At 57.1% G+C, this 56,580-nt stretch carries 54 protein-coding genes, 2 tRNA genes, 1 rRNA gene and 1 riboswitch (1 of these 58 only partly in view); of the genes, 41 read left to right on the top strand and 16 right to left on the bottom strand.

Going from position 1 to position 56,580, the window contains the following annotated elements; translation table 11 throughout:
• The 23 genes from rrf to L6990_RS10985 all read left to right on the top strand — a co-directional run.
• Window positions 1-113 (top strand): 5S ribosomal RNA (rrf, locus tag L6990_RS10875); the annotation flags it as partial.
• Between the two features lie 228 nt (window positions 114-341).
• Window positions 342-1,223, top strand: coding sequence for a DsbA family protein (locus L6990_RS10880; protein WP_237204146.1), 882 nt, complete (start codon window positions 342-344; stop codon window positions 1,221-1,223).
• Between the two features lie 143 nt (window positions 1,224-1,366).
• Complete coding sequence (locus L6990_RS10885) at window positions 1,367-2,356, top strand: nucleoside hydrolase (RefSeq protein ID WP_237204147.1); 990 nt, start codon at window positions 1,367-1,369, stop codon at window positions 2,354-2,356.
• A 44-nt stretch (window positions 2,357-2,400) separates the two neighbouring features.
• Complete coding sequence (locus L6990_RS10890) at window positions 2,401-3,246, top strand: hypothetical protein (RefSeq protein ID WP_237204148.1); 846 nt, start codon at window positions 2,401-2,403, stop codon at window positions 3,244-3,246.
• Window positions 3,239-3,997: an energy-coupling factor transporter transmembrane component T family protein gene (locus tag L6990_RS10895; RefSeq protein WP_237204149.1), complete on the top strand. Its 759-nt coding sequence runs from the start codon at window positions 3,239-3,241 to the stop codon at window positions 3,995-3,997. Before L6990_RS10890 ends, L6990_RS10895 begins: the two co-directional genes overlap by 8 nt.
• Window positions 3,994-5,277, top strand: a complete 1,284-nt coding sequence (locus L6990_RS10900; protein WP_237204153.1) for an ATP-binding cassette domain-containing protein — start codon at window positions 3,994-3,996, stop codon at window positions 5,275-5,277. Before L6990_RS10895 ends, L6990_RS10900 begins: the two co-directional genes overlap by 4 nt.
• Window positions 5,268-5,341: transfer RNA gene (locus L6990_RS10905), tRNA-Thr, on the top strand. The genes L6990_RS10900 and L6990_RS10905 overlap by 10 nt, the downstream gene beginning before the upstream one ends.
• Before the next feature lie 451 nt (window positions 5,342-5,792).
• Window positions 5,793-7,985 (top strand): acyltransferase family protein, encoded by a 2,193-nt coding sequence (locus L6990_RS10910; protein ID WP_237204155.1) that lies wholly within the window; start codon window positions 5,793-5,795, stop codon window positions 7,983-7,985.
• Window positions 7,986-8,210: 225 nt separating this feature from the next.
• Window positions 8,211-9,251 carry an ABC transporter substrate-binding protein gene (locus L6990_RS10915; protein ID WP_237204156.1) on the top strand — a complete coding sequence of 347 codons (1,041 nt, stop codon included), beginning with the start codon at window positions 8,211-8,213 and terminating at the stop codon, window positions 9,249-9,251.
• 64 nt (window positions 9,252-9,315) lie between these two features.
• On the top strand, window positions 9,316-10,356 hold the full coding sequence (locus L6990_RS10920; RefSeq protein ID WP_237204158.1) for a FecCD family ABC transporter permease: 1,041 nt from the start codon (window positions 9,316-9,318) through the stop codon (window positions 10,354-10,356).
• A complete protein-coding gene (locus tag L6990_RS10925) occupies window positions 10,356-11,402 on the top strand; it encodes a FecCD family ABC transporter permease (RefSeq protein WP_237204160.1) in 1,047 nt (348 codons plus the stop codon). The genes L6990_RS10920 and L6990_RS10925 overlap by 1 nt, the downstream gene beginning before the upstream one ends.
• The gene (locus L6990_RS10930) at window positions 11,399-12,235 is read left to right on the top strand and encodes an ABC transporter ATP-binding protein (RefSeq protein ID WP_237204162.1); all 837 of its coding nucleotides are present in this window, start codon (window positions 11,399-11,401) and stop codon (window positions 12,233-12,235) included. The genes L6990_RS10925 and L6990_RS10930 overlap by 4 nt, the downstream gene beginning before the upstream one ends.
• On the top strand, window positions 12,219-13,283 hold the full coding sequence (locus tag L6990_RS10935) for a siderophore-interacting protein (RefSeq protein WP_237204164.1): 1,065 nt from the start codon (window positions 12,219-12,221) through the stop codon (window positions 13,281-13,283). Before L6990_RS10930 ends, L6990_RS10935 begins: the two co-directional genes overlap by 17 nt.
• 64 nt (window positions 13,284-13,347) lie before the next feature.
• Complete coding sequence (locus L6990_RS10940; protein WP_237204165.1) at window positions 13,348-14,160, top strand: SGNH/GDSL hydrolase family protein; 813 nt, start codon at window positions 13,348-13,350, stop codon at window positions 14,158-14,160.
• A 539-nt stretch (window positions 14,161-14,699) separates the two neighbouring features.
• Complete coding sequence (rpmB, locus tag L6990_RS10945; RefSeq protein WP_237204168.1) at window positions 14,700-14,936, top strand: 50S ribosomal protein L28; 237 nt, start codon at window positions 14,700-14,702, stop codon at window positions 14,934-14,936.
• A gap of 2 nt (window positions 14,937-14,938) precedes the next feature.
• On the top strand, window positions 14,939-15,109 hold the full coding sequence (gene rpmG / locus L6990_RS10950; RefSeq protein ID WP_185173514.1) for a 50S ribosomal protein L33: 171 nt from the start codon (window positions 14,939-14,941) through the stop codon (window positions 15,107-15,109).
• Window positions 15,110-15,111: 2 nt separating this feature from the next.
• Entirely contained in the window at window positions 15,112-15,417 is a 306-nt protein-coding gene (gene rpsN, locus L6990_RS10955; protein ID WP_237204183.1) for a 30S ribosomal protein S14, read from the top strand.
• A gap of 85 nt (window positions 15,418-15,502) precedes the next feature.
• A complete protein-coding gene (locus tag L6990_RS10960; RefSeq protein WP_237204185.1) occupies window positions 15,503-15,790 on the top strand; it encodes an HU family DNA-binding protein in 288 nt (95 codons plus the stop codon).
• 163 nt (window positions 15,791-15,953) lie between these two features.
• Complete coding sequence (locus tag L6990_RS10965; RefSeq protein WP_237204187.1) at window positions 15,954-16,529, top strand: hypothetical protein; 576 nt, start codon at window positions 15,954-15,956, stop codon at window positions 16,527-16,529.
• Between the two features lie 28 nt (window positions 16,530-16,557).
• Complete coding sequence (locus L6990_RS10970) at window positions 16,558-17,139, top strand: copper resistance CopC family protein (protein ID WP_237204189.1); 582 nt, start codon at window positions 16,558-16,560, stop codon at window positions 17,137-17,139.
• Between the two features lie 201 nt (window positions 17,140-17,340).
• Window positions 17,341-18,024: a copper chaperone PCu(A)C gene (locus L6990_RS10975; RefSeq protein WP_237204190.1), complete on the top strand. Its 684-nt coding sequence runs from the start codon at window positions 17,341-17,343 to the stop codon at window positions 18,022-18,024.
• Between the two features lie 143 nt (window positions 18,025-18,167).
• Window positions 18,168-19,475, top strand: a complete 1,308-nt coding sequence (locus tag L6990_RS10980) for a Dyp-type peroxidase (protein WP_237204194.1) — start codon at window positions 18,168-18,170, stop codon at window positions 19,473-19,475.
• A 45-nt stretch (window positions 19,476-19,520) separates the two neighbouring features.
• A complete protein-coding gene (locus L6990_RS10985) occupies window positions 19,521-21,701 on the top strand; it encodes a cytochrome c oxidase assembly protein (protein WP_237204195.1) in 2,181 nt (726 codons plus the stop codon).
• Here the strand turns inward: L6990_RS10985 and L6990_RS10990 are convergent.
• A complete protein-coding gene (locus L6990_RS10990) occupies window positions 21,698-23,077 on the bottom strand; it encodes an amino acid permease (RefSeq protein ID WP_237204197.1) in 1,380 nt (459 codons plus the stop codon). The genes L6990_RS10985 and L6990_RS10990 overlap by 4 nt on opposite strands.
• Window positions 23,078-23,320: 243 nt before the next feature.
• On the opposite strand from L6990_RS10990, the gene L6990_RS10995 reads away from it, so the two are divergent.
• A complete protein-coding gene (locus L6990_RS10995; RefSeq protein ID WP_237204199.1) occupies window positions 23,321-25,246 on the top strand; it encodes an NHL domain-containing thioredoxin family protein in 1,926 nt (641 codons plus the stop codon).
• Here L6990_RS10995 and L6990_RS11000 read toward each other — a convergent pair.
• Window positions 25,243-26,223 carry a hypothetical protein gene (locus L6990_RS11000; RefSeq protein ID WP_237204201.1) on the bottom strand — a complete coding sequence of 327 codons (981 nt, stop codon included), beginning with the start codon at window positions 26,221-26,223 and terminating at the stop codon, window positions 25,243-25,245. The two genes, L6990_RS10995 and L6990_RS11000, sit on opposite strands and share 4 nt — an antisense overlap.
• Before the next feature lie 64 nt (window positions 26,224-26,287).
• Between L6990_RS11000 and L6990_RS11005 the strand changes: the two genes are divergently transcribed.
• Complete coding sequence (locus tag L6990_RS11005) at window positions 26,288-26,983, top strand: hypothetical protein (protein WP_237204203.1); 696 nt, start codon at window positions 26,288-26,290, stop codon at window positions 26,981-26,983.
• Here L6990_RS11005 and L6990_RS11010 read toward each other — a convergent pair.
• The 3 genes from L6990_RS11010 to L6990_RS11020 all read right to left on the bottom strand — a co-directional run bounded on the left by L6990_RS11010 (window position 26,980) and on the right by L6990_RS11020 (window position 28,900).
• Complete coding sequence (locus tag L6990_RS11010; RefSeq protein ID WP_440480504.1) at window positions 26,980-27,606, bottom strand: class I SAM-dependent methyltransferase; 627 nt, start codon at window positions 27,604-27,606, stop codon at window positions 26,980-26,982. The two genes, L6990_RS11005 and L6990_RS11010, sit on opposite strands and share 4 nt — an antisense overlap.
• Window positions 27,603-28,697, bottom strand: a complete 1,095-nt coding sequence (locus L6990_RS11015; protein WP_237204204.1) for a MauE/DoxX family redox-associated membrane protein — start codon at window positions 28,695-28,697, stop codon at window positions 27,603-27,605. Before L6990_RS11015 ends, L6990_RS11010 begins: the two co-directional genes overlap by 4 nt.
• Window positions 28,698-28,826: 129 nt before the next feature.
• Window positions 28,827-28,900 (bottom strand) — tRNA-Gly (locus L6990_RS11020).
• Between the two features lie 95 nt (window positions 28,901-28,995).
• On the opposite strand from L6990_RS11020, the gene dcd reads away from it, so the two are divergent.
• Together dcd and L6990_RS11030 are read left to right on the top strand one after the other, a co-directional pair.
• A complete protein-coding gene (gene dcd, locus L6990_RS11025) occupies window positions 28,996-29,592 on the top strand; it encodes a dCTP deaminase (RefSeq protein ID WP_237204206.1) in 597 nt (198 codons plus the stop codon).
• Entirely contained in the window at window positions 29,592-30,761 is a 1,170-nt protein-coding gene (locus L6990_RS11030; RefSeq protein WP_237204207.1) for a hypothetical protein, read from the top strand. The genes dcd and L6990_RS11030 overlap by 1 nt, the downstream gene beginning before the upstream one ends.
• On the opposite strand, the gene L6990_RS11035 is transcribed toward L6990_RS11030, so the two are convergent.
• Entirely contained in the window at window positions 30,758-32,083 is a 1,326-nt protein-coding gene (locus tag L6990_RS11035; RefSeq protein ID WP_237204209.1) for an MFS transporter, read from the bottom strand. The two genes, L6990_RS11030 and L6990_RS11035, sit on opposite strands and share 4 nt — an antisense overlap.
• A gap of 123 nt (window positions 32,084-32,206) precedes the next feature.
• Window positions 32,207-32,476, bottom strand: a complete 270-nt coding sequence (locus L6990_RS11040) for a DUF4235 domain-containing protein (protein ID WP_237204211.1) — start codon at window positions 32,474-32,476, stop codon at window positions 32,207-32,209.
• A gap of 374 nt (window positions 32,477-32,850) precedes the next feature.
• Window positions 32,851-32,957: riboswitch (TPP riboswitch) on the top strand.
• Between the two features lie 56 nt (window positions 32,958-33,013).
• Between L6990_RS11040 and L6990_RS11045 the strand changes: the two genes are divergently transcribed.
• The 4 genes from L6990_RS11045 (at window position 33,014) to L6990_RS11060 (ending at window position 37,209) form a co-directional block, all read left to right on the top strand.
• Window positions 33,014-33,622, top strand: a complete 609-nt coding sequence (locus L6990_RS11045) for an ECF transporter S component (protein WP_237204213.1) — start codon at window positions 33,014-33,016, stop codon at window positions 33,620-33,622.
• The gene (locus L6990_RS11050) at window positions 33,622-35,214 is read left to right on the top strand and encodes an ABC transporter ATP-binding protein (protein ID WP_237204222.1); all 1,593 of its coding nucleotides are present in this window, start codon (window positions 33,622-33,624) and stop codon (window positions 35,212-35,214) included. Before L6990_RS11045 ends, L6990_RS11050 begins: the two co-directional genes overlap by 1 nt.
• Window positions 35,204-36,013 carry an energy-coupling factor transporter transmembrane component T family protein gene (locus tag L6990_RS11055; protein ID WP_237204224.1) on the top strand — a complete coding sequence of 270 codons (810 nt, stop codon included), beginning with the start codon at window positions 35,204-35,206 and terminating at the stop codon, window positions 36,011-36,013. Before L6990_RS11050 ends, L6990_RS11055 begins: the two co-directional genes overlap by 11 nt.
• Before the next feature lie 311 nt (window positions 36,014-36,324).
• Window positions 36,325-37,209: an aminotransferase class IV gene (locus tag L6990_RS11060; protein ID WP_237204230.1), complete on the top strand. Its 885-nt coding sequence runs from the start codon at window positions 36,325-36,327 to the stop codon at window positions 37,207-37,209.
• On the opposite strand, the gene L6990_RS11065 is transcribed toward L6990_RS11060, so the two are convergent.
• The 3 genes from L6990_RS11065 to arsB all read right to left on the bottom strand — a co-directional run bounded on the left by L6990_RS11065 (window position 37,206) and on the right by arsB (window position 40,100).
• A complete protein-coding gene (locus L6990_RS11065; RefSeq protein WP_237204232.1) occupies window positions 37,206-38,435 on the bottom strand; it encodes a multidrug effflux MFS transporter in 1,230 nt (409 codons plus the stop codon). The two genes, L6990_RS11060 and L6990_RS11065, sit on opposite strands and share 4 nt — an antisense overlap.
• 150 nt (window positions 38,436-38,585) lie before the next feature.
• Window positions 38,586-38,984 carry an arsenate-mycothiol transferase ArsC gene (locus L6990_RS11070; RefSeq protein WP_237204234.1) on the bottom strand — a complete coding sequence of 133 codons (399 nt, stop codon included), beginning with the start codon at window positions 38,982-38,984 and terminating at the stop codon, window positions 38,586-38,588.
• A gap of 36 nt (window positions 38,985-39,020) precedes the next feature.
• A complete protein-coding gene (gene arsB / locus L6990_RS11075; RefSeq protein WP_237204236.1) occupies window positions 39,021-40,100 on the bottom strand; it encodes an ACR3 family arsenite efflux transporter in 1,080 nt (359 codons plus the stop codon).
• Between the two features lie 106 nt (window positions 40,101-40,206).
• On the opposite strand from arsB, the gene L6990_RS11080 reads away from it, so the two are divergent.
• Complete coding sequence (locus tag L6990_RS11080; RefSeq protein ID WP_237204245.1) at window positions 40,207-40,560, top strand: ArsR/SmtB family transcription factor; 354 nt, start codon at window positions 40,207-40,209, stop codon at window positions 40,558-40,560.
• Window positions 40,561-40,574: 14 nt separating this feature from the next.
• On the opposite strand, the gene L6990_RS11085 is transcribed toward L6990_RS11080, so the two are convergent.
• Window positions 40,575-41,138, bottom strand: a complete 564-nt coding sequence (locus L6990_RS11085; RefSeq protein ID WP_237204247.1) for a hypothetical protein — start codon at window positions 41,136-41,138, stop codon at window positions 40,575-40,577.
• A gap of 141 nt (window positions 41,139-41,279) precedes the next feature.
• On the opposite strand from L6990_RS11085, the gene L6990_RS11090 reads away from it, so the two are divergent.
• The gene (locus L6990_RS11090; protein ID WP_237204256.1) at window positions 41,280-43,928 is read left to right on the top strand and encodes a DEAD/DEAH box helicase; all 2,649 of its coding nucleotides are present in this window, start codon (window positions 41,280-41,282) and stop codon (window positions 43,926-43,928) included.
• A gap of 55 nt (window positions 43,929-43,983) precedes the next feature.
• Here L6990_RS11090 and L6990_RS11095 read toward each other — a convergent pair whose 3' ends face one another.
• Entirely contained in the window at window positions 43,984-44,475 is a 492-nt protein-coding gene (locus L6990_RS11095; RefSeq protein ID WP_237204265.1) for a low molecular weight protein-tyrosine-phosphatase, read from the bottom strand.
• Window positions 44,476-44,840: 365 nt separating this feature from the next.
• Between L6990_RS11095 and L6990_RS11100 the strand changes: the two genes are divergently transcribed.
• On the top strand, window positions 44,841-45,221 hold the full coding sequence (locus L6990_RS11100) for a hypothetical protein (protein WP_237204266.1): 381 nt from the start codon (window positions 44,841-44,843) through the stop codon (window positions 45,219-45,221).
• Complete coding sequence (locus tag L6990_RS11105) at window positions 45,221-46,102, top strand: hypothetical protein (protein ID WP_237204267.1); 882 nt, start codon at window positions 45,221-45,223, stop codon at window positions 46,100-46,102. The genes L6990_RS11100 and L6990_RS11105 overlap by 1 nt, the downstream gene beginning before the upstream one ends.
• Before the next feature lie 90 nt (window positions 46,103-46,192).
• On the opposite strand, the gene L6990_RS11110 is transcribed toward L6990_RS11105, so the two are convergent.
• A complete protein-coding gene (locus L6990_RS11110; RefSeq protein WP_237204268.1) occupies window positions 46,193-46,375 on the bottom strand; it encodes a hypothetical protein in 183 nt (60 codons plus the stop codon).
• A 141-nt stretch (window positions 46,376-46,516) separates the two neighbouring features.
• Between L6990_RS11110 and L6990_RS11115 the strand changes: the two genes are divergently transcribed.
• The 6 genes from L6990_RS11115 to L6990_RS11140 all read left to right on the top strand — a co-directional run bounded on the left by L6990_RS11115 (window position 46,517) and on the right by L6990_RS11140 (window position 53,632).
• Window positions 46,517-48,154, top strand: a complete 1,638-nt coding sequence (locus L6990_RS11115) for an FAD-dependent oxidoreductase (protein WP_237204270.1) — start codon at window positions 46,517-46,519, stop codon at window positions 48,152-48,154.
• Window positions 48,155-48,328: 174 nt separating this feature from the next.
• On the top strand, window positions 48,329-50,176 hold the full coding sequence (gene dnaK, locus L6990_RS11120) for a molecular chaperone DnaK (protein ID WP_237204272.1): 1,848 nt from the start codon (window positions 48,329-48,331) through the stop codon (window positions 50,174-50,176).
• A gap of 2 nt (window positions 50,177-50,178) precedes the next feature.
• The gene (locus L6990_RS11125; protein WP_237204274.1) at window positions 50,179-50,775 is read left to right on the top strand and encodes a nucleotide exchange factor GrpE; all 597 of its coding nucleotides are present in this window, start codon (window positions 50,179-50,181) and stop codon (window positions 50,773-50,775) included.
• Between the two features lie 110 nt (window positions 50,776-50,885).
• Window positions 50,886-51,905 (top strand): DnaJ C-terminal domain-containing protein, encoded by a 1,020-nt coding sequence (locus L6990_RS11130; RefSeq protein WP_237204275.1) that lies wholly within the window; start codon window positions 50,886-50,888, stop codon window positions 51,903-51,905.
• A 2-nt stretch (window positions 51,906-51,907) separates the two neighbouring features.
• Window positions 51,908-52,342 (top strand): heat shock protein transcriptional repressor HspR, encoded by a 435-nt coding sequence (locus L6990_RS11135; RefSeq protein ID WP_237204276.1) that lies wholly within the window; start codon window positions 51,908-51,910, stop codon window positions 52,340-52,342.
• A 261-nt stretch (window positions 52,343-52,603) separates the two neighbouring features.
• Window positions 52,604-53,632 (top strand): LLM class flavin-dependent oxidoreductase, encoded by a 1,029-nt coding sequence (locus L6990_RS11140; RefSeq protein WP_237204304.1) that lies wholly within the window; start codon window positions 52,604-52,606, stop codon window positions 53,630-53,632.
• Window positions 53,633-53,764: 132 nt separating this feature from the next.
• Here L6990_RS11140 and trmB read toward each other — a convergent pair whose 3' ends face one another.
• From trmB to L6990_RS11155, 3 genes are all read right to left on the bottom strand, one after another.
• Window positions 53,765-54,583 carry a tRNA (guanosine(46)-N7)-methyltransferase TrmB gene (gene trmB, locus L6990_RS11145; protein WP_237204277.1) on the bottom strand — a complete coding sequence of 273 codons (819 nt, stop codon included), beginning with the start codon at window positions 54,581-54,583 and terminating at the stop codon, window positions 53,765-53,767.
• A 139-nt stretch (window positions 54,584-54,722) separates the two neighbouring features.
• Window positions 54,723-56,396 carry an alanine/glycine:cation symporter family protein gene (locus L6990_RS11150; RefSeq protein ID WP_237204278.1) on the bottom strand — a complete coding sequence of 558 codons (1,674 nt, stop codon included), beginning with the start codon at window positions 56,394-56,396 and terminating at the stop codon, window positions 54,723-54,725.
• A gap of 164 nt (window positions 56,397-56,560) precedes the next feature.
• Window positions 56,561-56,580, bottom strand: the 3' portion of a protein-coding gene (locus tag L6990_RS11155) for a hypothetical protein (protein WP_237204279.1). 388 nt of this gene lie beyond the right edge of the window; the window shows 20 of its 408 coding nt (coding positions 389-408); its start codon lies beyond the right edge, outside the window; its stop codon occupies window positions 56,561-56,563.

A 56,580-nucleotide genomic window follows, 5' to 3' on the forward strand; every position in this document is an offset into this window, starting at 1 on the left:
GTGGTTATAGCAAGAGGGAAACACCCGGTTCCATTCCGAACCCGGAAGTTAAGGCTCTTTGCGCTGATGGTACTGCACTGGTGACGGTGTGGGAGAGTAGGTCACCGCCGCAATTATTTTAGATAAGGAGGGGTTTCTGCCTAACGGCAGGAACCCCTCCTTTTTTGTGTACTTTTAACATGCTTCATCTGTCCCCTAGCGCACCTAAAGTAAGCTAGCTCATTCCCAAACCAATACTTTCCTGGGAAAGCAGGGATAGGGGCTTCCTGACCCCGATTCTCAGAATAAATCACGGTAGGCTTGTCCTAAACTATTATTCTTCAAGAAAGAGAGCACCTTCAGTGTCAAAGGGAAGTGTATCCTCAGCTGACGCCCGTGAGCGCGCCCGCCAGCTGGCAGCTCAGCAGGCAAAGAAATCATCAAAATCATCCACTCGTTGGATCCAGCTAACCGTCCTTGCCGTTGTGCTACTTATCGTGGGTATCATCGCGGTAGTAGTCGTTAACGGCAACAAAAACCAGATTGCTGAATCAGGCCCCGTTCCAGCGTCTGCTAACCAGTACGGTGGTATCGTCCTGACAGCTGATGGCATTAAACAAAACACCAGCACTGAAGAGACCCGCGACGTTAACAACCTGGGTGAGTCAGAGAACAAATACACCAACGCAGAAGGCGCTGAAGTTGCTATGCCCCTAGGTGTGGCTACTGCTGAGGAAGCTGAGAATAACGGGGAACCGGTCCGCGTCACCGTCTTCCAGGATTACGACTGCGTGCATTGTGCACAGTTTGAGACCCAGTACGGTGATGAGGTCGAAGAACTGGTGAAGAGCGGCAAAATCACTCTGGAGGTCCGCAACTTGACCTTCCTAGATGCTTCAAGCCCTAGCTTCTACTCAGCCCGCACGAACAACGTTGCCTTCGCTGTAGCTGAGCAGGTATCCAGTGAACAGTTCCTGGAATTCCAGAAGGAAATCTTCAGCCACCAGGGCACCGGCGGACTTTCTAACGAAGAGCTCGTAGACATTGCTTCCAAGTACGGCGCCGATGTGCAGGGCGCAGTCAGCGACAACACCTGGCGTCCCTTCGTTAACGTTGTGACCATGGAATCATCCACTAACGGAATCTCCGGAACCCCCACTATCTTTGCAGATGGTGAGCAGTTCACCGCATCTGATTTCTCATCCTGGATCAACCAGAAGATTGACGCTAAAGAATCTAACTAAAGCTCCTCATCACTCCCGTATTTGTTCAGGAACACTGGAATAATGCAATAAACTGGGAAACGTACTTGTAGGGACAGCTACAGGGTCGGCTATATGCCGGTCTGTAGCTGTTCCTTTTTCTTTACCTTTTCAAGGAGAAGCTCTTGCCCCTGCGCCTTCTGATAGATTGCGACCCAGGTATTGACGATGCTCTAGCTCTTGCCTACGCCTTTGCTCACCCCCAGGTCAGCGTAGAAGGCATCGTGGCCACCGGTGGAAATGTAAGCACTGAACAGGTAGGCAGGAATATTCGCGGACTCCTCCATCTGCTGGGCGTACCGCATACCCGCTGGGAGCTAGGGGCTATGAACCCTCTTGCCCAAGCTCTGACAACAACTGAGGAAACTCATGGGCCTCTGGGAACCGGGTACGCCTCGCTGCCTGGTCAGCAGGAGCCCACCGGAAAAGAGCACGGTAGGGGAGCAGAGCTGTGGGTTGAGGCCGCTACCCGTTACCCAGGTGAGCTGCACGGGCTCGTCCTGGGACCAAGCACCAATCTTGCCCTGGCTATTGAACTAGACCCCACCTTGACCAGCAAACTGGCCAGTCTACACATCATGGGTGGGGCTCTGAACCACCGCGGTAACACTATGCCCACCACAGAGTGGAACGTGCATTCAGACCCTGAAGCTCTCTCCCGGGTACTTGCCGCCTTCGACAACACAGGTGCTGCCTGCTTGCCGGTACTCTGCCCGCTAGACCATACCGAGAATAGCCTCATGACTCCGGGTCGCCGGGCCGCACTAACCGCTGGGGGAGGTGCTCTGCTAGATGCCCTGGATCTGGCTCTGCAGTTCTATATGGAATTTCATGAATCAGACGGATTGGGCTTCATCGCTCACGTGCATGACCCCTTTGTCACTGCACTTGCAGTCAATAGCGCGCTAGATAGCGATCTGGTGCTGGCCCAGAGTCTGCCCGTGGCGTTAGACGTTGAACTGACCGGTAGTCTGACCCGCGGCCAGACAATTGCCGACTGGCTAGGACGCTGGGGCAGAGAACCCAATGCAAGGGCACTGGTCTCTGCGGACGCTGAGACCTTCTTTGAACACTTCATCGCTACCGTTCGAGCGCGGTATGCGGTGGCAACTTAGCGGAAACTGCTCTATAAAAAGAACGATTATTTTATAAGGAAATCATGCACACGACATCTGGACAGAGGCTCTCACCAGCAAATGTGACCCTCGGTAAAACAAAGAAACAAGAACCGGTAGAACCCATGACCAAGGGGCAGAAAATACTCAGTGCTTTGGGTGCCTCTGCCATCGCAGCAACCTACCTCTTTGCCGTGTTAACCGCTGGTGGGGGTGCCAACTACACCGGCTACCTCGAGAACACAGCTCAAGCGCAGGCAGCGCTATCAATGCCTATCATGGTGGGCTACGCGGTAGGAGTAGTTTTACTACTCGCCGCAAATCTTTCGCGGTTGCCCCTTTCCATCATCGCTCTTCTTCCGTTCGCAGCCGCTTTCAACATCATCCTCGGTCAGATTATTGGATTTTCTGGGGTGCCTCTTTATTTAGACTCTGTAGCTACCGTACTTATCGGTCTGCTAGCGGGGCCGGCTGCGGGCGTCCTGACGGGGATAATTACCAACCTTGCTTGGGGGCTCACCATCAACCCCACAGCTATTCCTTTTACAGCTGGCGCTGCAACTATTGGCCTCCTTGCTGGCCTGGCAGGGCGCTACGGGCTACATAAGAGGCTGTGGGCGCTGCTGATAGCAGGACTCTTTACCGGGGTCATCGCTGGCTTGCTTGGTGCCCCCATCGCAGCCTTCGTCTTTGGAGGTGGGCAGGGTGTGGGAACCGGATCCATCGTCGCAACTCTGCAGGCAGCAGGTCAGTCTCTACTGGGGGCTACCACTTTGCAGTCCCTCTTATCAGACCCCTTAGATAAGACCATTGCCTTTCTCTTGGCCTGGGTTTTATTCAGAGGGCTGCCGGCACGGGTGCTCCAACAGTTCCATCCTACCCATGCGTAAAGCCATTGCCCGGGTGCACCCCAAAACCTGGTTGATTTTTGGGCTCAGTGGGTTGCTGCTTTCCTTTACGCCTCTACCGCTGGGTGCCAGAGGGGCGCTACTGGTAGGTTTCTTGATGATTTTTGCGTTTGCAGGTTCATTTGCTCAATTCTTACGTTTTAGTCTGGTGGGCCTATTGCCTGTTGCCCTGATAGCTTGGAGCATCCAAGCGGTTAGCTACAGGGGGCAGACCATCTACACCAGCTGGGAGCCTGTGCCTGGCGTCCTCTTTAGCGTTACTGCTGAGGGACTAGCATTTGGAGGGCACATGGCACTGCAGATTCTCAGCTTTGGAGCTAGCTGCTCGCTGGTCTCGTTGCTCATCAGCCCCCTGGGTCTTCGTAGCGCGCTGACGTCCTGGAACCTGCCACCCCGGCTGGTGTACCTGCTGTGTGCCTCTCTCAACGCGCCCAGGCAACTAGGCTTTTATGCAGAGCTGGCGACAGAAGCTGGGCGGGCGAGGGGCCTGGCCGATTCAAAGCTCACGCACCGAATCTGGCTTCGAATACGGACAGCCTCTGCACTCTCCAACCTGGTGCTCCTGGACCAGGAGGTGCGCGGAAGAAGCCTCGCTCACCGAGGGGTTGAACAGAAAGGGCACCGTACCTATCTAATGAATACCCCAGATAGCGCTGGGCAGGTAGTTGTACGCTGGGCTGTGCTTGGGGCAAGCGCCCTGCTTTCCCTGGTGAGTTACGTGGTAGCTCTATGACAACCTTTTCGCGTAACGACTTGCTACTTCTCGATAACCCGAGGGCCCGGGTGATGGTCACCGGGCAAGACGGTAGCGGCAAGAGTCAAGTAGCCCGAGATTTTGCTGATGCGCGCGGGGGAATCTATATGCCCTGCGCCCCCTACGCCCATATGAGCGGGCTAGCCGCCACCGTCGCAGATGAAATCGCCTTGGGGCTAGAATGCAGTGTGCGGAACGCTAGGGAGCTAACCAGTGCTGTTCAAGCAATAGCCGCTGACTTAGGGATTGAAGGGCTACTGGGTGCTGACCCACTCAAGCTATCGGGTGGGCAAACCCAGCTGGTCGCGCTAGCTGCTCTCTTGGTCATGCGTGTACCCGCGCTTGCTATCGAAGAGCCACTTCGCGGGTTAGACCAGCAAATGCAGGCACGTGTACTGGAGACTCTCAGTGCCTATGAAGGACCGGTGCTATGGGTTTCAGCTCGCCCTACAGCCGGTGAAAGAGACATCGCCAGCCACGTGCTCGACCTCGGTCAGGGAAAGAGCAGTTATCAGCCCGTGGGTCTGCGGCTTCCCTCGCGCCTACCCATGACCCTAAAGGGGCAGGACCTGGGGATTTCCCCTCTTCTCCCCGCGCGGCGTCGTCGACGAACCAAGCAAAAGACCCTGCCGCTACAGCAGAACCTGTCCTGTAGCCTCAGTGGCGGAGAAGCCCTCCTGGTAAGCGGAGCTAATGGCAGCGGTAAAAGTACCCTGTTACGCACCCTCGCTGGACTGCAGCCCCCAGCATCCGGAGTGGTGCTAGCTGGTGGAAAAGAACCTGCCACGCTACCTGCTCCCCAGCGAGTACGGTACGTGCAACTGGTAGCTCAGAGCCCAGCTCACCATTTTCTGGCCTCCACCGTGGCTGAAGAACTGAAACTAGGCGCCGGAGCTGACTCATCTCAGCTGGTCCGTGAAGGCTTGCTGGCTGCTATCGGTCTGCGGGGGCAAGAGAACATACACCCACTTGACCTGCTACCCGCACAGCAGCGGCTTCTGACCGTTGCGTCCGCACTTGCCGGGGCGACGCCCTGCCTCCTACTTGATGAGCCCACCGAACAGCTGGATGACCACGGACTGCGCTGCCTCATCAACCTGCTGCAGGCCCACCTGGGGGCTGGAGGTAGCCTCGTTATCGCAACACACGACCCGGCACTCAACACAGCTTTGCACGGTACCCACCTGCACCTTACCTCAACCGTCAAGATGCGAAGCCCCATCCAATCCGCTATGCTAGATAGGCACCCGCCTCCTTAGCTCAGCTGGCCAGAGCACCTGTCTTGTAAACAGGGGGTCACCGGTTCGAATCCGGTAGGGGGCTCTGAATAAATAAAAGTCTGCGATCGGACGGCACCTGAAGCGGTGACCATTCAGTCGCAGATTTCTTTCCTCGCGCGCTCGGAATCTGCTCCCTCATCTGGTTCGAATCCGGTAGGGGGCTCTGAATAAATAAAAGTCTGCGATCGGACGGCACCTGAAGCGGTGACCATTCAGTCGCAGATTTGTTTCCCCATGCCTTAAAATCCATACCTGCACAGCCCTGACCGTTTGGCTATTGAAACACTTTTGTGCAGAAGAACGCACTTGCGAGCCCGTTATTCCAAAATGCCTGCGTGGTAAACTAAATGCTGACCACGGGGGAGGACGCAAGCGCTCGCCAGGCGCTACCGTGCTTACCCAAACAACCTGATTTGCTCCAGCGAATCAGGTTTTTTCCATCACGGGATAAAAGTCGTGTTGCGGCTCACCACCCCATGCGGAAGGCAACACACATGTCAAAGCAACCAGTGCTCCACCCTTCAAGCGAACGATTCATTGAGCAACCTCGCTTCCGCCCCGAAATTCAGGGCCTTCGTTCGCTCGCTGTCCTACTGGTCGTTACCTACCACGTCTGGTTCGGGCGAGTATCAGGTGGCGTTGACGTGTTCCTCTTCATCTCAGCCTTCCTGCTTTCACTCTCGTCACTGAGAAAAATACACGACGGCAAACCCCTCCAAGTCATCAAGTACTGGCTACACGTTTTTCAGCGTCTCCTACCAGCGGCCCTCACCGTCATCCTAGGCACCGTAGTAGCTGCCTACTTTATCGTTGCCCCCTCTCGCTGGAGCTCACTACTCGCAGACGCTAAAGCCGCTGTTTTCTACTTCCTTAACTGGCGCCTCGCTCACAACGCCGTGGACTACTACGCCCAGGACGCCACCACCAAAACACCCTTCCAGCACTTCTGGTCCCTCTCCATGCAGGGGCAGATCTTCATCCTTTGGCCGCTACTCTTTACCCTCGTAGGTTTACTGGTCTGGTACCTGCGCCTCAAAACTACAGGGGTGGCCCTGCTCGTCTTCGGTAGCGTATTTGTCGTATCACTGACCTTCTCCATCAGGGAAACCGCAACCAACCAGGCCTTCGCCTACTTTGATACCCGCACCCGCCTCTGGGAGTTCGCTGCCGGCGCTCTTTTGGCGATTCTGCTGCTGAAATGGCAAGCACCCCGCAAAGCACGCATCGCCATGGGCTGGCTAGGTATCGCCGGGCTGGTTTCCGCTGGCTGGTTGCTCCCCATCGAAACCGGTTTCCCCGGGTACCTAGCGCTTTGGCCTTTACTCTCGGGCGCCATGGTTATCGCAGCCGGGCAGACAGATTCAAAGCTCGGGGCAGACCGTTTTCTCTCTGCAGCGCCCCTTCAAAAAATGGGTGCTATCTCCTACTGCCTCTACCTGGTGCACTGGCCGGCGCTCATCCTTTACACCACTGCTGTGGGTAAAGAACAAGCTGGCTGGCTAGACGGTAGCCTTATCATCCTTGGGTCGATTGCGCTGGCATGGGTGTTGCACACCTGCGTCGAAAAGCCCATGAGAGCATTAGACAAGAAACCTTTCATGAGTGCCCGCAAGAAGAAGGAAACTGACGCACCTCCTCTGCCCTGGGGTAAGAAGCCATCTATGGCATCAAAACTAGCCGGTTACCGCAGGCCCGTTGCCACCCTCGCCGTACTTTTGGCTCTGGCGTCCTTACCTCTGAGCGCTGCTCAAGCCTGGGTGAATAAGCAAGAAGAAGAAACAATGGCTCGCGCTGAAACCGCTGGTTCTGCGGCATACCCGGGGGCACTAGCGTCAGACCTTAACGCTCGCTACCGTGACCTCCCCGTCCCCTTAGCAGACCCAGTCTCTCAATTTGATGGACTCTCTGAGAACTGCACGGGCCAGTTCGCCGTTATTAACCCAGAGCTGGAACAATTCTGTTCCGCTCAAGCGTGGGGTGCAGAAGACGGCCCTTTGACCATGATCGTCGGTGACTCTCACGCCGAGCAAAGCATCTCAATGATGCGCCCCATCGCACAGGATAACCACATGACCTTGATGGCCTACCTGCTGGGTGGCTGCAAGTTCCCTACCACCTCAAGCTGGGCGGACTGTAATAACTTCAGTACCGCTATGATCGAAGAAATCCTTGCTCAGAACCCTGCTAACGTTGTGCTGATTTCATCGGTCAGCATGGATAACGACCCCAACGACGGCACCCCACCCCGCTACGATGAGGCAGTTCAGCGTTTCACGGACGCAGGGATTAACGTTATTGGCATCCGCGACAATCCTCGCTACGAGTACAACATGTATATCTGTGGCCAGGAAAATATGCGTTCTCTCTATGACTGTGGCGCCAACCGTGCCGATAAAGTGGCGGGTCCATCACCAGATAACGAGCTGATGGGAAATGCCAACTATTTCTCTATTGATCTCACCGAACAGCTCTGCCCTCAGGGCTGGTGCCCAGCCATCATGGGCAATGTCTTTGTCTACATCGATGACAACCACATCTCCAAAGCTTATGGGCAGACCCTTTCTCCCTTTGTACAGCAGCAACTTCAAACCCAAGAATGGAACCCCTGGGGTGGTACTTCGCCTGAGGGTTATGGCAACGAAGAGGATGTCCTTGCTGAGGCTCTCGCCGAAAATGGTGAGCTATAAACCCGAGAAACCGGCGCGAATAGACAAGAAAAGCACCCTGATCAGGAGCTTAGTCTAAGCAACTACTATTTCTTGAGGTCTGGATATCTAGCTGGTAAGTGTATGCACCAAGTACACCGTTTTGCGGATTAGCGCATAAAAACATATTGTTATTATGTTTAGGTATACCTAATTCCACTCCTAGCACTCCCTATCGCTAGACCGCTCTACCAGGAGAATACAGAAATGGTTGTCATCTCACGCAGCGCCTTCCTCAAGGCAGCAGCCGCTACCGCAGCAGCAAGTCTACTCGCAGGTTGCACCACCGGCTCGGGAGACACTTCCAGTAGCAACTCCTCCGGCGCAGCGGGGGAGAGTTACACCGTCAAGCATGCCTTCGGCGAGACCACCTTCGAGAGCATACCTCAGCGTGTGGCCGTGGTGAATTACTGGAAGAACCCAGATGTCCTTCTTGACCTGGGCGTCGTACCGGTTGGTACCCCCACCGTAACCTACGGTGGCAACGCAGCAGGCTCCACCGATTGGTTTGATGCAAAACTTGCTGAACTCGGCGGTGAAACCCCCACCTTCTACGATGAAACCGACGGCCCCGATTACGAGGCCCTGGCTCAGCTCAACCCCGATGCCATCTTCTCCGTCTATACCGACATGAGCCAGGAAGTCTACGATAAGCTCTCGGGCATTGCCCCCGTGGTGGCTATGCCCGAAGGCGTAGCTTCCTACGCGGCGTCTTGGGAACAGGTGGTAGAACAGGCAGGTGCCATGCTGCAAAAGCAGGATGAGGCCCAAAAACTGATTGAAGCAACCCACCAGACCATTGAGGACGCCGCAGCGCAGTACTCGCAGCTCTCCGGTAAGACCTTTGCCGCCGGCATGTTCAGCCTTGAAGAGCAAACCTTCAGTGCTTACACTGCCACTGATTCCCGCTCGCAGTTCTTGACTTCTTTGGGGATGGAGATCAGCCCTTACATCACCCAGAACACTGCTGATGACTCAGGCTTCTTTATCGCTGTTTCCGGTGAAGTCGTTGATCAGGTAGAGGCTGATGTTGTGTGGGCCTGGGGCACCTCGGCATCCGATGAAGCAGATATCACGGCAGATTCCCTCTTCTCTCAGATGCCCGCAGTAGCCGACGGTGGGCTAGTGGTTGAAACTGATAACGCTGTATCTATCGCTGTATCAGCGGCCTCACCTCTATCACTGAACTGGGTGCTTACCGAAACCCAGACCCTGCAGAAGCTTTCAGCAGCGGCTGACAAGAGCTAGAGACAGCACCGCAGCCAGGAGTCTTGCTCCCCTGGCCTAGCTCTGCCGTCTTTTCAGATTGCACATGACGCCATTTCGTTTAGCCCAGCGCCATTCGGTGCCAGCCTCCACCCAGAAACGAGCAGTAGTTCTGCTGGTCCTCTTGGTGGTTTTTGGCGCAGCAGCGGTTCTTTCCTTTACGGTGGGAGCCCGCGCCATCAGCTTCAATACGGTCCTGGCCTACCTCACCGGTAGCGAAAATCTGGGGCAGACGGACGCTGCGGTCCTCTCCCAGCGCCTGGTACGCACCCTGTGGGCAGCGATGGTGGGGGCAGCTCTAGCCCTTGCCGGTGCCGGCATGCAGGGTGTGACCCGAAACCCTCTGGGCGATCCGGGTATTTTGGGTGTCAATGCCGGGGCGTCCTTCGCAGTCGTTGCCGGGATTACCTTCTTCTCAGTGCAGAGCACCAGCGCCTACGCAGCCTGGGCTTTTGTGGGCGCTGCCATCGCCTCGGTGCTGGTCTACAGCCTTGCCTCCCTGGGCAGGGGAGGGGCTACCCCCGTCAAGTTAGCCCTCATGGGTGCAGCTATCTCAGCTGGCCTCGGCTCGCTCACCACCGCCCTGATTCTGCAGAACCAGAACGCGCTAGATAGTTTGCGCCGCTGGCAGGTAGGGACCGTTGCCGGTGCCCGCCTAGAAGATCTCACTCCGGGAGCCTTCCTCCTGCTCATCGGTGCTCTCCTACTGCTCAGCGGCGCCAAAACCATCAACAACTTTGCCCTCGGTGATGACGTAGCAGCCTCCCTGGGGGAAAACGTTGCGCTCAAACGCCTACTGATGGCGCTCGCCATTACCTTGCTCGTGGGAACCAGCGTGGCCCTGGCCGGCCCCATCGCTTTTATCGGGCTGATGGCCCCCCACACGGTGCGTGCCCTGGTGGGCTCCGACTACCGGGCTCTACTGCCCCTGTCCGCCCTCTTCGGTGCGGTGATACTCATCCTGGCCGATACCGTTGGACGCGTCATCCTACCCCCTCAGGAAGTCCAGGTGGGGGTAACTACGGTAATAGTTGGTGTGCCTGTCTTCATCTACCTGGTTCGCCGCGCAAAGGCGGTCAACCTCTAATGAGCGTCAGCCTGACCGGAAGAGAACACCTTACCCAGATCCGCCGTGCCGCCCGTAAACGCCCGCACCTGGTATTGGCCCTGCTGTCACTGACCCTGCTAGGGGCGCTCGCCGTGCGCGTTTTGCTGGGATCCTACACCGTGACCATCCCAGACTTTTTCACTCTTCTGAGCGGCGACAACCTCGACCATGCCCGCGGAGCCCGCTACATTGTCATGGAGGATAAGCTACCCCGGGCGGTCCTAGGTGCCCTAGCAGGTCTTGCCTTTGGCACCGCCGGTGCTATTTTCCAGCTATTGCTGCGCAACCCGTTGGCGTCCCCAGACATTATCGGCATCTCTACCGGTGCCTCGCTGGGCGCTGTTACCGCTATCGTTTTCTTTGGCCTCACCGGTTTCTCGGTCTCACTTTTTGCTATCGGTTTCGCGCTGGTGGTTGCCCTGCTCATTATGTTGCTCTCCGCTGGTGACACCGGCGCAGGTAACCGCTTCATCCTAATGGGCATCGGTGTTTCTGCACTCGCCAGCTCAGTAATCAGCTACCTTATGAGCCGTATCTCCAGCAGTGACGCCCAAACGGCAACACTGTGGATGAGCGGTTCGCTCTCCAACGCCAACTGGAACCGCATCAGCATTCTGTCACTAACCCTGCTCATCCTTCTGCCCACCGTGGCTCTTTTACACCGCTACCTGCACGCCCTTGCTGTGGGGGATGAACTGGCCCACGGGCTGGGCGTTCGAACCCATGCCGTGCGCTGGGGCTTCATCACCCTCGGCGTTCTTCTGGCCGCCGTTGCTACCGCAGCAACCGGGCCTATCGCCTTTGTTGCCTTTGTTTCTGGCCCTATAGCCCGCAGACTCCAGGGCGGGCCGCACTCCCTAACAGCCAGCGCACTGGTAGGTGCCATCATCGTGGTGCTGGCGGACTTTGTTGGGGCCAACCTGATTCCCAGCGGAAATCTGCCGGTCGGTATTCTCACCGGCGTAGCCGGCGCCCCCCTGCTCATCTGGCTCCTTGCCCGGTCACAGAAAGAAGGCAAAGCATGAAAAAGGTAACCCCTCGCCAGCTGGCCGTTAAGAACCTTGCCTTGGGCTATGGCAACCAGACCATCGTGCCTGACCTGAGCCTGGAGGTACCAACCGGCAAGATAACCGCCATTATTGGGCCCAACGGTTGCGGCAAATCAACCCTATTGCGCGGTATCTCCCGCCTGCTCAAGCCCACCAAGGGCAGCATCACCCTGGACGGTAAACCGCTGGCAACCTACGGGGGTAAGGAATTTGCCCGCATGGTGGGGCTGCTACCCCAGAACCCGATTGCCCCTGACGGCGTCACCGTAGGCGATTTGGTATCCCGCGGACGCTACCCCTACCAGGGTCTCTTTCGCGGTAACTCTGCTGAGGATGACGCCGCGGTCGCCTGGGCACTTGAAGCAACTAACACCATGGGGCTAGCAGAACGCCAGGTCACCGAGCTATCGGGTGGTCAGCGTCAGCGTGTCTGGATTGCGATGGCTCTAGCCCAGCAAACAGACATTCTGCTGCTCGATGAGCCCACCACCTACCTCGACCTAGCCCACCAGGTGGAACTGCTCGATTTGCTAGCTGAACTCAACGAGGTGCGAGGAACCACCATGGTGATGGTGCTCCACGAACTTAACCTGGCAGCCCGCGCCGCCCACCACCTCATCGCTATGAAAGATGGAGCGATCGCTGCTGCCGGTACCGCAGCTAACGTGATGACTGAGCAGAACCTAGAGAAAATCTTTGGACTTCGAGCCTCAGTAACTGACCCCCGCGCAGACGGCTCAACCGTTATCGTCCCTCATGCCCGCCGCCCAGTATCTAGCCACGGAGACTCTCATGTCAGAAACCACTAAAAAGCTCGTTCGCCGACGCGAGGTTTCCCAGTCCATCAACCAGTACGGCGTCTTTCCTGTAACAGTGAGCGGTGTGCGCCGCCTGTCAGAACACTTTGTGAGGGTATCGCTGACCGGCCGCTCGCTACACCACGCTACCTCCGCTATCTCGGACGGGACGGGGCAGGTCTACGACGCCTACATCAAGCTCCTGGTACCACCAGCACATGCGAGCGGTCCCACCATGATTGAACTCGATGACACCTGGCGCCAGCGATGGATGGCTCAACCGGTGGAGGACCGCGGCCACATGCGCACCTACACAGTGCAAAATTCCCGCATGGTGCCAGCTGTTGGCATGGACGAAACTCCACTACTGGGCATGTTCCCCGCTGCCGAGGCAGACCTCAGCGTGCTTGAACGCCCGCTGCCCATCGGCGTCCAGCCTGAAATTGACATCGATTTTGTGTTGCATCAGGACGACGCCGGGCAGCTGGGCCCCGCAGCTGCCTGGGCGGCGTCCGCTCAGGTGGGTCAACAGGTATCTTTCCTCGCTCCTTTGAGGGGTAGTAGCCTATGGAGCTCCTGGAACCCGGCCCCTTCCCATAACCTGCTGATGCTGACCGATGAAACCGCAGCCCCCGCTACGCTTTCTATTCTCAGGACCCTGCCTGCTCACGCCAGCGGCACGGTGCTCTGCGAAGTCCCCGGTCAGGGAGATAACCTTGCCGTGCTCTCAGATGTGCAGGAGGTGACCCGGCGCCTGCCTCAGCTAACCGTCAAGTTCCTGCCTCGGGAGCCTAACTCTGAGCGAGGTGAACGCCTTGCCCACGAGTTGCACAGTGTCTTCAACCTGACAGAGACCGAAACCTACCATTACACCGACACCACCGCCGCTGACGAAGTGGTGTGGGGATTGGCAGAGGAAAATGCCGAAACCTACGTCTTTATTGCCGGTGAATCCTCGGTCATCAAGACCCTGCGCCGCATGTGCGTCAATGAAGCCGGTATCGCTAAAGAAAATATCTCTTTCATGGGTTACTGGAAGTGTGGACGAGCTGAAAGCTAAGCCCTTGCTGGGCGGGGGAGTAAAGTAGTCTTCGTACGTTTTCCCTCATTGAAAGACAAATTCTGTGCCTCTCTCACGATTAGAAGACAGCATCCGCTACGTTGCGCTGGGGGATTCCCTCAGCGAAGGGGTAGGAGATGACGCACCCGAGCGCCCCAACGGGGTGCGCGGCTGGACAGACCGAGTGGCAGAGCAGTTCATGCTGGCTGATAAAAATGCCCTTTACGCTAACCTGGCTATTCGCGGACGCCTATTGACCCCCATTATTGAAGAGCAGGTGCCAGCTGCTCTTGAGCTGAAACCCAACCTGGTGAGCCTGGTCGGTGGGGGTAACGATGCTTTACGCCCCGGCTTTGATGTGGACGCCCTGATGGCGCGGTACGACGAAGGGTTTAAGGCTCTGCGAGACGAGGGTATCGAGGTTTTTACCCTGACGGGCTTTGACCCCGGCTCCAAGGGTTTCTTTAGCGGTAACCGTGCGCGTATCGCTCTTTTCAATGAGCTGTTGCGCGAAGTAGCTGATAACCGCGGCGTGACGGTGGTGGACTACTGGCGAGCTCATGAGCTGCTGGACCTTCGCTACTGGGCGCCGGACCGTCTGCACATGAACGCTGCGGGCCATACAATCGTTGCGGGTAAGGTTTTAGAAACGCTGAGTGCCGAAAATATCAATATGGGTAAGCCCGTGGTGCCGGAGACTATCCGCAAAACCCGCATCCAAGAAGCCCGCGATAATGCAAAATGGGCACGGGAATTTGTGGTGCCTTGGATCGGACGGCGCTTGCGCGGCACCAGTTCGGGGGACTCCATCAGCCCCAAATATCCAAAGCTGACACGCTTTGACGCACTGCCTGAGACGAATGCAGAGGAAGCTTAACCCCTTCTAAAGGGATTAAAAGCCTTAAGCTGTTAACATCACAGTTAAGATTACAACCGTGTAATTTACCCCTGAGCTCCAGCGGGGTGGGCTTCGGAAAGGTGTGACTTTCCTTTAAAACCGCGGATTAAAGCCGTTCTTGACTTGCGAAAAGTGGGATAAACGGTAGAATTGACGGAAGGTTCATGCGCAGACCTGTGCCTGAAAATGTTAGCTTGCGAGAGGCTCTTCGCTCCGAGTGAAGACGCTCTTCGCAAGCTTTTCCTTTGGGTTACAGGTTGCGTGGTATCCCGTAATTACCTAGAATTTAAGGCTGTTCGTAGTGGTGGCAACACCTCTCGTGCACCTAAGCTTCACCGTTTTTCCCGCGGCGGAGGCTCGGTTCGGTCTCTCACCCGATCTTGAGTCTCAGACACTCTAGCCTTGGAGAATAACCCGGTGCTCTACCTATAGGTGACGGGACGCCCTTGCTGATCGCTGAGTATTCAGTGAACGCCAACTGCGTACCGTCATTTCGTCAACATTTGGAGGAGAAAACTATGGCAGCTGTCTGCCAGGTGACCGGAGCTGTTCCCGGCTTTGGACACAGCATCTCGCACTCGCATCGCCGCAACAAGCGTCGCTTCGACCCGAACGTGCAGAAGAAGAAGTACTTTGTACCTTCACTGCGCCGCAATGTAACCCTGAACGTCTCAGCTAAGGGCATCAAGGTTATTGATGCACGCGGTATCGACGCAGTAGTTGCTGACATTCTTGCACGCGGAGAGAAGATCTAATCATGGCATCAAAGGCTAAGGACGTACGTCCTATCATCAAACTTAAGTCCACTGCGGGCACCGGCTTCACTTACGTAACCCGTAAGAACCGCCGTAACAACCCCGATCGTATGGTTCTCAAGAAGTACGATCCCGTTGTCCGCAAGCACGTTGACTTCCGAGAGGAGCGCTAAACATGGCGAAGAAATCCAAGATTGCTCGCAACGAACAGCGCAAGGTCATCGTTGCACGCTACGCTGAAAAGCGCCTGGAACTGAAGAAGACCCTGGTTGACGAAAACGCAACCGCTGAAGAGCGCGAAGCTGCACGTCTGGGTCTGCAGAAGCTTCCCCGCAACGCTTCACCCATCCGCGTTCGCAACCGCGACCAGATTGACGGCCGACCCCGTGGCACCTTCCAGAAGTTCGGCATCTCACGTGTCCGCTTCCGCGAAATGGCTCACCGTGGCGAGCTGCCCGGTGTTACCAAGTCAAGCTGGTAATCTGTAGCTGATATGGTTAGCCTTGTTATTCAGGGCTAACCCTATAGGCCACAAGAATTTTTGAAAGTCTCAGGAGGAGCATTTCATGGCTAAGAACCGTAGCGAACTCGTTGCAGAGGTTGCAGAAAAGGCTGGCACCAGCCAGGCAGCAGTGAACGGTGTGCTGGACGCACTGTTCCAGGTTTTCGAAGCATCTGTTGCACAGGGCGAGAAGATCACCATCCCCGGTTGGATGGCAATTGAGCGCACCGACCGTGCTGCTCGCACCGGCCGCAACCCGCAGACCGGAGAAACCATTCAGATTCCCGCAGGTCACGGCGTTAAGCTGACCGCAGGTTCAAAGCTGAAGGCAGCAGTCTCCAACAAGAAGTAAATTCTTGCTAAGACTTCTAAGGGAGTCACCCCTGCCGGGGTGGCTCCCTTTTTCTTTAACTAACCGCTGATCTGCCCCCTTCTTGGCCAGTTCATACCTCAGGGCTCCTGAGGAATATATGAGATAATGAAGCGGTCGGATTCAAATACATGGGGAGGGCGTCATGAGCAAAGCGCACCGGGTACTTCGTGCCTGGGCTGTCGCCCTCGTGGCTACCATTCTTGGGGCTACTAGCCACACCCTAGCTGGTGGCGACCTGCCCCACCCTCTGGTTTTGGGTCTTGCTACCTCGCTGGCAGCCTGCATCACCCTGCTAGCAACAGCTTTCACCACCTCGCGGATGAGTCTGGGTGTCGGTGTGCTTGCTGGGCAAGGTTTACTGCACGCTCTATATACGCACGGCTCTACAGTACAGATGAGCATTGAAGGTCATCATTCCCATCAGCTGACGGTGGTAGCCCACAGCCAGGCTCACGACTATGGCGCCGGTATGTGGGTTGGCCACGCGCTTGCAGCGCTAGCTACGTATAGCGTGCTGGCTTACGGTGAGCAGCTTCTTGAGGCGCTGGCTGCTGTAGTCCACGCCAGTATCAGGGGTCTGACCCCGGTGCGAGACACCGGCGTCATACTTGCTCATATCAAAGCTCCTGCTCAGTTCTTTGCCGTTTGGCATCGTTATCTCTCCCTCCTATTAGAAAGCCGGGTTACGAGGGGGCCCCCTGCCCGCCTTGCTTCGTAAAACCACAACTTACTAGCAAGGATTATTCATGGCAGACGCCAAAAAACGCGCTTTATCAGCCCTCACGCGAACAGCTGCAGCTACCAGCCTGCTGGCGCTAACTCTGGGTTTCGCTCCAGCACACGCCCACGATGAGCTGGTGAGCACCAACCCCGCCGCAAATACCACCTTGGATCAAGCACCTAAAGAACTTGAATTGACCTATAGCGGGGAGATCATGGACGTTGCCGGTGCCAACCAGGTTCGCGTGACCAACGCTGCCGGTGAAACGGTGACTGAGGGCGAACCAGAGGTTGACGGCACAGTTGTAACCCAAGATTTAGCGGCGCAAGAAACAGATGACACCTACACGGTCACCTGGCGTGTGGTTTCCTCAGATGGCCACCCGATCCAAGGAACCTTTACCTACACCGTGGGTGAAGGCGCCGCCCAGAGCTCAGAGCCGACCTCCACTGACGCAGGGGAACAACAGGATCAGCCCGCTGAGCCAATTACCGCTGCCAGCCAGGGTATGTCAACAGGTGCCAAAGTTGCTCTCTTTTTAGTCGCTGCTGCAGCGATCATGGGCGCTCTATTTGTTGTGCTGACAAAAACTAAGAAGCGCAAATAGCCCCTTTACTTTCAGAGCTCCACGCCACCGACTGTGGTCTAGCTCGTTTATCTGCGGGCACTCTCATCAAGCAATAGGGGCTTGAGCAGGGCAAACCGGGGTTTCCTGACCGCTGAAGCTGAGGATATATCCATGAACCTACCTGCTCTGGGCTAGTAAAACATCGCTACATGCCCCACAAACTTTAGAAAGAAAAAAACCATGTTCTCTCACAAAATGACCCGTATCTCAGCCCTTTCTGCTGTTGCGCTCCTAGCGCTGGCAGGGTGTGGCTCATCAACCGATACCGCATCAAACCAGCCCAGTAGCAGCTCGGCGTCCGCCTCAGCTTCGACTCAAACAGCTGCTCTGACCGTTGAAGGCGCCTGGATTAAGGCCGCTACCGGCAACATGACCGGTGCCTTCGCCACTCTCACCAACACCGGGGACGAACCCATCACCATCGGCGGTGCCAGCAACGATGCGGCAGGTATGGTCCAGCTCCACACCACCGAAATCGACCCCAACACGGGAACCAGCACGATGAAAGAAGCAAAGGACGGCTTCACCATTGAACCCGGGGCGAGTTTTGAACTGGCACCTGGAGGCAACCACATCATGCTCATGGAGATGAAGTGTTCACTGGTAGCAGGCACCACTAGCGTGATTAAGCTCGATACCTCAGCTGGTGCCATCGAATTTGATGCTGAAGTGCGTGATTTCAGCGGCGCTAAAGAGGAATACGCACCGGGCGAAGCTAGTGCCCCGGCTCATGAAACCATGTCAGAGGACCACTCGATGCACGGTGAAGGCGACCATTCTGCCCACGGCGGCGAACATGGTGGTGAACACGGTGCAGAACACGGTGGCGAGTCTGCTGAAGCCGTCCTGCCCCAGTGCGCTTAAATCAGTGCGGCTAAATTTGCCCACACGGTAATGAGGTAGCATCCCGCCCCGCAACTGCACACCGGTTGCGGGGCATCCTACCCTGTTGCCCATGCAACAGACAGCATCAGAGGTAGGCTAAAAATCCGGGGAGAAAGATAACCATGACCGGTTCATTTGATGAAGACTTTGAGAACGCAACCGCCGGCGCTGAGCAGGCGCCAGACCGGCCGGCGTCCAGCCGCCGAACCTTCGTAGCTGGAGCGCTAGGTGCAGGTGCGGGAGTGGCAGCAACTCTTGGAGCCCAGTACGCTGCTGATGCTTCGGAGAGAAATAGCCCGCCCCCCGCGCCACCCCTGCAAGATGCCAGGGTGCCCTTCTACGGGCAGAGGCAGGCCGGTGTTGATACGCCGGCTCCCTCCTATGCGGTATTCATTGCCCTTGACCTCAATAACGGGATGGACGCCGATGGCGTGCAGCGTCTGCTGCGTATGCTCACTAGCGACGCCGCCGCCCTCACCCAGGGCACCGCACCGGTGGTAGACCAGGAGCCTGAACTGGCTACCGTGCCCGCTAACCTCACCGTCACCTTCGGGTTTGGGGAACGCATCTTTGACATTGTGAACCCAGCAAAGAAGCCTGCCTGGCTGAAACCCCTGCCCGCCTTTGAAAAGATTGACCAGCTTCAAGACCAGTGGAACGATGGGGACCTGCTACTGCAGCTCTGTAGCTCTGACCGTTTCACGCTGGCACATGCCCAAAGAATGCTGCTGAAAACCGCGCGGTCAATGAGCCGCGTGCGCTGGGTGCAAGAAGGCTTCCGCCGTGCCCACGGTAGTGAGCCCGACGGTCAGACCATGCGCAATCTCTTTGGTCAGGTGGATGGCACTATTAATCCCTCAACCCAAGACGACAGCATGGACCGCTTTGTCTGGGGCAACCACGAAGAGCTGGAACCCTGGGAACAGGGAGGAACTTCCTTGGTCATCCGCCGCATCCACATGAACCTCGATACCTGGGACCAATCGGACCGACCAGCTCGTGAGGACGCGGTAGGGCGCAACCTCACCAACGGGGCACCGCTCACCGGCACCCAAGAGCGCGACCCCGCAGACCTTTCAGCAACCAACGAGCTGGGCTTCAGCGTCATCGCGCCCTACGCCCACATTCGCCGCGCCAGCGCTCAGACGAGAGTTGAACGAATCCTCCGCAGGGGATACAACTACGATCTGCCGGTGCAGAATGCCTCGGGGTTCTCTGAACACTTTGAAACCGATGGGGGAGTGAGCAACTCGGGCCTCATCTTTTGCTCCTACCAGGCAGACCCTCTGCTTCAATTTCTACCCATTCAAGAACGTCTGGCTGAACTCGATATGCTCAATACCTGGACTGTGCCTATCGGCTCCGCGGTCTTCGCCCTTCCGGCAGGTTGCGAGCAGGGCGGCTTCATCGGTGAGAATCTCTTCACCTAAACTTTCACAGACCATATACGGCTCACACCACCACACAGGAATAACATGGCACAGCAATCAAGGGCGCAAAAAACAGCCCCGCACCCCCGTCTCAACGGGCTAGGCACCCACTGGATTTGGGCTTTCCCCGCCGCTGCCCTTCTAGGGTTGCTGGCGAGCCTTACCCTCAGCGGTGGTGCAGCCGCTACAGACCTGGCAGATGCCGGCCCGCTCGCCCGATGGGGTCTGCCGATTGCAGAGACAGTGCACAATTTCGCTATGGTGACCACCATGGGTGCCCTGCTCTTCGCCATTGCGATCGTCCCCCGCTTTCTTGACTCTGCCCGTGGCAAGAGCCGTGTGAATATGGCGCACGCAACAGACAAGAGCCAGAGGCTGAAGAACCTCACCCGCACCGAACACCCCGCCTTTATTGCCGTGATGAAGCTAGCGGCAGCAGCATCAGCTACCTGGACCATCGCCGCAATCGCCGTGCTGATCTTCAGCTACGCCGATATATCGGGCCGGGCCATCGAAGCCAACTCCTCCTACACCACGGAGCTCATCAGCTACATCACCACCATTTCGGCCGGTCAGCAAGAAGCCACCACCATTATCGTGGCGGCCCTGGTCTCAACCCTTGTTTTTGCAGTGCGCTCGCTGACTGGCCTCTTGGTGACTCTGGGTATTTCTTTCATCGGTATTATTGATATGGCGTTGGGCGGGCACTCATCGGGCGGTAATGACCATATGGGGGCGGTCAACTCCTTGGGCTTGCATCTGCTCGGCGTAGTCCTCTGGACCGGCGGCCTAATAGCTCTCGTCTTTATTTCCCGCACCATTTCAAGCAAGGACGCCGGTAGCGGCACCCTGCCCGAAAGCACGCGAGGGGAGCGCACCGCGTCCAACCGTAGGGTGCCTCTGGCGGTGAGTGTATTGCGCCGTTATTCTACCCTGGCGCTAGGTGGCTTCATCCTAGTGACATTCTCTGGCGTCATCAACGCACTGGTGCGCCTCAACACCGTGGGGGAGCTCTTCACCACCACCTACGGTGCCCTAGTGCTGGCTAAGATCATGCTGACCTTAGTGCTGGGAGCCTTCGGCGCAGTGCACCGCTTGCGCCTCATCCCCATGATGCAGTCGGGGCAGATAGGTGCGGCAAAGGGCCTGTGGTACGCCATTGCCTGTGAGCTGCTGCTGATGGGCACCACCAGCGGCCTTGCGGTGACACTGTCCCGCACAGCACCACCTGCACCAGAAACTCTTGACGCAGGCGCTGAACCGGTACGCATCATCACCTGGTACGACATGCCCCCCGAACCCGGTGTAGCTGAGTGGTTCACTCAGTGGCGCTTTGACTGGTTCTGGGTCGCTTTCATTGCCTTCGTTGGGTTTACCTATCTCTGGGCCTTTATCAAGGTGAAACGAGCTGGTGGCAGCTGGTCTATCTTCCGCCTGCTGTCTTGGTACTTCGGGTTGTTAGTGTTGCTTTACATCACCAGCGGGGCACTGACCGTTTACGCCCGCGTGATGTTCTCGGTGCACATGGTAGAGCACATGCTGTTGACCATGGTCTGCCCCATCTTCTTGGTTCTGGGCGCCCCTATCACCCTGATTTTGCGCGCGCTTGAGCCACGGCAGGACGGCACCCGCGGCCCCCGCGAGTGGATTCTTCGACTGGTGCATTCGGGCTGGTCCAAGGTGATTACCCACCCCATCTTTGCAGCCGTAAACTTTGCCGGCTCCATCGTGGTGGTTTACTTTACCCCGCTCTTTGGCATCATGCTGCGCTACCACATTGGCCACGAGTTCATGCTGATCCACTTCTTGGTGACCGGTTACATCTTCAGCCTGGTACTGATCGGTATCGACCCCATCCCGCATCGCCCTGCCTACCCCATGCGTCTCATGATGCTGATTGCAACCCTGGGCTACCACGCCTTTGTAGGTATTGCGATTATGCAGATGGAGACCCTGCTACAGGCGTCCTGGTTCGGAAATGTGGGCCGCCCCTACGGTCTCTCAGCCATCGAAGATCAGCAATTAGGTGGTGCCCTGATGTGGGGTATCGGTGAAATCCCCACCATGGTGATTGCCGTGGCTGTTGCGGTGCAGTGGTCTATGCAGGATAAGAAACTGCAGAAGAGAGTGGACCGCCAGGCTGACCGGGACGGGGACGCTGAGTTACATGCCTACAACGACATGTTCGCTGAACTAGCTGAACGTGATCAGAAAGCTGGCCGCTAACGAGCCGAGGCGCTGCTCTGCCGAGCATAGCCCACACCAGCAAGGATGAGGGCCACTGTGACCGAGAGCAGTACTTCTACTCGGTGGGCCTGAGTGATGCCCATATAGATCAGGAGGCTGATCAGACCGGCTATGAGCAGGTAGTTGGCCCATGGGTAACCGGGGGAGCGCAAGGTGAGGGCTGCGCTCGTGCCCTGGGGTTGAAGACGGTGACTACGCAGGTGAGAAAATGCAACCATGAGCCACACAAAAATACCGATGCCACCGGTGGAATTAACCAGCAGAGTAAAGACCTGGTCGGGCATGAAGTAGTTGAGTGCCGTTGCGGCTAAACCAACAGTTGAGGACAGCATGATGGCATTACGAGGTGCCCGTGCGCTAGAAAGAAGAGAGAAAGTTGCTGGCGCGTCCCCCTGCTCTGCCAACGCGAAGACCATTCGGGATGCCGCATAGAGACTGGCATTGAGGCAGCTCAGTAGCGCGGTGAGCACCACAACGTTCATGATCAACCCGGCATAGGGCAGACCCAGGAGCTCGAACATGGTCACGAAGGGGGATTTGCCGCTCTCAATCGCAGTCCACGGCACTACGAGCAGGGTAATCGCCACCGAACCGACGTAGAAGAAAAGCACCCGGAATATCACCGACCGCACTGCCTTAGTAACAGCCTGCGCTGGGTTCTCTGATTCGCCGGCTGCGACTGTGGCGATTTCAGCGCCAAACATTGAGAAAATAACAGCTAAAAGAGCAGTAAAGATAGCACCTGCTCCGTGCGCGAAGAAGCCAGCTCCTGCGGTGTAATTGCTCAAGGAGGCTGTGCTGTTGGGTATAACTCCCACGACAGCTAATACTCCCACCGTAATAATGATGACGATGGCAGCGATCTTGACGGAAGAGAACCAGAACTCAGCTTCACCGTAGGAGCGTACCGAGAAAAGGTTAAGCACGAGAAAAGCCAAGACTAAGGCCAAGGCCACTGCCCATTGCGGGGCAGTAGGCCACCAGCTACTGATGATGGTGGCAGCAGCTGTTGCTTCGATAGCTACTGTTACCGACCAGAACCACCAGTAGAGCCAGCCCACCGTGAAACCTGCCCAGGGGGCAATATAGCGCCGGGCGTAGACAGAAAAAGACCCGGTCTCGGGGCTCTGGGCAGACATTTCACCCAGCATTCGCATCACCATCACCAACACCGTGCCAGCGAGCAAGTAGGTGAGAACAACCGCGGGGCCCGCCGTGAGAATAGCGGTGCTCGAAGCGACCAGAAGACCAGCACCAATAGCTCCGCCCATGGCAATCATGGACAGGTGACGGGGCTTCAAAGACTTGGCTAGGCCCCCAAGCGCGGGGGTAGCTTCTGCGGTTTCTTTACGCACAGGTTCCTTCTAACAGGGGGGGAGGAGGCGGAGCAGCAAGAGCACATTGCTGCTGCACCTTTGGTAAGCCAACTTGACTGAACTGACCTAATCCTAACTGTTACGTCTCTATTACGCACAGTTGAGGTTTATGAACCGAAAGGCGCCAAAAACTGCAACAAATGACCGGGCAACGGTGGCTTGTTAGGCTGAGAAGAAACGTAGACTAGCGTGCCACAGGTGCGCCCACGAAAGGTAAACATCATGGCAGATCATGCAGCCGCACGCCAGACCAAAGTGCGCGCGTCCGAACTGGTTGGTAGGGGCTGGTTGAACACCGGCGGTAAAGAGCTATCGCTTGAGTCCCTGCGCGGAAAAATCGTCATCCTCGACTTTTGGACCTTCTGCTGCATGAACTGCCTGCATGTGCTTGATGAGTTGCGCCCGCTGGAAGAAGAATTTTCGGATGTTCTGGTGACTGTGGGCGTCCATTCACCCAAGTTTGAACACGAAGCTGACCCTGTGGCCCTAGAAGCTGCTGTGGATCGCTACGACATCACTCACCCGGTGCTCGATGACCCCAACCTCGAAACCTGGAACGCCTACACCGCCAGAGCCTGGCCCACCCTGGTCGTCCTTGACCCAGAAGGCTACATTGTTGCTCACCTCTCCGGTGAAGGCCATGTGCAGGGTCTGACCTCACTGGTGCGTGAACTGGTAGAGGAGCACGAGGCTAAAGGCACTCTGCATCGTGGGGACGGCCCCTACGTGCCCCGCCCTAAGCCTGCGGGCACTTTTGCTTTCCCCGGTAAGGCACTGGAACTACCAGCTGACTTTGCCGACGGTAAGACCACCTACCTGGTCACCGATACAGCCCGCCATCGCCTGGTGCAGGTAGAAGCTGACGTTGAAACCGCCCTAGCGACCTTTGGCGGGCCAGAAAAGGGCTACCTTGACGGCTCTGCCGAGCAGGCCCGCTTCAACGAGCCCCAAGGTATTGCTCTGGTGCCCGCAGATATGCGTGAGACGCTGGGGGTCGATGTTCTCGTCGCAGACTCCGTCAATCACCGCCTGCGCGGGCTAAACCTGGCGACCGGGCAGGTCACCACCCTGGCTGGCAGTGGGGTACAACGCCTCATTGACGGTGAAACCGCCCGCACCGACCCCAACCACATTGCGCTCGGCGCTGACCCGCTAACCGTGGCCCTCTCGTCCCCCTGGGATCTGGTCTACTCCCGCGAGGCGGCTTCCTTTTTGATTGCTATGGCAGGTACCCATCAGATCTTTAGCTTTGACCCTGTCACCGGACAGCTGGCGGTTTTCGCCGGTACCGGTGCTGAGGGCCTGAAAGACGGCGCGGTGGCTGACTCCTGGTTCGCTCAGTCCTCTGGGCTTATTGAAGCAAAAGACGGCTCCATCTGGGTTGCCGACTCTGAGACCAGCGCCCTGCGCCGCATCGTCTTTGAAGCCGGGGAAGCCCGTGTAGAAACCGCTGTGGGCATTGGCCTCTTCGACTTCGGCTTTGTGGATGGTAACCGCCAAGAAGCTCGCATGCAGCACTGCCTAGGGCTAACCGAGCTGCCCGATGGTTCTATCGCTATCGCAGATACCTACAACGGTGCTATCCGCCGTTTCGACCCCTCCACCGGGGCACTGGGCACCCTCGCACGCGGCCTGGCCGAACCCAGTGATCTGCTGGTTGAAACGACAGAGGACGGGCGCGCCCGGCTCATTGTGGTTGAAGCCAATGCCCACCAGCTGGTGCGCGTCTCTATTCCTGATGCTATGCAGCATGTGGACGAGGGAGCTAGCCAAGTCACGCGAAAGGCCACCGAACTTGCCGGCGGCAGCCTTACCTTTACCGCCCGCTTTGCGGCTCCCAAGGGGCAAAAGCTAGACACCCGTTGGGGAGACCCAACCCAGCTAAAAATCTCATCGACCCCCGAGAACTTCATCCTCTCGGGTGCTGGAACTGCCCAGGGGCTAACTCGCCAGCTGGAACTCAACCCAGAAGTCACCAGCGCAGTGCTTCACATTACCGCTCGCGCTGCTGCCTGTGACGGCGAACCAGGTGGGGAAATCCCCGACCATGCGGCCTGCCACCTTTACCAGCAGGACTGGGGTCTGCCCGTCATCATCACCGAAAGCGGGGAACAGGAACTGGTGCTTGACCTACGCGGGGTGAACTAGGACGCCGGGGTGAAGGTCACCGTCTCATCGGCGGTGGCCAGTGCTCCCGCTACCTCAAAAGTGATCTCTTGAGTCACCTCTTCCTTTTTACCGGTATAGAGGTCAAGAGCAGTAAAAGAAATTTCTGCCTTGCCCTCGCTGTCACTCAAAGACCAGGCACCGTTAGCTAGATTAATCTCTGGCTCGGGGTACTCCGTGATGAGCCAGGTTAGATCACCAGCGACGCGCCCATTAAAGGGATATTCAAAAGGGCAACCGGTGGGGTAGAGAGAATTCTGGGCCGCACAGGTATCAACATAGGTTTTTACCTGCTGGCGTACCGAAGCCACCGCGGTAGGGGACGGCTCCAAATCCAAGGTGAGGCCGGGGGTCTCACCGGGGGATGTGATCAGAGTGCTATCTGATACCGAGGAATAGAGAGCTGACTCGTAGGTTACCTGATAGACCCCCGGAAAGGTCACGGCAAAGTCCTGTGATCCACCCTTAACCGCTACCTTCTGACCATTCAGTGTGGCAGCTGACAGCGCCTTAGCGTCCACATGCACCGTGGGTAGCGTGCCCTGGTCAATAGCCCACTGGTCAAAAACACCCCAGTGAGAACCGACCTTATGGAGGGTAAATTCGCTGCTGTGCCGTTGATCGTTTACTTGGTAAGAAACCGTAACTGTGGCTCGTTCACCGCCGTCCTTGATGACGGTTTCGGTGGTCTCTACCTGATGGATACCCTCCAGCGATGCACGCAAAGCAGCGCCGTCTAGCATAGAGGCATCCCCATCGGGCAACTGTGCCCCCAAAATACCCAGTGCCTTAGAGCCATCGCCCTCACGCACCGCAGCAAAATAGGCGCGTACCTGACCCCCCGGGCCATATACCAGCCTATTAATAAGCGCTAAAGACGCTAGAGCAATTAATACAGCGGTGAGCACACCCACCAGCCACATAGCAAGAACTCGGTCAACAGTAGAAGTAAAACGCACCCCTTAAATGTAGCTCACCCGCTATCGCGACCTCCACGCCATGACAAGCCGCTAGAGTAGAGCCATGGCAGAAAACGCACACGAAGTCCCCGCCAAGTACGGGCAGGCTACCAACATCTACCACCCCCGCATCGGCTCCTACCATCGCCGCATCATCGCTGTCCTCCCCAGCACAGTGCTAGCTCTGGCCTGCCTCTGGTTCATGCTGGCAAAACGTCCCACACCGCTGGTTACCGCGCTCCTGGTGCTCATAGCGGTTGGGGCAATTATTACGCTCTACTCCATGCTCAAACCCCACATCGTGGTACGAACCCAAACCCACATCCTGCGCGGGCGCCTTTTCGGCTGGCACGCTGTACCGCTTGCAGACATCGACCACACCGTTATCGCAGAACGCCTTACCCCCAAGCAAGCTGCCGGTAAAGAGCTCACCGGTGTTGCTGCCATGCGCTATAAGGGCGTACCGGCTCTCTGGGCAGTTAACACCAAAAAGAAGCGAGTCTTCCGTCTTGACGGTCGCATTTGGGACGCCAAAACCCTGCGCGCCATCGCCTCCACCCTCGCTCCACAAACCACTGTCTACCCCAGCATCAATGTCACCCAAATGAATAAACAGTGGCCGGGGCTCGTCACTTTCAATGAGTTGCACCCCGGCTGGAAATCCGCCACCGTCGGCGCGGTTGCAGGTATCTTCCTCCTGGCGCTCGCCGTAGCAGCCCTCCTGCCGGATGAAACGCTACAGCAGTTGCATATTCTCTAAGCCTTGCTGAGAATTGCCACCAAGAAGGTAGAGGTTTCGTTGAAGGGGTGCAGCTCCCAGGTAGAGAAAGCGTTATCTAGCTTCAGACCGGACGCCGCGGCGTCCTCAAAGAAGTCAGTGAACTCATAGCCGCGTCCCGCACCAAAACCAATAACCGCCCGGCCAGCAGGGGCCAGCACTGCTGCCAGCTCCTCCAGCACCTCGCGGCGGGTAGAGGGCGCCAAGAAAGTCATCACGTTGCCGGCTGAGAAGACCACGTCAAAGCCTTCCTCGCCCAGCTGGGTTTCCTTGGCATAGCCCAGGGACTCGCGCAAATCTGCCAAATCTGAGACTACCCAGCGAGCCTCGGGGCAGACCCGCCGTGCCTCTTCGATGAGTTCTGGGTCAAGGTCCACACCGGTCACCCGGTGACCGTTCTCGTGTAGACGCGCCCCCAAACGCCCCATACCGCACCCCGCATCCAAAATCCTGGCGTTGCGCGGTGCCATCGCGTCAATCGTGCGGGCCTCACCCCAAATATCCTTGCCCTGTTCTTCCATCGATCTAAAACGCTGGATATACCACTGGGCGTGAGCCGGGTTCTGCTCCTTGGTCATCTGCCAGGCTGACTTTTCGCGGCTCACTCTTGACCACTCGTTTCTTTGATAGCTTCTTCTTGTGCTAGTTCAGCATCTTCTGCCTCAGCGCTTGACTGGTGCATTTCGTCGATGATGTCTTCAACAAAGCGGGTGACATCGTCACTGCCATAAACAGGGCCACCCGCCAATAATTCATCGACCCCCAACGCAACCGCAGAGGGGGTAGCTCCGCCAAAGAGCCTAGCTGTCCTTGCCTCAGGGTCAATAAAGGGCTGTATATCAGCCGGTAGATCCATTTGCTGGAGGTAACTTTCATTATTGACCACCGGGTGTACCCCCAGCATTGGCAGACGCTGCTGCCAATCTGCTAGTTGCTCAATAACGGGGAGGCAACTGCCGCAGGTAGGGGACACAAAAATAAGCAGGCGTGCCTGAGTAGATGAGAGATACCGCAGGTTTACCTCAGTGCCCTCGTTAGCTTTTTCACCCTTTTGCGCAGGGTAGCGCAGAGAAGCGTAGGGGGTGGGGGTGCGCAGATAGTCCTCAGGTTCGTCGGTGGCCAGCTGATGGGCTTCTGCCGGTTGCTCAGTTACTGGTTGCACAGCTACCGGAGCTGTCTGCTCGGAACGGTAAATGGACCATAGCACCAGAGCAGCCAGCCCCGCCCCAATCAACCAGAGCCACCCATCCGCGTCGGTAGCCAGCAGCATGGTGAGAGCCGACCCACGAGTGGCGATGGCGCCAATGAGGGCTCCAAAAGACGCCATAAGCAGCGCGGTATTACGAATCAGGGTAAACATAGAAACCGGCGCAGTTGAGGCACTGCCAAAGCAGTTACAGGTGGCGGTATTGCCCTGTACTACCGCGCGGGCGATAGCAGCCCAGTAGGCGGTAAAGAGCACTACAGCGGCAACCGCTGCCAGAGTCTGCCCAATACCGGGCACGAAGAGTAGGGCAGCTGCCACGGCAAGCTCTGCCCACGGCAAGATTTTTGCAATGGGCTTTACCGGTAGCCACTGATCCAATTTGAGATTAACGATGGCTGTAACGGTGCTGGTGGGCTCTTTGGCTTTAGCAATACCGCTAACAGCCAGCGTCACGATAATGATGAGTGTGCATAAGACGAGGGGGGTCATGATGTTTGCGACAAGGCTTTCTGCGAGTGGAGGGGGTGCAACTATGTCTACAGTTTACTGTCGCTGCGTTTGACCGCCAGGATTAGGGTAAAAAGAAAACCTGCCAGCGGTGACCAGCAGGTTTAAGAATGGAGCGGCTGACGGGAATCGAACCCGCGTATCAGGCTTGGGAAGCGTGCGCTCTACCATTGAGCTACAGCCGCGCGTGGCGTCCGCACAAAGCGGAGCTACAGGAATACTCTAGCCATGCTCGGGGTGTGCGTCAAAATGTGACGGCAAAATGCGATATTTTGGGAGGGTGTTATTTTCTGATCAGGACATCCGCAAAGAAATCGAAACCGGGCGTATCGCTTTAGAGCCGTTTGATGAGTCAATGATTCAGCCCGCCAGCGTGGACGTGCGCATTGACCGCTTCTTCCGCCTGTTCGATAACCACAAGTACCCCTTCATCGACCCCTCTCAGCCGCAGGAAGACCTGACCCGGCTGGTAGAGGTTGCCCCCGACGAGCCCTTTATTCTGCACCCCGGTGAATTCGTGCTGGGTGCCACCTACGAGAAGGTAACCCTGCCCGCCGATGTGGCAGCCCGGCTTGAGGGTAAGTCCTCCCTCGGACGTCTGGGCTTGCTTACTCACTCAACCGCTGGTTTCATTGACCCCGGTTTTTCAGGGCACGTAACCCTTGAACTGTCCAATATGGCAACCCTGCCCATTATGCTGTGGCCCGGTTCGAAGGTGGGCCAGCTCTGCTTCTTTAAACTGACCAGCGAGACAGAACACCCCTACGGCTCGGGGGCTTACGGCAACCGCTATCAGGGCCAGCGTGGCCCTACCGCGTCGCGCAGCTACCTTAACTTTCACCGCACCACCATTCCTACTGGCAACACCGAGAACTGATGCGCGGTCTACTGGTTCGCCCTGCCGGGGTGCCCATACTTCTTGCTTTTGAAGATGACAACCCCCAGCTCTGGGCCGATGCCCAGCGAGCTTGGGCTGCACTAGCCCCCGAGGTCATTGAGGACGCCAGCACTCGAATTTCTGGCTGCGAGCGGGTGACCGTGCTCAGCAACCGCCCTGCTGATGAGATAACTCAGCAGTGGGGGGATATCGCAGACTTAACCGTGGTTAACTCATCTGACCCGGCTAATGCCGCTGAGCGTCTCACCGTTGATGTCACCATGCACTTGCTGCAGGAGTATGCCGGTAGCGCTCACCTGCTGCACGCCGCGGTGTTGGGGGATGCCTCTAGCCACCGTGCAATAGCTCTCGTGGCGCCGTCCGGTACCGGGAAAACTACCGCGGCCCGTTTTTTGGGCCGGCACTTCACTTATCTAACCGATGAAACTGCCGTGGTGATGCCCGATCGGTCAATTTGCCCCTACCCCAAGCCCCTTTCTATCATTGAGGAAGCTCAGCACCCTAAGGTGCAGTACAACCCCGCTGACCTGGGGCTCCGGGTGGGAGCAGCGGGTGATTATTCTTTTCACCTCAACCGAATAGTGGTTCTGAACCGGGTGAAGGACCAGAAGGTTGCTCCCTCAATTGAACCCCTACCCTTAGCGGATGCCCTCCTAACCATCTCAGAGCAGTCATCGGGCCTCATGATAACCGAACGAGGGCTAGAGGCGCTGGCCGGCCTGCTGGTAGAGACCGGCGGGGCCGTTGAACTGACCTACTCAGAAATCAGCGATGCCCTGCCGCTCATCATGAGTCTTTTGCAGCAGGATGAAGACCAACTGCCAGAATCAGAAGCCGGTTTTACCTACCTCCCAGCAGCTGACTTCCTTGTAAACAGTGATACCCCAAATCTTTACCAGCGCTCGCAAGGTTCTACTGGTCTCGCCAGTCAAGATCGCTACCTGGTAGCTCAGGGTAATGCTTTATCAGAGGTATCCATTTATGCCTGGGATTGCTGGGAGATGCTGAGTCAGCCGCTACCCAAAGAAGAGATCCACGCGCGTCTACAGGAGCTCTACGGGCCGATTCCTGAGCGCGGTTTTGAGGAATCCCTGCTGCAATTAGAGCAGGCAGGGCTCCTTTTACCTGTACCCGTGTCTCCGCTCTAGCGCGTTAACTCCTGGGCATTTGCTACCTGCGGATCCTTGATGGGCAGTAGAAGGAGCAAACCTATAAAAAGCACGATTACGATACCCACAATGCCCCAAAGTTCGGCACCGAACCAGGTGACAAAGAGACCGAAGAGAGCGGGTGAGAGGAAGCTTGCGGCCCTGCCGGTTGTGGAATAAAGGCCGTAGAGCTCGCCCTCGTTGCCCTTCTCGACCAGCCTGCCCAGGTAAGAGCGTGCGGCGGACTGCGCTGGGCCCACGAAAGCGCAAAGGGTGAGCCCGCAGATCCAGAACATGGTGCTGCTGGGGAAGAAGAGTAGGGGCAGGGCCGCTGCGATGAGGGCAACTAGTGAGAAAACGATAACTCGTTTGGGGCCAAACCGGTCATCCATACGCCCGCCGAGCATAGCGCCTACGCCGGCAACAATATTGCCAAAGATAGCAAAGACAATGACCTGGTTGGTGCTGAAACCAAAAGCGCTAGCAGCCAGGATACCGCCAAAGGTAAAGATACCGTTGAGGCCGTCACGGAAGACTGCTGAGGAAAGCAGGAAGTAGAGGGTGGTGGGGGCTTCGCGGTAGAGGCGACGGATGGTGGCGAAGAGATCCTTATAGGAGTCGATGATGCTCTTCTTAGGCTCTACGCTGCGGGGGGCGGTAGGGATTTTGCGCACTGCCAGCATGAGGGGCAGAGAGAAGGCAATAGCCCAGATAGCTGAGAACACAGCGATAGCGCGCAGATTATAGGCGTTATCCTCAGGAATACCCAAAATTCCGGGAGACATGAAGCCAACCAGCACAAGGCACAGGGCAAGAATGCCACCGAAGTAGCCTGCAGCCCAGCCTGTGCCGCTAATCTTGCCGATGGTCTGTTTGGTTGAGATAGCAGGTAGCAGCGCGTTGTAATTAACCACCGCAAATTCGTTGACCAGGTTACCCAAAGACAGCAGAACAACACCCAAGATGAGGTAGTCAGGGGAGGGCGCCACAAAGAAACAGAAGGCCATAATGACCGCCAACAACACGCTATTGACGCCCAGCCATAGACCTCGTTTTCCCGCGGAGTCCGCCCGCTGGCCCGAGATGGGGGCGAGCAGGGCGATCAATACACCTGCGATAGTCAGACCTACTGAAAGAACCGCGGCAGGGTGCCCGCCTTCTCCAAAGCTAGAGCTGGTCAGATAAACCGCGAACACGAAAGTGGTCATGATGGCGTTGAAGCTGGCATTACCAACGTCCCACAGGGTCCAAGCAACAATCGTTTTTTTGGACGCCGGTGCTAAGGCAGGGGATCTATCAGCGGTAAAAACAGGTGAGGTCATAGACACATGCTAGTTGTTGCTGGTGCACACAGGCGCCACATTCCTGCTCTCGCCAGGATAAAAATTGAAAAGGGCACAAAAAACGGCAGACCCTTTGAGGGTCTGCCGTTTTTCTAAAATCTTTTAGATCTCAGCCTGATCGGTGTTCTTGTCACCGGACTTAGCTTCAAGTTGGTACTGGGCGCGGGTTACAGCAACCTTAATAACGGTGCCTACCAGACCGGTAATCAGTGACCAGAGGATGATGTCGCGCCAGCGCTCGTCTTCATCGGGGTTATTCTCGGGGGGCTGGTTACCGGTGATTTTGGTCCAGCTTGCGCTGAGAATCTTGTTGGCCAGGGCAACGCCACCGAGTGAAGCTGCAGTGCCAGCAATCTTGATGAGAGGGTTCATGGTTCAGACCTTTCAGTCAGAGAAATTGGGGCTAAACGCCGTTCTGAACCAAGACTATCAGTAGCCTGTGCTCTTTGCCGCCTATTGGGCGAGAATCAGTAGAAGAGTGGTGGTGAGCTAATTGCGATGCTATGTTGTTCGGTCTTGTATTGGGTGATTGGGGTGCCCTGCCCCGCTAGCTGGTCGGGGCTGGCGTGAATCGCCTTGTGAGCGCTAGCGAACCGGGCGAGAGGGTCTGCTAGCGGGTCAGGGCACCCCCAATCACCGTTAGCTGGAAAAACTTAGGTAATTCGGTTACTCCCCGATAGCTTTTGTTGGCGGGCTCAAGTGGTTATACTGGGGGAGTTCTACACTTGAACTGCCCGCATAGCTGCGGGTACCGACAGGGGAGCGCCACCATCGGCGCTGAGAGTGCGCTAGGCGCAGACCCTCGAACCTGATCCGGTTAGTACCGGCGATAGGGAGTCGAGTTCTCGGAGACAGACGCCACCCGGTGCCTGGGTCCCCCCTTCCTACACTTATAGGAAGGTTATTTTTATGGCTGAAAAACGTTCTACCGCATGGCGGGTTAACGAGATTGTGATTGCTTCAGTGATCGCCGTTGCCTGCGCTTTGGTTTTTGCGCTGTGGAATCTGGGGGTTTACCCCGTAGCTCAGACTTTGTTGGCGGCAACAGCGCCGCAGCTGATGCCGCTTATTGGTGGTGGCTGGCTGATTGCGGGCACCTTGGGAGCTTACCTCATCCGTAAGCCCGGTGCGGCACTCTACTGTGAGCTCCTGGCTGCCCTCATCTCTGTTTTTATTGGGCCAGGCTCTTTTGGGCTACCTATTCTTATTTCTGGTTTGATTCAGGGTGTGGCCGCTGAGCTCATCTTTGCTATCTTTCTTTACCGTGCCTGGAACCTGCCGGTGATGTTGTTGGCGGGCGCGGCGTCCGGCTTTGCTATGGGGCTGAACGAAGTCATTATTTACTACGCCGGCCAGTTCACCATGGTTAACCAGGTGATCTATGTAGCTAGCGGCACCCTCTCTGGTCTGGTGATTGCTGGTCTTTTGATGTGGCTGCTTGCTAGGGCACTGGGGGCAACCGGGGTGCTGGATTCCCTGGCTTCGGGGCGCTCACGGCGCGCACCTTCTGTTCGATAATGCCTAGTCTTCCATCGGAGCACCAGCAGGGAGCTGCCATTGTGGCAGAGGGCTTTGGGTGGCACTATGCGGGCCGTGACCAGCCTGCCTTCAGCCGCTTGACCTTTGAGATCCCGGCGGGGCAGAAGGTCTTATTGTTGGGGCACTCCGGTGCCGGTAAAACCACCCTCTTACACGCTATGGCTGGGGTGGCTCATGATGCAGACGGGCAATCTGCCAGCGGTTCGCTGACAGTGGGGGGTGCCAATGCCCTGGCCGAGCAGGTGCCGGCTGGGCTGATGCAGCAAGATCCAGAAAGCTCCATCGTGCTAGCACGGGTGGGCGATGATGTTGCCTTTGGCCCGGAAAACCTGGGTGTTGCACGGGAGGAAATTTGGCAGCGGGTGGACGCCGCTCTAGCGGCGGTTGGTCTTGACCACCTGCCGCTGGATCACCCCACTGACCAGCTTTCGGGCGGCCAGAAACAGCGCCTGGGGTTAGCGGGTATTCTTGCAATGCAACCCGGAGCCCTCCTGCTCGATGAGCCCACCGCTAATCTCGACCCTGCAGGTGTGCTTGAAGTGAGGGACGCCGTTTTGGCAGCTCAGGTGGCTACCGGTTCAACCCTGGTGGTGATCGAGCACAGGGTAGGTGTTTGGGCTGACTACATGGACCGGGTCATCGTTTTGGGCGCTGAGGGGATCACCCATGATGGCACACCCGATCAGGTGTTCCGTGAGGCACGCGAGGAACTCATTGATGCTGGGGTGTGGGTTCCTGGCTTTACCCCTCATCTCCCTCAGCCGGCGTCTGCCCCCGGTGAGCAACTGCTGACCGGTGAAGACCTTGTCACTACCCGCCTCTTGCCTCGTAAACGCGATATTCGCCGCCGAGCACGAGCGCTTAAAGACAGCCCGCCGGCCCCCTACCCCCTGGCTTTGCCTGCGGTGGGGCAGGTGCCGTCGGTCAGCATCTGTGCCGGTGAGCACCTGGCAATTACAGGTGCCAATGGCAGCGGGAAATCAACCCTGGCACTGACCCTCGCTGGCTTGCTTTACCCGGCCGATGGGGTGGTGGCAGCCGCCGGTGCGCTGAGGGCTAGCACCTTGCAGGAGAAACAGGAACCTGGTTGGGACCCTGCTCGCTGGGAACCCCAGCAACTTATTACCCGCATAGGTTATGTTTTTCAAGAACCAGAGCACCAGTTCCTCACCGGTAGCGTGCGTGCTGAACTGGAATACGGCCCTCGACAGGTGGCAAAACTGAACCGATTGCCTCTTGATGAGACCGAGCTGGACGCCCTGGTGAGCGATTTGCTGACCCGCCTGCGTTTAGAAGATGTAGCTGACGCTAACCCCTTTACTCTCTCGGGCGGAGAAAAACGCAGGCTGTCCGTGGCAACGGCTCTTGCCACAGCCCCTCGCTTGCTGATTCTTGATGAACCCACCTTTGGCCAGGATGCAGGCACCTGGGCTGAACTGGTCGTTCTGATGAACGAACAAATGAGCTCCGGCACCGCTATTATTTCGGTGACCCATGACCGCGACTTCATCGCTGCACTGGGCGGCAGAACCCTTCATCTGGGGCAAGGAGAGCTGACGTATGAGCACTAATCCCTTTGAGCGGTCAGCGCTGCAGGACTCTTGGTTGGGCAGGCGCAACGCCGGCGTAAAGTTTGGGGTAGCGCTGGTCTGTAGCGTGCTCATCATTCTTGTCATTGATCCGCTCACCGCTTCTCTGCTGCTAGGTCTAGAAATCCTCGGTCTGCTGGTTGCTCGCTTCAACCCTTTTGCTCTGCTCATCCGGTTCTGGCCGATTCTGATCGCTTCGCTGGTCGGTGGTTGGGCTACCGCCCTCTTGGCCGAGAAAAATGGAGAAGTGGTTCTTGATCTAGGCTTCAACTACCTCACCACCCACTCGGTTGAGGTTGGCGTGGCTATGGTCTTGCGCTCCCTGGCACTTGCCCTACCCTCGCTGATGTTCTTCACTACGGTTGATCCCACGGACTGGGGGGACTCCCTTGCGCAGACCTGGCGTCTGCCTTCTCGTTTTGTGCTGGCCGCCCTGGCCGCCCTGCGACTTGTGGGCATCATGCTTGCCGAATGGAACACCCTTTCCATGACCCGCCGAGCCAGAGGCGTCACCGGCAGCTCAAGCACAACCGGTCTGCTGCAGAGCGTCAAAGCCAGCGCTGGGCAGACATTTGCTCTGCTGGTTCAGGCTCTTCGCCGGGGCGGTCGCCTTGCTATCACCATGGAAGCGCGAGGCTTTGGGTGTCGGAGGCGTACCTGGGCGCGCCCGGACCGTTTTACCCCCGGTGACCTAGTTTTTACCGTCACCGCCCTGGCTATCCTCCTGGTTGCTTACGCGGTGTCCTTTTCCCTAGGATCTCTGCAACTGCTCTGGCAGTAGGTAGGCCGGTGTCCCTACTTATGGGGGCTAATTTTGAGAAGCCCCAGGTCAAACCTGTATACAAAAAAATCTACAAGAAAGTAATTGCCTGTAAAGATAGGAAATACTTATGCGCACTACTGTCGATAATGGGTATTTTAGGATTATAGGCTCACCGCAGTCCCCACCTCATACTAGAGCCTGCGGAGTATAAGAGCGCTCGCGCCTCTCAGTGGTGCTCGCACAACAGACGATGCCCTATCACTGTGTATTCCCAGACGCAGCGGTGGGGCATCAGTGTATCCTCCGGTACCCGCAGGTAACCTTGAGATATGACTCAAACAACCGTAGTAATGCTCAGCGCTGAGCACCCTGCCGGTGCCCTCGTAGACGCCACTGTTCCGCTCATCAATATCGAAGACCAGGGCTTGACCCGCGGCGACGGTGTTTTTGAAACCATGCTAGCCGCCAACCGCAGCGTCCGTAAGTTCGGTGCTCACCTGGCACGGCTCACCGGTTCGGCTCGACTCCTCGACCTGCCCATGCCGTCAGAAGAGAACCTGCGCACCGCCATCGACCTAGCCTTGAGTGCAGCTGAAGCTGGCCCGCAAACGGTACTGGGTGAAGAGCATACAGTAAAAATTATTATCTCCCGTGGCACCGTGGACGGGGGCCCCCATGCCTGGGTTACTGTAGCCCCCAGCCCAGCCGGAATACTTGTACAACGTGAACAGGGGGTACGTGCCATGCTTCTACCCCGCGGCCATGATCCGGCAGAGGACTCCGCTTACCCCTGGCTGCTCGCCGGCGCTAAGACTCTCTCATACGCTGTCAATATGTCAGTATTGCGCTACGTGAAGAACCACGGAGCAGATGACGCCATTTGGGTCACTGATGACCGCCGAATTCTTGAAGGCGCGACCTCGTCAGTGATCGTCGCTAAAACTGAGGGGGATAGAAAGGTGCTGTACACACCTGAGCCCTCCCACGGCATTCTGCCCGGCACCACCCAGGGCGTCATCTTTGAAGGAGCCCGTGCAGCGGGTTGGGAGCTGGGCTACGGGCCGCTCTACCCCCAGGATTTGCTGGAAGCGGATGCCGTGTGGCTGGCCTCGTCTGTGCGTTTGCTAGCCCCGGTAACCCATCTCAACGGCACACCTTTAGCTACCGATTCGCAGCTAACTGAAGAATTCTTGGGCTACCTAGCACGCAGCTAGCGTGCCGAGGTGGCGTAGTCGCTTTCTGCCTTGGGCGTGGTCAGAAGAGCGAGGGCTGCCAGCAGAGAAAAGCCGCTGATGGTTAGTGCTAAGGGCATGTATGCGGCGCCTCCACCGAGGGAAACCAGCGGGGAGGCGAGGCCACCCATCGCTGACTGGGTCATGCCCAGCATTGCAGAGGCTGACCCTGCAACATGGCGGGCTTCGCCCAGGGCAAGCGAAGAAGCGTTACCAAAAATCATTCCTACCGAGCAGGTCAAGGCGAAGAGCAGGACCAGGGTGGGCACCAGCTGGGGTCCCATGATGAAGTGAATCAAAATCAACAGACTCACCGCAACCAGCGAGCTGATGCCAATGGTCAATAGCTTGCGTAGCGCCACCCTGCCAACCAGCGCCGTCATCACCGAAGAGGCCAGCACGATACCTACCGAATTGACCCCAAAGACATAGGTGAATTGAGTTTCGCTGAGCCCCAGTACGTTTTGTAGCAGGTAGGGGGAACCTGAAACATAGCCAAAGAGGGCACCAAAGGCCAGCACCATGGTCAGCATGAAGCCCATGTAGCGGCGAATTTTCACTACTTCAGCGATGCCGGCGTAGGCCGACAAGAGACTACCGGTGCGGCGCCGCTCTACGGGTAGAGATTCCCTGATGAAGACGGTTACCAGCACCATGGACAATGCAATCATGGCTGCGATGACCTTAAAAACATCTCGCCAATCGCCGTGTGCCAGCACAATGCCGCCAATCAGGGGTGCGGCAACAGGGGCGATCCCGTTAATCATCATCATGATGCCCATGAGGCGAGCAGTCTGCAGGCCACTGGTGGAATCCGCCACGATAGCGCGCGCTAAGACAAGACCAATGGCGCCGGTGAAGCCCATGATAAAACGGGCCGCGATGAAAAATTCAATGGTGGGAGCAAAAACGCAGGCCAGGGTGGCTAGAGCGCAGAGCACGATACCTATGAGCAACGGGCGGCGGCGCCCGGTTCTATCCGATAGCGGGCCTACTACGAACTGCCCGGCACCCAGGCCCAGCATGAAAGCGGTGAGCGTCAGCTGTGCCATGGACGCTGTGGTGTTGAGATCGGCAGAAATAGAGGGAAGGGCCGCTAAATACATGTCGATAGCTAGCGGCCCAACGGCGGTCAGGGACGCTAGTGTAAAAACAGCGATTTTAGAAAGACCGGGTGGTGTTTGGTGGGAGGTGTGTGAAGATTCCATGATGCCCTTTCGTGCCTGCAAAACTCCCTTATTCTACGGGGCGGGGCGAGGCCGTCGTAATAGGAAGTTTAAAAGAAAAATGTGTTCTTGCAGACCAGCACCATGCCTTCTGGGAAGAAGGTGGGCAACTAGGTAGCGTGAAGATAGAACCTATATGAGCGATTCAGCAAGCTGATTGACCCTGCTCTCAATATCATCCAGGATGAGGTTCATGCGCTCAGCTCCTTCAATGCCTTGATGGGATGGCTCTATTGTGTCCCACCGCTCGATACGTACGCCGGCGGGAGCGTCAAGCTGAGCTTCTTTACCCACAACAACAATCGCTGTACAGTTTTCTAAACTTTGCGGGTCAATTGCTTTGGGGAACTCGCCGTGGGTTGAGTAGCCCCTTGCTTCTAAGGCCTGAACAGATTCGGTGTTGAGGGCTCTGCCTGGTTCGGTGCCGCCGGAAAGGACTTTTATGCGATCTCCTGCAACCTTACGCATCACTGATGCAGCCATCTGCGATTTTCCGCCGTTCTTTACGCATACAAATAGCACTGTTTTCATGGGATTCTCCTTAAGTGGAAAAGGTGTAAATAATGATTAATCTAGGAAGTACCTTTGGCGTGCCCACAGGGCCACATAGACTAGCGCTACGAGTACGGGCACCTCAATCAGGGGGCCAACCACACCGGCAAGTGCCTGTCCGCTGGTTACACCAAAGGTACCAATAGCTACTGCGATGGCTAGCTCGAAATTATTGCCTGCTGCTGTAAAGGCTAGGGTGGTGGTTTTGGCGTACCCGAGGTTAAGAGTCTTGCCGATAATCATGCCTGCTGTGAAAATCACGAGGAAATAGACCAGCAAAGGCAGAGCAATACGAGCGACATCCCAGGGCCGTTCAAGAATGGTTTTCCCTTGTAGTGCGAAGAGCAGAGTAATAGTGAACAACAGCCCATAGAGTGCCCAGGGGCTAATTATAGGAAGGAATTTTTCCTCGTACCAGGTTCTGCCTCGTGCCCTTTCTCCCCAGACACGCGTTAGAAAACCTGCGAGTAAAGGTATACCAAGAAAAACTAAGACAGAGAGGGTGATAGTCCACAGTGAAAAGTGAGCGCTGGTCACGGGCAGGCCCAACCAGGCCGGCAGAATCTGTAGGTAGAACCATCCCATCAGGCTGAAGGCGAGTACCTGAAAAACAGAGTTGATAAGGACGAGGACGGCTGCTGACTCACGGTCGCCACAGGCTAGGTCATTCCAGATCATGACCATGGCAATACAGCGAGCCAGACCAACGATGATAAGCCCCGTTCGGTATTCCGGGAGGTCGGGCAAAAAAACCCAGGCTAGTGTAAACATAAAAGCCGGAGCCAGTAACCAGTTAATGACGAGGCTGGTGATGAGTAATTTTTTGTCGGTCAGTACTGAGCTGGTCTGGTTGTATCGCACTTTTGCGAGCACGGGGTACATCATCACCAGCAGACCAACTGCAATTGGTAGTGAAACCTGGCCGATTTTTAGTGCTTCCAGACTTTCGTTCAGGTGGGGGACCGTTTTGCCAAGAACCAATCCCAGCCCCATGGCTCCCATAATCCAGAGGGGTAGAAATCTGTCTAATGTTGAGAGCTTTGCTATGACAGGTTGCTCAGGTGGTGCGGTAGACGGGAGATCTTTAGAGGGCATTGAAACTCCGTAGTAGATTGAGGATGTAAACATCCATATATCGATATGTATCAATATAAGAATGGTATCTATATTGATAACTGTCAATATATGAAAGAATGGGCTTATGGAAAAATCACCAGTCACTGTGCCCGCGGAGGCTTGTGTGTCTGCCGGGCGCAGAGCTCTGCCGAATCAAGTAGCCCAAGAGCAGGCTAAACTTCTTAAAGCGTTGGCTGACCCCAACCGACTCCTGCTCTTATCCTTGATACCCCCGCCACCTCAGACAATCTGTGTCTGTGACCTGACGGGCGCACTTGAACTTAGCCAACCGACAGTTTCGCACCATCTCAAAGTACTGTCCGACAATGGATTCATTAGCCGGCAGAAGAAGGGAACCTGGGTGCACTATTCTTTGGTTGAAGAAAAGCTAAAGAAGACCTCCGTACAGTTATCTAAACTCGCTGAGAGCACTAGCTAAACGGAAGTGGATGCTCATGGCGTTTGATAAAGGTGCGCCGCAGTGGCATAAACCTTCGCGTTAGCGGTGATGATAGCGTCCTCCTGAGCGGCCCACATATCCCAGTAGGGGCGGTAGGTCTCCCCATCACGGGCTAGTGCTCGGCGTTTGCGCTCGCTGTCAGATAGCTCGACCCAGATGCCCAGGTGGTAGGAGCCGCAGAGCGCCCCAACGCCTTCCACTAAGAGGACGCCGCCACGAGCGCCCGCGGTGAAGGGGTGGGGACCGGTGGGCTGGTTAGATTGCCAATCCCAGCCGTGCCAGCAACCGGCGTCCTGCCCGGACATGATTTCCTGGCTAATACGCCGCCACTGTTCAACAGCGGGTGCTAGACCGCCCCAGCCCTGGTAGGTATCTTCAAGGTGGAAGACTTCTACGGGCATATGGGCTGCCAATGAGCTTGCTAGCTGTGCTGCCAGACTGGTCTTACCCGCCCCACTTCTGCCGTCTAGTGCAACCAGCAGTGGAGTATTAGCCTGTTGATCCTGTGCCTTCACGATGAGATCAGCAAGCTGCTCAGAATTTGTGCATACAGCCATTAGCCTGCCCTTCTCGCCCGGTGCGCCCTGAGTTCTTCAGAAGAACTTACCGTGCCAATGCCCTAAAAAGAAACCTCTGGGAGGCAGGGCGGTTCTATAGTGGAAGCTGAATCTACTTGCCGCCAACAGAAGGTGCCCGCAATGACCGAAGAGCTAACCCGCCAAGGTGAGCAACTGCTCGCTGCTGCTGAGAAGAGCCGCCGCGTGCTTGAACTGCTCAGCCGCCCCGCCGCACTGGGCTTCAACCTACCTGTTAGTTACACTGGGTCCCTCTACCGTTTTGCCCCCTTGGCTCCAGCTCACCTGGTGGGAGCAAACGAATGGTTGGCTCTCACCTGGTGGAAGCAACGCTCACCGGCTGACTTCGACGCCCTGCGCAATATCAGCCAGGCAGATGCTCAGGTGCCTGCCATGATTCAAGCCATCCGTGACGGCCAAGGTGGCATGCTGACCCGCTTCTTCGGTGGCGCTAAAAAGCAGGCGGCACAAGCAGCTTCAGCCGATCTGGCTAACCGCCTGCTGGCAGTAGATGCTGACCTCGTGCGGGTCAACGCCCTGCTAGCAGAAGCAGATGCGGGCGTCCCAGCTATGCCGCAGGCTTTTGAGACCAATGCCCTGGGGTTGCAGGACGCTGTAGCGGTGGCCCTGGCACGCTTTGCCGGGGAACGCTGGGAGCAGGTGACCTGGGAGAAACTGCCCGCAGCCCAGGTGGCAGCCTATCAGCAGGTGCTTGGTGCTCTCAACACTCCTGAGCGAGCCCAGCTCATGAGCGGTATGGGCGCTGATATGGAGGCGCTCAAAACCGAACGCGCCCGTCTTACCCTGCGCGATATTCCCGTCGATAAACTGCGGGAGCTCACCAGCGGCACCGTGCGCACCGCCCCGCTGGCGGACGCCGGGATCGCCACTGTCGATAGGGTCCTTGGCCATAACCCCCAGGACCTGACCCGCTTCCCGGGTATCGGCGAAACCACCGCCGCCCAGCTACATGCTGCCGCCCAGCGGTTACTGGCAGAAGCGGTCGGGCAGGAAAAGGAAACCCTGGGCGAATACCGCACCCCGGCAGCTGAACGTATGCTCATCGGTGTAGACCGCCTCCAGGTAATTGACGCCGCCATCCCTCAAGCAGAACTGCGTGAACGACTTACTGGCTACGCCCCGCTGCTGGGCCAGGGTGCCCCCACCGGTGACTTTTACGTGGCGCTGGGGGAAGACCGCACCGACTACGACCAGTTGATCGAAGATCTCACCTGGTGCCAGGCCAACGTGGCCATCAGCGTCCCACCAGCCACCTGGCTGACCGCAGATGAAGCCTGGCAACGTTACCTGGCTGACCCCTCCACCTACCAGGCCCTGCTGGCCCGTTATCTGGGCAACGAAAACCAGGGCGATGACTACCTGCCCGCCGAAATCAACGAGCGAATCCGCAAGTACCCCATCAACCTTGAGGGCCTGGCTGCCACCCTGCGCGGCTATCAAAACTACGGCGCCAAGTTCATGCTGGCACAGAAGAAAGTTATTCTGGGCGATGAAATGGGCCTGGGTAAAACCATGCAGTCCATCGCCTCGCTCACCCACTTGCATAACCAGGGGAAAACCCACTTTGTGGTGATCTGCCCTGCCTCAGTGGTCATCAACTGGTTTCGTGAACTGCAAAAATTCTCCCAGCTCACCCCCTACACCGCCCATGGGGACGCCCGCGAAAGCAATGTTAACCAGTGGAAGGAGTCCGGCGGCGTCCTGATTGCCACCTATGACGGAGCGCGCCTCTACGCTGATGACAGCTGGCCCATCGACGCCCTTATTGCCGATGAAGCGCACCTGATCAAGAACCCCGGCGCTCAGCGCTCGCAGGCAGTTGCCGCTCTAGTGCGCCGTGCTGAATATGCTGTCCTACTTTCAGGCACCCCCATGGAAAACCGGGTCAGCGAGTTCGTCACCCTGGTGGACTACCTGCAACCTGCCCTGGTGGCCGAGAGCGGTATGGACACCCTGCTAGCCAGCGAATTCCGCACTCGCATCGCTCCGGCTTACCTGCGCCGCAACCAAAAAGACGTACTCTCAGAACTGCCCGATATGACCGAGCACCGTGACTGGGTGGAACTCACCACCCTTGACACCCAGGCCTACCGCGATGCCGTTGCCGAGGGCAACTTCGCCCTCATGCGCCGAGTCGCCTGGGCTGCTGAAGACTCTGCCAAACTCACCCGACTGCTTGAACTGGTCGATGAAGCCGAGGCCGCTGGACGTAAGGTTCTGGTTTTCTCCTTCTTCCTCAGCGTCCTAGAGCGTCTGCAGAAAGCATTGGGGGAGCGCAGTATCGGCCTTATTACCGGCAGCGTAGAACCGGCCGAACGGCAGGGAATTGTCGATAAGCTCGGCGAGGCTGCACCGGGCTCCGTTCTGCTGGCGCAGATTACCGCTGCCGGCGCTGGGCTCAATATTCAGAGCGCCTCTGTAGTTATTCTTTGCGAACCCCAGTTCAAGCCCACCATCGAATCCCAGGCGATTGCCCGAGCCCACCGCATGGGCCAGCTGCACACCGTAGACGTTTTCCGCCTGCTGGGGGTTGATACCGTGGATGAGCGCATGCTTGAAATCTTAGGCCGCAAGTCCCAGCTCTTTGACGAATACGCCCGCATCTCTGCTGCCAAAGAATCTGCCTCAGAATCAGTGGACATCTCTGACGCTAAGTTGGCCACCCAAATTATTGCCGACGAGCGCCGCCGTCTAGGTTTAGACCTTGAAGCCACTGTTCAGGACGTCCAAGGGACTGACGAGACTGCTTAGACCGTGGTGAGCTCCAGCTGAGATGGGCGGACCTCACCGCAGAAGAAAGCAGACATTACTGGCTTTCTAGCGCTTCTTCAACGTACGCCAGGACGCCAGGTACCGCTGCGCGAATCATCTCAAATGTTTCGTAGAAATCCTCTTGGTCTCCGTACCAAGGGTCATAAATGCCTAGGTCTTCTAACGGTAGATGCGTTACAGCGGGGTCAAACTCTCGCATGAGCCGAACCTTTGCCGCCGCTGCATCATTCGGTGCCAGCCGTTTGAGGGCTTGATGGTGGTTAGTGTCCATCGCAAGAATGAGGTCAAAGCGGTAAAAATCTTGGCTATTAAACTGCTGGGCGCGGTGAGTTGTGGCGTCGATACCTAGCTCATCCAGCACCTTTTGAGCGCGGCGGTCTATGGGGTTTCCTCGCTCTTCGTTGGAGATGCCACTTGAGGCTACTTGGAGGGGTAGATCGGCGCGTGCGGCGGCGTCCTTGAGGAGGAACTCACCGGTGGGTGAGCGGCAAATATTGCCGGTGCAGACTGTCATGACTTTATACATATCCATATTTTTTCATGCGGAAGATGAGCTTGTATAACGTGCACAAAAACCTTAGAAACTTGTGTATAAAAGTATCTGCTCGGGCGGAAAACTGTACCCAAACTGTGTATAGTCTTACAAGTACACACACTTGATGGTGTTTAGGCGGTCACGCCGGTTCATACAGCAGTGAGCTAGAGGAACACCATACGCTCAGTTTCTTGAGTTTCTTTCGAGATGACGAAAGCCCCACACCCCACACAGGTGCGGGGCTTTTGCGTTTTCCGGACGTCGGGGTGGCCGAACCCTGGTTTTGTGCAAATGCTACGGTAGGCAGATATGCTGCATAAAATGGCACTGACAATGACGTCTCACCGAAACTAGATATGACGACAAAATCTCACGAGACCCCAGCCCTTAAGCAAAAAGCGGGTAACTATATAGCCCTGCTCGGTTTACCAATTTTATTTGTTCTCATGCCGTGGGTGCTAGCTGTGGCTCTGCCTCATCACGTTGTTCCAGCCGTTCTGGTGGTTACGCCCCTAGCCTTGGTGGTTCTGAGCGTCTACGAAGCGATAACCTACCGGCCCAGCATCACCTTTGGCCTGGTAGCTGGGGCTTCGATGTGGTGGGCAAGTAGGCTGTTTTACCCGGACGGAGCGGGCTGGTATGTGCCGATTGTTCTGTTGATTGTGATTGGGGCTTCTCTGCCCTGGGGTAAGAAATTCGTTACCGAGTGGAGTAAATCCGCAGAGGACGAGAGCTAATGCTGCGCTGGAGCCTTGAGCACCCAACCGCCGGGCAGATAGTACTTGAGCGGGGTTCAGACGCTGAGTTTTGCGCGCTTGACCCTGATTGGCCAGAGCAAGAACCTCAGGGCAAAGAAGAGAGCGAACCCAACGAATCGCGGGCGGGTGCTGGTCTTCGGGGGCGGGTACTGAGCTATTTGGCACGTCCCAGGCAAAGAGTGCGGGTACTGGTGAACGGTGAAGTAGTGGGCAGATACTCCGGGACACCTGCCACTATTAACCTGAAGAAAAATCTGGCCAGCGGTAAATTCTCTACACCCAAAACTGTGGCACCCAGCCAGCCCCAGCTGAGGCTAACAAAAAACTTTGTGGATGAGCTGCTCCTCGTTGCCTATAAGCACGGGGCTGAAGACGAATACATTGAGCTGGACGCACCACCCGGTAGCCGCGCTGAGGCATATCAGGCGACTTTGGACGTCAGCCCAGCCAAGAGAGCTTTGTTTCCCTTCTTGTTTGGCCTGGGGAAATCTGCCTGGTACATCGTGGGCCTGATTCTGGCGCCTCTGGTGTCGCGCATCATCAAGTGGCTAGTGGGCCAGCTACCTGAGTTTAATGTGGCAGCGCCACAGATAGATCTGCCTGTGCCGGTTTTGCGGTTGCCCAGCCCTCCCGATATCGATATCCCCGCGCCCCAGTGGAAGATTCCCTGGCCCGATATATCTCTGCCCACCCCGCCCGATTGGGTCTTCTTTCTGCTGGAGCACTCTAAGGCATGGGTGCCACTTGTCATTGCGAGCGGTGTGGCTGTCGCAGCGGTGCGGAACTCCAAGAAATCAAGACGCCGGAAGGCTCAGCTGCAGAGCTCTGCGGACGGCAGGCAAGACGTCCACCGCGACTAAAAATGTAATACCCCCGCACTTTCTCTCTTAAACCTGAGAAAAAATCCTGGTCAAAGAGAGAATGTGCGGGGGCATGTGTATGGCAGAACTTTAGCGCCCGAAAAGACGGGTAAAGAACCCGCCGGAGGGCTGTGCGGCGGCCTTTTCAGCGTCGGTGTGCTTGCCGTTGCACCACTGGCTAGCGGGTACGGACGCCTTGACGGTGGTGATGTGCTGGCCGCAGCCAGTCCAAGTGGTTTTTGAGCAGACTTTACAGGTGGTGGGGCGACACATGGGTTTCTCCTTAGATGTGAAGGTCTAGTTATCAAAACATTATACCCCCCGGGGTATAATGGCAAGGAAGGTTTAAGTTGCTGCTGGTTCACCTCGGTTAAAGAACGGGCGTTCCTCGTAGCGTTAGTGAAAGGTCAAATAATGAACCAGGCTCAGAAAACCGTTGTCATTGTTGGAGGCGTGGCAGGCGGTATGTCTGCTGCCACCCGCTTGCGCCGTCATGATGAATCAATGCGCATCATTGTGCTGGAGAAAAGTGGCTACGTGAGTTTTGCCAACTGCGGCCTGCCCTATTATCTGGGTGGCGTGATTGAGGAGCGAGACAGCTTACTCTTGCAAACTCCTGAATCGCTGGCGCAGCGTTTTGAGCTCGATGTGCGCGTGAATAGTGAGGTTTTGTCCATCGATAGGGCTGCTCAAGCCATCGATGTCAAAACCGCTGCCGGTACTGAAACTCTGAATTATGACGAGCTTATTCTCTCGCCGGGTGCTACTCCCTTTGTGCCTCCCCTATCTGGGGTCGAGCAGGCTCTGACGCTGCGAACGGTGGAAGATGTTGACGCGATTATGGCGCGCACTCATGAGTTGCCCTCTGGCGCGTCAGTTGCTGTGGTGGGCGGCGGCTTTGTGGGTCTTGAGGTTGCAGAAAACCTCTCTCACCGAGGTTTCCACGTTTCTCTGGTGGAAGCTGCACCCCAGGTGATGGCGCCGCTTGATACCGAGATGGCGGCGTTGGTTCACCGCGCCCTCCGTGATGGTGGCGTCGACCTTTACCTAGGTGAGGCTCTTGCGGAAATTCGCCAGAGCAAGATCAAACTTGCCAGCGGCAGTGAAGTGCCTGCTGATATGGTCATCCTTGCTATTGGCGTGCGCCCCGATTCCCGCCTGGCGGCAGGTGCTGGTCTTGCCCTTTCAGAGAGGGGTGGAATTCTAGTCGATGAGCACATGCGTACTAGCGATCCTCATATCTATGCGGTGGGGGATGCTGTGGAAAAGCGGGACGATCTGACCGGCCAGGGGGTGCTGGTTGCCTTGGCGAATACTGCCAACCTGCAAGGACGTCTGGTGGCAGATGTGATTGCAGGCCGGCCTGTTGCTCAGCGCCCGGTGCGGGGCACCTCGATTCTGGGGCTTTTTGGGATGACGGCTGCGAGTGTCGGCTGGAACGAGCGCCGCCTCAAGCAAGAGGGTAGGGATTACCGTGCAACCCATACCCACCCCTCAGATCATGCTGGCTACTACCCTGGTGCTTCGGGGATGTCTCTGAAACTGCTGGTTGATTCAGCTACCGATGAAATACTGGGTGCCCAGGGGGTGGGGGAATCTGGCATCGATAAAAGAATCGACGTCATTGCCACCGCAATGGCCGGTGGCTTGAAAGCTTCCGATTTAGCAGAGCTGGAGCTCGCTTACTCACCCCAGTTTGGCTCGGCTAAAGACCCGGTTAATATGCTGGGCTATATTAACCGCAATATTCGGGATGGATTGGTGGAAACGGTTCAATTCCATGAGTTACAGGATGAGCTGGACGCCGGTGCTCTGCTGGTTGATGTACGAACTCCTGGTGAATTTACCCATTCACCCATCCCCGGTGCTGTCAATATCGAGCTTGATGCTCTGCGGGAGCGCCTGGGCGAGCTGGAAATTGACCGCCCCATCATCGTTCATTGTCAGGTTGGTTTGCGCGGTTATTTAGCCGCGCGCATTTTGAAGCAGCATGGATATCAAGTGAGGAATCTTGATGGAGGGTGGAAAACCTGGAATTCCGCCCAACAGTAACTATTAGTTTCTATTGATCTGCGAAAAAAAGTTGAGCGTCTTTAACTCAAGTCTGTTGACAGAGTTGCCCAAGGGGTGCAGACTGTTAATCAAGACATCCGAGTTGAGTGAAAGGCGCTCAACTTTGAAGATGTCACGAGTGTAAATATCAATCCAATACAAGGAGTAAATCTCATGGCACGTGCAGTAGGCATTGACCTCGGTACCACCAACTCAGTTGTAGCAGTCCTCGAAGGTGGCGAGCCCACCGTTATCGCCAACGCAGAAGGCGCCCGCACCACCCCCTCCGTCGTAGCATTCAGCAAGGACGGAGAGGTTCTGGTAGGCGACGTTGCAAAGCGTCAGGCAGTGACCAACGTTGACCGCACCATCGCGTCCGTCAAGCGCCACATGGGCACCACCTGGTCCCAGGACATTGACGGTAAGGCATACACCGCTCAGGAGATCTCAGCTCGTACCCTCATGAAGCTTAAGGGCGACGCTGAAGCTTACCTGAATGACACCGTCACCGACGCTGTGATCACCGTTCCCGCGTACTTCAACGACGCTGAGCGTCAGGCAACCAAGGAGGCCGGCGAAATCGCAGGCCTCAACGTCCTGCGTATCGTCAACGAGCCCACCGCGGCAGCACTGGCTTACGGCCTGGACAAGGGCAATGAAGACGAACTGATTCTGGTCTTCGACCTCGGCGGCGGTACCTTCGACGTCTCCCTGCTCGAAGTTGGCAAGGATGAAGACGGCTTCTCCACCATCCAGGTTCGCGCAACCTCCGGTGACAACCGTCTGGGTGGCGATGACTGGGATCAGCGCATCGTTGACTTCCTGCTGGAGCAGGTCAAGTCCAAGACCGGTGCTGACCTGTCCAAGGACAAGATTGCTCTGCAGCGTCTGCGTGAAGCAGCTGAGCAGGCTAAGAAGGAACTCTCCTCAGCTACCTCAACTAACATCTCCCTGCAGTACCTCTCCGTTACCGCAGAAGGCCCCATCCACCTGGATGAGAAGCTGACCCGCGCTAAGTTCCAGGACATGACCGCAGACCTGATCGAGCGTACCAAGAAGCCCTTTAAGGACGTCATCTCAGAAGCTGGCGTATCAGTCTCAGAGATCGCTCACATCGTTCTGGTCGGTGGCTCAACCCGTATGCCCGCTGTTACCGAGGTCGTCAAGGAACTCTCCGGTGGCCGCGAACCCAACAAGGGCGTCAACCCCGATGAGGTCGTCGCTATGGGTGCAGCCCTGCAGGCAGGCGTTCTGAAGGGTGAGCGCAAGGACGTTCTGCTGATCGACGTTACCCCCCTCTCCCTCGGTATCGAGACCAAGGGCGGCGTCATGACCAAGCTGATCGAGCGCAACACCGCGATCCCCACCAAGCGCAGCGAAACCTTCACCACCGCTGAAGACAACCAGCCTTCAGTATCCATCCAGGTCTTCCAGGGCGAGCGTGAGTTCACCCGCGACAACAAGAACTTGGGTACCTTTGAGCTGACCGGTATCGCACCCGCACCCCGCGGCATGCCCCAGATTGAGGTCACCTTCGACATTGACGCCAACGGTATCGTGCACGTATCTGCTAAGGACAAGGGCACCGGTACCGAGCAGTCAATGACCATCACCGGTGGCTCCTCACTCTCCAAGGAGGACATTGACCGCATGGTCAAGGACGCCGAAGCACACGCTGAGCAGGACAAGGCACGCCGCGAGGCAGCCGAGACCCGCAACGCAGCTGAGAACTCCGCTTACTCCATCGAGAAGCTCATCAAGGAAAACGACGAGAAGCTGCCCGAGGACGTCAAGACCGAGGTTCAGGCTGATGTGGACGCCGTCAAGGCAGCCCTTGAAGGTGAAGACGATGATGCCGTCAAGGCAGCCTTCGAGAAGCTGCAGGCTTCACAGACCAAGCTGGGCGAGGCACTCTACGCCCAGGCGCAGGCTGATGCAGCTAACGCTGATGCCGGTGCACCCAAGGCTGATGAAGACGACGTAGTAGACGCCGAAGTTATCGACGAAGACGAAAAGAAGTAACCATGTCTGAGAACACCAACGAGCCCCAGGGCCAAGAAACCGATCCGCTGGAAGAAGCCTTCAGTGCTCCTGCCGCTGACGGTCACCCTGAAGCGACCGAGGGTGTCACCGACGAGGCCGCTGCACCGGGTGAAACCGGTGCAGCCGCCGAGGCGGGCGAGACTGCAGAAACCTCTGCAGACGCTGCCCTGGCAGCTGAACGTCTCGAAGACCTCCGCCGCCTTCAGGCTGAGTTCACCAACTACAAGAACCGCACCACCAAGGAAAAAGAGCAGCTGCGTGACTTTGTGATTGGTGACGTCATCGCCTCCCTGCTGCCGGTCTTTGACGACATTGACGCGGCTCGCACCCACGGCGACCTGGAAGACGGCCCCTTCTCCGCAATCGCCAAGAAGCTGGATGAAACCCTCACCAAGCAGGGCCTGGTCCGCTTCGGCGAAATCGGTGACGCCTTCGACCCCCAGGTGCACGAGGCAGTGCTACAGCAGCCCACCGGCGAGGTGGAACCCGACCACGTATCCATGGTTCTGCGCTACGGCTACAAGGTCAACGACCGCGTCGTCCGCACCGCGCAGGTAGCGGTAGCAGTCGCTGAATAAGGCAGACTAAAACCACGGTGGGCGGGCACATCTAGTGCCCGCCCACAGCCCTAACTGGGCAGCAAAAAACTTTTTCTAAACGATGACCGTCTACCCGGAAGGAGACGCACATGGCTAGTGAAAATTGGCTGAACACAGATTTTTATAAGGTACTGGGCGTCTCTGAAACCGCCTCAGACACAGACATCAAAAAGGCCTACCGCAAGCTAGCGCGTAAGTACCACCCCGACCAGAACCCCGGCGACACCGCGGCTGAAAAGAAGTTCAAAGAAATTTCTGAAGCCAATGACGTGCTCTCGGACAAGAAGCAGCGCGAAGAATACGACCAGATCCGCAAGTACGGGGCTGCCGGTTTCGGCGGCGGCTTCCCGGGCGGTGCCGGTGGGTTCCCCGGGGGAGGTTTCCCCGGTGGGGCAGGCAGCTTTAGTTACAGCACCGGTGGTGGCTCCCAGGGCATCAATATTGAGGACTTGCTGGGCGGAATGTTCGGAGGCGGTATGGGCGGTGGCTCATCCCGCGGTGGTTTCCCCGGTGGTATGGGTGGAGGTTTCCCCGGCGGTGCCGGCGGCTTCCAACAGCCCGCCCCCAAGGGGCAGGACGCTACGACCAGTGCCCGCATCAGCCTCAAGCAGGCCTATGAGGGTGCCGAGGTTAGCGTCTTCCGCCCCGGCGGTTCCCAGACCACAGCCCGTCTGCCCCAGGGCGTCAAGGACGGCCAAAAGGTGCGTCTGCGTGGCAAGGGGCACGCCGGTCACGGCGGTGCTGGCGACCTGTTGGTGACCGTGCGAGTGGACGCGCACCCTGTCTTTGAACGCGAGGGCGATAACGTGCTGGTGCGTGTACCCGTCACCCTGGACGAAGCCATTAACGGCACCGTTCTAGAGGTGCCCACCTTGGACGGCAAGAGCGTCAAGCTCCGCCTGGCTGCAGGCTCGCCTGCGGGCCGCAAGATGCGAGCCAAGGGCCGCGGCTTCGTGACCAAGCAGGGAACCGGCGATATGCTGGTGCTACCCGAGGTGCAGGTACCCACAGGCCTTACGGACGAGGCGCAGGAAGCCCTATCCCGCTTCATGGAGCTGGCACCCCAAGGTAACCCGCGCGAAGAACTCTTCAGGAAAGCCGGTGTGTAACCATGGCCTTTGAATCAGACCGACCGGTCTTCGTCATCTCGGTGGCGGCAGAGCTGGCAGGGATGCACCCTCAGACCCTGCGCCAGTACGACCGCCTGGGCCTGGTTCAACCCTCTCGCGCACCGGGTAAGGCCCGCCGCTACTCTGAGCGGGATGTGCAGAAGCTCCAAGAAATTCAGGAGCTCTCGCAGTCAGGCGTATCCCTAGAAGGCATCAAGCGCGTGATGGAACTGGAGCACCAGGTGGAGGCTCTTAAGGCTCGGAATGCTGAGCTTTTGCGAGAGAACGAAGCTCTACTTCACCGTATCCAGGACGGCTCCCGTGTCTTCGCTGCTGGTGCGTCCGGCGATATCGTGCACCTGGCACGCGGCAAGCGTCCTGCTGCCCGCCAGCGCTCCCAGGCCGTGGTGCTCTACCGCCCCAAGAATAGTAAATGAGAGTGACCCCCTTTCAGGTTGTGAATAATGACTGCCTGAAAGGGGCTTTTGTTGTTCTTGGCCATTGCATCACCCAACGGCCTGAAGTGCGCGTTGTGCTGGCTTGTATTGTTTCTTGTGCCTTTCTCTGCACCGTGAGATACTTTCTTTGTAAAATAAATTACCGTCGGATGAAAGGCAAAACTCATGACCTCACACCTCACCGCTGACGACATCACCACCTCAGCTAGCTTGCGCGATAACCTGCCCCCGGTTACCGGCATGGATGTCCAGTTTGGCCTGGACACCTTTGGCGATTCCACCCAAGACCTCGACGGCAAGCCATTGCATCAGGCGCAGGTGATCCGCAACGTCGTGGAGCAGGCAAAGCTGGCTGACCGCGTCGGCATCGACTTTTTTGGCGTAGGTGAGCACCATCGCCCCGACTACGCCGTATCAGCCCCCGACACCGTCCTAGCGGGCATCGCCACCGCAACCGAGCGCATTCACCTGGGCTCAGCCGTAACTGTGCTCAGCTCTGATGACCCCATCCGCGTTTACCAGCGCTTTGCCACCATCGATGCTATGAGTAATGGCCGTGCTGAAGTGGTTCTGGGCCGCGGCTCCTTTACCGAGTCCTTCCCACTCTTCGGTTACAAGATGGAAGACTACAACCAGCTCTTTGCCGAGAAGCTCGAACTCTTCTCCCGTGTTGTCACCGAGGAGCCCGTCAACTGGAACCCCGGCAACCGCACCCCGCTGGTCAACCAGGAAATCTACCCCAAGACCGAAAACGGCCTTGCACAGTGGATTGCTGTGGGCGGTAGCCCCGAGTCTGTGGCTCGAGCAGCCCAGTACAAGATACCGCTGATGCTTGCCATCATTGGTGGCCCGGCAGAGCGCTTTAAGCCCTTCGTGGATCTCTACCACCGAGCCAACGCGCAGCTGGGTAACACCGGTCTGCCCGTTGCCGTCCATTCACCTGGACACATTGCAGATACTGACGAAGAAGCCAAGGCACAGCTGCGTCAGCACTGGATTGCCAACCGCAACAAGATTGGTGCCGAGCGCGGCTGGGGACCAGCCAGCGTCGCCGAGTTCGACAACGAAGTAAATCACGGATCGCTCTACGTCGGGTCACCCGAGACTGTGGCTCAGAAGATTGCCGCTACCGTCAAGGCCCTGGGTATTCAGCGTTTTGACCTCAAGTACTCTAACGGTCCCCTGCCTCACGAGTACTCCATGCGCTCTATTGAGCTCTACGGCACGCAGGTGATCCCGCGCGTGCGTGAGTTGCTGGCTGAGGGCTAAAGTGCCCCGGTTGAAAGATTGAAAGTGGAGCGAGAGCCGGGTCCATCCCGGCTCTCTTTCGTTGAATCATCGCTACTCATTCAGAAATATGCTGCATTAGTACCGCTGGCAGGGGCCATGTGAACAAATCTTCTAGTTACGAATGTAGGTCAGGTCGTGGGCGCGACGCCCTGCTTCGCCTGCCTTACGCTCAAAGCTGGTCAGGGTGCGTCCTTCCCAGCGCGGTGCCCAGCCGCCAATGGGGTCTTCCTCGGTGACACCCTCACCGGCGTGGGCATTGGTGAAGGCGGGGTGAGCATCCAGAACTTCTCGCATCACCAGAGCGTATTCTTCCCAGTCGGTAGCCAGGCGCCAGGTGCCGCCGGGCTTGAGCACGCGGGCAATTTTATCTGCAAAACCGGGGGAGACCAGGCGACGCTTGTGATGGCGTGCCTTGTGCCAGGGGTCCGGGAAGAAAACCCACACCTCATCCACTGAATTTTCGGGTAGCAGATTATCCAGCAGCTCGGGAGCGTTCGCCTGAGCAACCCGCACATTTTCAACCCCTGCCTGGCTCATCTTCAGCAGCAGGTCAGCGATGCCCGGGGTATAGACCTCAACTGCTAGGAAGTCATTCTCAGGCACCTGGGCGGCGCGGTGCACAATCGCTTCACCCAGACCTGAACCGATTTCAAGTACCAGGGGAGCGGTGCGACCGTAGAGCTTCTCCTGGTCAAAAACAGCGCCCTCGGCTACCGAGGTATCACCGATAGCGCGAGGTAAATCCAGCACGTGGCTGGGGGCGTAGGCGTCCCAGGCCTTCTGGCGGCGGGCGGTCAGGCGATCACCTCGGCGCACAAAAGAGTAAGGCTGGCGATGAAAAATCTCGGGTGCCGGTGCGTGGATGTCCTCGCCGGCAGCTACGCGCTGCGCCTTATCCTCTAGATCGGCTTTCTGCTTGTTGGTTTCCATGACTCTCCCTGAGGTCTCGTGCGCCGGCAGTCACCGGTGCGATGGGCAGGGGCACGGAAAACCTAAGTGCACACCTGCACCCTGTGTAGGGCAGCTACCAGTTTACCGGGGAAAGTGCGCATGCACGTTGGCGTCGATTCTAAGGTTTACTGGCCCTGGGATCAGTGGGAGTGCCGAAGGAGGGTTTAGCCTGCTGGATGATGGGCAGTGAACCGGTCTGCAGGGGTATAGAACCGGTCTGTACGTTAGTGAGGGTTACATCGTAGACCGGTGCCGCCTCAGCCGTTGCTGTATGCTCCTCAAGCATCTTTTCGGTAATCACTTTGAGGCTGGTAGTGTCCGGGTGTTCAAGTTCCGGGTTCTTCTGGGATAGGTCAACCTGATGGTCAATCTGGGCATCCAAACCGCCGGGCAGCCCGTACATAAATCCGTCGATGGTATCCACCGTTGCCTCAAAATTGGGGTCATGGGTCAGGTACTTTTTGGTTTCCCGTGCCACCAGGCCAGAGAGCAACAACAGACCTACCAGGTTGGGAAGAGCCATCAGGCCGTTCATTAGGTCTGAGAAAGTAAAGACAATAGTGAGGGGTGCAATAGCGCCCACACCGCACATAATAGCGAAGGCCAAACGGTAGCCGGTGATGGCACGACGTCCGCCACCCAGAGATTCTAGGGCACGCTCGCCGTAGTAGGACCAGCCCAGCACGGTGGAATAGCCCAGGAGCACCAGACAGAAGGTCACGATGTAGCCACCCCAGGCACCGGGCAGGCCGGTAGCGAAAGCCAGAGAGGTCATGGTCGCGGGGTCATCGCCCGTCCAGGTGCCGGTGGTGAGGATGACGAAGCCGGTCATGGAAATAACGATGATGGTGTCCACGAAGGTCTGGGTCATGGACGCTAGACCCTGGCGCACCGGGTGAGAAGTAGCTGCTACCGCGGCGGGAATGGACGCGGTGCCCATACCCGATTCGTTAGAGAAGAGTGAGCGCTGGGCGCCAATCTGCATGGCAATGAGGAAGCCTGCACCCACCGCGCCGCCGGCAGCACCTTCACCGGTGAAGGCACCTCGCAAAATCATGCCAAAAACTTCGGGAATCTGCCCGACGTTGAGCATCACGATGTAGCTACCAAAACCCAGGTAAAGCAGGATCATAAGGGGCACACAAATCGCGGCTATTTTGGAGACAATCTTGATGCCGCCTAGTAGGGCGGCAGCGGTCAGTACAGCCAGTGCAACAGCTGTTACAACCGGTGAGATGCCAAAAGAGTGGTCCAGGTTGGCAGAGATAGCGTTGGACTGGGTCATGTTGCCAATACCAAAGCAGGCAAAGACGCAGCAGATAGCGAACATCGTAGCCAGGAACTTACCGAACTTATTGGGGATGCCCCGTTGCAGGTAGGCTTGCGGGCCGCCAGTCAGTTCCCCCATCTTGTCATAGTGGCGAAAGCGCACACCCAAAAAACATTCCGCGTACTTGGAAGCCATACCCAAGATGGCGGTGACCCACATCCAGAAGAGGGCGCCGGGGCCACCGATGCTGATGGAAAGAGCTACGCCCACAATATTGCCGGTGCCCACCGTAGCTCCGAGGGCAGTGCTCATCGCCTGGAATGATGAAATCTCGCCTTTGAGACCGGGTTGTTTGGCGCGGCGTCCAAACTGGATGCTCATTGCCTTGGTGAAGAGGCGTAGCTGAATCAGCCCCAGCCGCAGGGTCAAAAAGAGGCCGGTTCCCACCAGTAGGGGGAGTAGAAGCCAGGGGCCCCAGATGAAGGAGCTAGCGGAATCGAGTATGTTTTGGAGCGCGTCCATGGTATGTCCTGTGGTGCAAGGGTAGTTTGCCTAGACAGCAATGTACCACGAAATAAACAGCAGGCTGTCGGTTATGACAGGTCATGTGCTGCTGTTTGCAGCCACAAAAAACCCCGCACCTGCTGCTCTGAGAGCAGCTGATGCGGGGCTTAGATCTGGCGTCGCTACTTCTTCTTTGATGAGA

The sequence above is a fragment of the Rothia endophytica genome, from assembly GCF_928381505.1.
Taxonomy (GTDB): Bacteria; Actinomycetota; Actinomycetes; order Actinomycetales; family Micrococcaceae; genus Rothia; species Rothia endophytica_A.

What these genes read in the sequence shown, in the direction of transcription:
- L6990_RS10890 (WP_237204148.1), top strand. Translation starts at nt 2,401, where the DNA reads ATGCACACGACATCTGGACAGAGGCTCTCACCAGCAAATGTGACCCTC.
- L6990_RS10895 (WP_237204149.1), top strand. Translation starts at nt 3,239, where the DNA reads ATGCGTAAAGCCATTGCCCGGGTGCACCCCAAAACCTGGTTGATTTTT.
- L6990_RS10900 (WP_237204153.1), top strand. Translation starts at nt 3,994, where the DNA reads ATGACAACCTTTTCGCGTAACGACTTGCTACTTCTCGATAACCCGAGG.
- L6990_RS10910 (WP_237204155.1), top strand. Translation starts at nt 5,793, where the DNA reads ATGTCAAAGCAACCAGTGCTCCACCCTTCAAGCGAACGATTCATTGAG.
- L6990_RS10915 (WP_237204156.1), top strand. Translation starts at nt 8,211, where the DNA reads ATGGTTGTCATCTCACGCAGCGCCTTCCTCAAGGCAGCAGCCGCTACC.
- L6990_RS10920 (WP_237204158.1), top strand. Translation starts at nt 9,316, where the DNA reads ATGACGCCATTTCGTTTAGCCCAGCGCCATTCGGTGCCAGCCTCCACC.
- L6990_RS10925 (WP_237204160.1), top strand. Translation starts at nt 10,356, where the DNA reads ATGAGCGTCAGCCTGACCGGAAGAGAACACCTTACCCAGATCCGCCGT.
- L6990_RS10930 (WP_237204162.1), top strand. Translation starts at nt 11,399, where the DNA reads ATGAAAAAGGTAACCCCTCGCCAGCTGGCCGTTAAGAACCTTGCCTTG.
- L6990_RS10935 (WP_237204164.1), top strand. Translation starts at nt 12,219, where the DNA reads ATGTCAGAAACCACTAAAAAGCTCGTTCGCCGACGCGAGGTTTCCCAG.
- rpmB (WP_237204168.1), top strand. Translation starts at nt 14,700, where the DNA reads ATGGCAGCTGTCTGCCAGGTGACCGGAGCTGTTCCCGGCTTTGGACAC.
- rpmG (WP_185173514.1), top strand. Translation starts at nt 14,939, where the DNA reads ATGGCATCAAAGGCTAAGGACGTACGTCCTATCATCAAACTTAAGTCC.
- rpsN (WP_237204183.1), top strand. Translation starts at nt 15,112, where the DNA reads ATGGCGAAGAAATCCAAGATTGCTCGCAACGAACAGCGCAAGGTCATC.
- L6990_RS10960 (WP_237204185.1), top strand. Translation starts at nt 15,503, where the DNA reads ATGGCTAAGAACCGTAGCGAACTCGTTGCAGAGGTTGCAGAAAAGGCT.
- L6990_RS10965 (WP_237204187.1), top strand. Translation starts at nt 15,954, where the DNA reads ATGAGCAAAGCGCACCGGGTACTTCGTGCCTGGGCTGTCGCCCTCGTG.
- L6990_RS10970 (WP_237204189.1), top strand. Translation starts at nt 16,558, where the DNA reads ATGGCAGACGCCAAAAAACGCGCTTTATCAGCCCTCACGCGAACAGCT.
- L6990_RS10975 (WP_237204190.1), top strand. Translation starts at nt 17,341, where the DNA reads ATGTTCTCTCACAAAATGACCCGTATCTCAGCCCTTTCTGCTGTTGCG.
- L6990_RS10980 (WP_237204194.1), top strand. Translation starts at nt 18,168, where the DNA reads ATGACCGGTTCATTTGATGAAGACTTTGAGAACGCAACCGCCGGCGCT.
- L6990_RS10985 (WP_237204195.1), top strand. Translation starts at nt 19,521, where the DNA reads ATGGCACAGCAATCAAGGGCGCAAAAAACAGCCCCGCACCCCCGTCTC.
- L6990_RS10995 (WP_237204199.1), top strand. Translation starts at nt 23,321, where the DNA reads ATGGCAGATCATGCAGCCGCACGCCAGACCAAAGTGCGCGCGTCCGAA.
- L6990_RS11005 (WP_237204203.1), top strand. Translation starts at nt 26,288, where the DNA reads ATGGCAGAAAACGCACACGAAGTCCCCGCCAAGTACGGGCAGGCTACC.
- L6990_RS11015 (WP_237204204.1), bottom strand. Translation starts at nt 28,697, where the DNA reads ATGACCCCCCTCGTCTTATGCACACTCATCATTATCGTGACGCTGGCT.
- L6990_RS11030 (WP_237204207.1), top strand. Translation starts at nt 29,592, where the DNA reads ATGCGCGGTCTACTGGTTCGCCCTGCCGGGGTGCCCATACTTCTTGCT.
- L6990_RS11035 (WP_237204209.1), bottom strand. Translation starts at nt 32,083, where the DNA reads ATGACCTCACCTGTTTTTACCGCTGATAGATCCCCTGCCTTAGCACCG.
- L6990_RS11040 (WP_237204211.1), bottom strand. Translation starts at nt 32,476, where the DNA reads ATGAACCCTCTCATCAAGATTGCTGGCACTGCAGCTTCACTCGGTGGC.
- L6990_RS11045 (WP_237204213.1), top strand. Translation starts at nt 33,014, where the DNA reads ATGGCTGAAAAACGTTCTACCGCATGGCGGGTTAACGAGATTGTGATT.
- L6990_RS11050 (WP_237204222.1), top strand. Translation starts at nt 33,622, where the DNA reads ATGCCTAGTCTTCCATCGGAGCACCAGCAGGGAGCTGCCATTGTGGCA.
- L6990_RS11055 (WP_237204224.1), top strand. Translation starts at nt 35,204, where the DNA reads ATGAGCACTAATCCCTTTGAGCGGTCAGCGCTGCAGGACTCTTGGTTG.
- L6990_RS11060 (WP_237204230.1), top strand. Translation starts at nt 36,325, where the DNA reads ATGACTCAAACAACCGTAGTAATGCTCAGCGCTGAGCACCCTGCCGGT.
- L6990_RS11065 (WP_237204232.1), bottom strand. Translation starts at nt 38,435, where the DNA reads ATGGAATCTTCACACACCTCCCACCAAACACCACCCGGTCTTTCTAAA.
- L6990_RS11070 (WP_237204234.1), bottom strand. Translation starts at nt 38,984, where the DNA reads ATGAAAACAGTGCTATTTGTATGCGTAAAGAACGGCGGAAAATCGCAG.
- arsB (WP_237204236.1), bottom strand. Translation starts at nt 40,100, where the DNA reads ATGCCCTCTAAAGATCTCCCGTCTACCGCACCACCTGAGCAACCTGTC.
- L6990_RS11080 (WP_237204245.1), top strand. Translation starts at nt 40,207, where the DNA reads ATGGAAAAATCACCAGTCACTGTGCCCGCGGAGGCTTGTGTGTCTGCC.
- L6990_RS11085 (WP_237204247.1), bottom strand. Translation starts at nt 41,138, where the DNA reads ATGGCTGTATGCACAAATTCTGAGCAGCTTGCTGATCTCATCGTGAAG.
- L6990_RS11090 (WP_237204256.1), top strand. Translation starts at nt 41,280, where the DNA reads ATGACCGAAGAGCTAACCCGCCAAGGTGAGCAACTGCTCGCTGCTGCT.
- L6990_RS11095 (WP_237204265.1), bottom strand. Translation starts at nt 44,475, where the DNA reads ATGTATAAAGTCATGACAGTCTGCACCGGCAATATTTGCCGCTCACCC.
- L6990_RS11100 (WP_237204266.1), top strand. Translation starts at nt 44,841, where the DNA reads ATGACGACAAAATCTCACGAGACCCCAGCCCTTAAGCAAAAAGCGGGT.
- L6990_RS11105 (WP_237204267.1), top strand. Translation starts at nt 45,221, where the DNA reads ATGCTGCGCTGGAGCCTTGAGCACCCAACCGCCGGGCAGATAGTACTT.
- L6990_RS11110 (WP_237204268.1), bottom strand. Translation starts at nt 46,375, where the DNA reads ATGTGTCGCCCCACCACCTGTAAAGTCTGCTCAAAAACCACTTGGACT.
- L6990_RS11115 (WP_237204270.1), top strand. Translation starts at nt 46,517, where the DNA reads ATGAACCAGGCTCAGAAAACCGTTGTCATTGTTGGAGGCGTGGCAGGC.
- dnaK (WP_237204272.1), top strand. Translation starts at nt 48,329, where the DNA reads ATGGCACGTGCAGTAGGCATTGACCTCGGTACCACCAACTCAGTTGTA.
- L6990_RS11125 (WP_237204274.1), top strand. Translation starts at nt 50,179, where the DNA reads ATGTCTGAGAACACCAACGAGCCCCAGGGCCAAGAAACCGATCCGCTG.
- L6990_RS11130 (WP_237204275.1), top strand. Translation starts at nt 50,886, where the DNA reads ATGGCTAGTGAAAATTGGCTGAACACAGATTTTTATAAGGTACTGGGC.
- L6990_RS11135 (WP_237204276.1), top strand. Translation starts at nt 51,908, where the DNA reads ATGGCCTTTGAATCAGACCGACCGGTCTTCGTCATCTCGGTGGCGGCA.
- L6990_RS11140 (WP_237204304.1), top strand. Translation starts at nt 52,604, where the DNA reads ATGGATGTCCAGTTTGGCCTGGACACCTTTGGCGATTCCACCCAAGAC.
- trmB (WP_237204277.1), bottom strand. Translation starts at nt 54,583, where the DNA reads ATGGAAACCAACAAGCAGAAAGCCGATCTAGAGGATAAGGCGCAGCGC.
- L6990_RS11150 (WP_237204278.1), bottom strand. Translation starts at nt 56,396, where the DNA reads ATGGACGCGCTCCAAAACATACTCGATTCCGCTAGCTCCTTCATCTGG.